We start from the raw sequence: 57,671 nt of genomic DNA, 5'->3' as shown, positions 1-57,671 counted from the left end.
GTTCAAGTTTGGCAAGGTAAAAGCCATCAAAGCCGCTATCGGCTGGGCTGATACTTTCATCCTCAATCAGGCGAAAGTTGGGGTTCTCGGCTAAAAACGCATCCACTTGACCGCGGTTCTCGCAAGGGAAGATAGAACAAGTCGCATAGACGACTATGCCACCGACTTTGACCATGCGGCTATAACTGCTCAAAATGTGTTTTTGCAGTTCCATTAACACGGGTAAACGCTCTACGGTATCACGCCATTTTGCATCGGGATTACGCTTTAATACACCCAAACCAGAGCAAGGCACATCAAGCAATACCCTATCGGCACTGAGCTTTAAGCGTTTAATGGTTTTACTGCTGGCGATAACACGGGTTTCGACATTGTGTGCCCCATTACGACGGGCGCGTTCCTTAAGTTTGTCGAGTTTCCATTGCTCCACATCCATGGCCAACAAGCGTCCTTTACCCTGCATTTGCGCAGCTATGTGTAAGGTTTTACCGCCCGCGCCTGCGCAAGCGTCAATAACTTTCATGCCTGGCTTGGCATCAAGCGCCGCAGCTACGCGCTGAGAGCCCGCATCCTGCTGCTCGAATAAGCCATCTTTAAAGCTTTGTGTACGGAACAAGGCTGAATCGGAGGTCACTTCAAGGGCGGAATCGACCCCATCAACACAGAGCGTGCTCACAAACTCAGCGGCAAGTTTAGCGGCCAGTTCATCACGAGTCACCTTAAGGCTATTAGCGCGTAAAAAACGTTTCGGCGCTGTACTTAACGCGGCGCGCTCTTTTTCCCAAGACTCACCTAGTTGCTCACGGCCCATAACATCGAGCCACTCAGGGCAACCGTCCCACAACACGGGCTTAGTTTTCGCTTGCTCAATACGCTCAGCTAAACGCGCCTCATCAACTTGCAACGAATATTGCATTTTAGGCAATTCAAGCCAATGGAATAAATGCCAAGCATTAAGCAATTTAGAGCCAAAACGCTCCATCTCATCTGGGCTGATTTCCGCCAGATAACAATATAGATTTAAACGACGTAGGATATCACCCGTCGTTAATGCGATACGCGCCTGTTCGGCGGGTACCAATTGCAACCCAGAAAAATGCTGAGAATAGGCCCGATCTAAGGGTTTTCCTTGGCTCAGCACCATAGTTAAGATACTGATCACTAATTCGTTCGAGCTGGCAGAAAGCGGAGAATTCAACATTTAAAAGGTCACCATGAATGATAAAACCGGAGGATCATAGGAGGTCAGGCCCTAATACGCAAGCGCGCTGGCGCCGAGTTAAGGTTAAAGCCATAAAAAAAGCGATCCTAAGATCGCTTTTTTGCCACAGTCAGTTTAATCCATTACATTTTTGAGCCTTTAGCCCCGTAGAACAGGATAAAACCATAACAAATCACGGGCAGAATAAAGGCAAGCTGAACGCCAAGATTATCCGCTAACATGCCTTGGAATAAAGGCAAAATCGCGCCGCCCACAATCGCCAAACACAGAATGCCACTGCCCTGTGAAGTGTGTGGACCTAAATCACGAAGCGCTAAGCTGAAGATCGTTGGGAACATAATCGAGTTAAATAACCCCACCCCAAGGATTGCCCACATGGCAATGCTGCCACTGGTTGTCATCGCTGCAACCACAAGTAGCGCCGCCATAAAAGCATTAAATGCAAGTACTGAGCCTGCTGGTACTTTTTGCATCACCACAGAGCCAATGAAACGTCCCACCATAGCGCCGCCCCAATAATAGGCGATGTAATGGGCGGCTTCGGCTTCTGGCATACCGGCAATATGGCTTTCACCTAAGAAGCTGACTAAGAAGCTACCGATAGACACTTCTGCGCCGACATACACGAAAATACCCACAGCGCCGAGCACTAAGTGCTTGCTTTGTAAGGCACTGGTTTTACCTAGATGGGTCTGAACTTCACCTTGAACACTTTCATCATGCTCACGGATCACAGGTAAATCTAACTTCGCAAAAATCAGCGCTAGAATTGCCAAGGCGCCAGAAAGTAACAGGTATGGCAGTTTAACTACTTCCGCTTCAGCACTCGCTTGGGCTAAATCACCTGATACTGAACTGGCAACAGAAAGAATTAACATAGCACCAAAAAACGGCGCAACCGTTGTGCCTAAGGCGTTGAACGCTTGCGTTAAATTCAAACGACTCGACGCAGTTTCGCGACTGCCTAATGCATTGACATAAGGATTGGCTGCCACTTGCAGGATTGTGATGCCTGATGCCAAAACAAATAATGCACCGAGGAACAAGTTGTAAGTAGCGAGGGCCGCCGCAGGATAAAACAGCGCACAACCAATACTTGCAATCACAAGACCTGTAACAATTCCCTTTTGATAACCCAGCTTTTTCACTAAGTTACCCGCAGGGATTGAGACTAGAAAATAAGCACCGAAGAAACAAAACTGGATCAACATGGCTTGAGTATAATTCAGCGAAAACACCGCTTTAAGATGCGGGATCAGAATATCGTTCAAGCAGGTGATAAAACCCCACATAAAAAACAGTGAAGTCAATGAGATCAAGGCAAAACGATAACTGCCCGACCCATTTTCGCCAGTGCTGCTCGTGTAGCTACCGGTATTAATTGATGACGCCATAGTTATTCTCTCTGTATGTTTTTATTATCAGGAACTAATTAAGGTTACATTCCCCATGGTGCCCGTGGGCGGGTTTATATCGAACTGTGGGCTTGGGATCCCGTATCTATAACACTTCAACCGAATAAAAATGAATCATTTTCACTTTAACACTGCATAAAAGCTGGTAAATGCCGAAAACTTCAGCTGATTGTGTTCTATTTGTGCGGTTTTAAGGCCGTGTCCCGTCAGCGGTTCACTGAGTTCAAATGCAGAGAAATCAAACTCGACCTCGGTATCACCTAAATTGAATCCCACGAACACTTTTATATCGCCTAAGGTGCGAACAAAGGCCAAAATGGGCTCCTTTGCATCAACAAATTTAATATCACCTTCAACTAACACTGGGTGTAACTTACGCCAAGCCAGAAAACGTCGATAACCATTGAGCATAGAATCAGCATCAGATTCTTGTACATCCACAGCTAACGCTTGGTGCGCAGGTGGAATTGGCAGCCAAGGAGAAACATCACTAAAGCCACTAAAGTCAGCGCCTTGCTGCCACGGCATTGGCGTACGGCAACCATCACGCCCCTTAAACATAGGCCAAAATGTTTTGCCAAAGGGATCTTGCAGCTCATGGTATTCAATTGGCGCCTCAGTTAGACCGAGTTCTTCACCTTGATAACTACATATACTGCCGCGCAGCGAACTTAGCATGGCATTAAGCATTTTGACCATGTCTGAATTCTGCTTACCTTGCCCCCAACGACTCGCTACGCGCTGCACATCATGATTGCCGATAGCCCAACATGGCCAGCCATCACCTATGCTCGCTTCCAAAGCCTCTACGGTTTGGCGAATATAACTTGCGCTGTAATCATCAGTCAGCAGCTCAAAACTGTAGGCCATATGCAGGCGATCTTCGCCCTTAGTGTAGGCAGCCATTACAGCCAAAGAATCTTCGGCAGAGACTTCGCCTAAGGTCACCGCTCCTGGATAGCGATTGATGAGCTTTCGTAAATCTTCAATAAAAGCGATGGTTTGCGGACGGTCATTATTGTAGTAATGATATTGATATGCGTAAGGGTTATCTTCACTGAAACCACGGCCCTGACGTTTATCCTTAGGTTTTGCCGGATTATCCCTGAGCAGTTCATCGTGATAACAAAAGGTAATGGCATCTAAGCGGAAGCCATCTACCCCCTTTTTAAGCCAAAATTCAACGTTATCCAGCACAGCTTGGCGCACTTCGGGATGATGGAAATTAATATCGGGCTGACTACGCAGGAAGTTATGTAAATAGTATTGCTGTCTGCGCGGTTCCCACTCCCAAGCACAACCGCCAAAAATCGCGAGCCAGTTGTTAGGCGCTGTACCGTCTTCCTTAGGATCGGCCCACACATACCAATCCGCCTTGGGATTCGAACGGTTCTCGCGGCTCTCAATAAACCACGCATGTTGGTCCGAGGTATGACTTAATACTTGATCAATAATGACCTTAATACCTAAACCGTGGGCTTTTTCAATCAATTCATCGAAATCATGCATAGTGCCAAAAAGAGGGTCAACTTCGCGGTAATCACTGATGTCGTAGCCAAAATCTGCCATAGGAGATTTAAAGAAAGGTGAAATCCAGATGGCATCGACATTGAGACTCGCAATGTAATCCAGCTTTATGATAATGCCGCGTAAATCCCCGACGCCGTCACCATTAGTATCTAAAAGGCTACGCGGATAAATTTGGTAAATCACTGCACCACGCCACCACGTTAACTCACTCATTGTTGCCCCTTTATCATTATTCTACAGCGAACTTTCCCTAACACACTCAAGCAAACAGTTATCGTTTTGTTACTGCAGAGTAAAGTCATCGCGGCTTCTTTTGTGTTACCGAGCATACGTGAAGAGGGAAATAAGGTTCAATACACCTGCATACGTATGCAGAAGATGCAGCCAATAGTCACATGGCATCACAATGAAATTTACTTTTTAGTAACAGTCACTTGATTACAAAATAAAATCATTTTATTCCCTGAGTTCACCCTCTATCACAGTCTATTCTTAACTCTGCTAGGTATTGAATACGTATGCACTCTGTTGTTCAGCTAAGAAACTCGGGAGTAGTATCTTCACCGTTGCATAACAATTTGGTCATAAACGCAGCACTTATGCAGTCAATTAAGCGCCCATATACCAAAAAAAGGCCGCAAAAATAACGCGGTGATAACGATAAAACGCTCTACAAAGCGATAAAGCGACTCCAAGGGGAAGAGAGATATGATGCGATTTAAACCCAGTTTGCTAACCTTAGCGCTCATCGCCGCAGGTGCCAGTATGCACTCCTATGCGGCAGATGGAGTGACCACCGATAAGGAAGCAAAAGCAAAAGAAGCTGCTATTGAGGTTATTGAAGTTAAAGGCTTTAGAACCAGTGTCATCAAATCACTAAATGATAAACGCTTTGGAGATACCGTCTCTGAATCGATTTCAGCAGATGATCTTGGCGCCCTTCCAGATCAGTCAATCGCTGATGCACTGACTCGCTTACCAGGCGTGACCGCAGTGCGCACTGGTGGACAAGCAAGCGGTCTCAATATTCGAGGTCTTGATGGTGATTTCGTCTTTGCAACGCTTAATGGACACGAACAAGTGACAACGGGCGGTAAACGCGCGATTGAGTTTGACCAATATCCATCCGAATTAATTAGTCAAGCCGCCGTCTATAAAACACCAAAAGCCTCGCTGATTGAAGGTGGCGTCGCCGGTACGGTAGAATTAAAAACCGCAGATCCCTTAAAAAGCGACAAAGACCAATCATTTAATATCAATGCTCGCGGCAGTTTTAATGACAGAGCGGATGAGATTTCCGATGCCGATCAATATGGCAACCGTCTTAGCTTTGCCTATCAAGGCAAATTCCTTGAAGATACACTCGGTGTGGCGCTAGGCTATGCCCATTTGTATCAACCTTATGTTGCCAGTCAATTCATTGGTTTACGTTTCAACGACGATAAAAAAGATGTCAATGGCGACGGTGCTGCCGAATCAATCAGTGAAGGTTTTGAGTTACAGCAAAAAGGCGGTGATGATACACGTGATGGTTATATGGCGGCTATCCATTGGCAACCAACAGACAATCTCAGTGTAAAAAGTGATTTATTCCATTCAAAATTCACTTCCGAAAACTTTGCCCGAGGCTTTCGCGTTAAGTCATTAAAAAACGGTACTATTAGTGATGCGGTTGTCGAAAATGGTTCTATGACAGGCGGAACGGTATCAACTGATGGTACTGATAACTTTGCCGTTTTTGTTATCAATGATAACGACTCAAAATATTCAGAACTGACATCAGGCTCAGTCAATATTGAGTGGAACAATGGCGGCGCATTAACTGTCGCAGGTGATGTGAGCTATTCAAAAGCCGATGGTGAGTTCGTCAACGGCGGTACTCGTGCCGTTTTATATGATGATATAGGTAATGAAGTACGCTCAGCCGAATCAATTAATTATCAACTACATGGTTTAAGCCCAGCCGATGTCAGCTTTTCAAACGACTATACCAATACCGCTACCTTGGGTTTAAAAGAAGTGGGTATGTGGCCATACGATCAACAAAATGATCTTGTCGCTTACAAGTTAGACTTTAACTATGCATTAGATTCTGGTTTCTTAACTTCAATTGATTTTGGTCTGCGCTACTCAGAACGTGAGTTTAATGCGCAACGTTCACAAGCCGGTTATGGTTTTGAATTTGGTAAAAACCCAACTAACCAGCCGGTGCTTCAAATGAACACTGACATGACAAATGTCGTCAACTTTGGCGGTGAATTATCTGGTTACCCTAGCTTCCTTTCCGTTGATTTTAACAAAGCCATTGAGCTGGTTAACGCGCAGTTAGCGGCAACAGGACAATCCCCTTTCACCCCGACAGCAAATTGGTCTAATAACTGGACCATGATCCAAAGCGGTTCGGTCAATGAAGATGTATTAGCTGGCTATGTCCAAGGTAATCTCGAGTTTGACTTAGGCGATATGAAAGTCACGGGTAACGTGGGCGTGCGTGTTGTTCAAACAGATCAAAGCAGTAAAGGTCTACAACAAGTTGGCTATGGTCTAGGTGAAGCGATTACTGATGAACTTGGCGTGGTCAGTACCGATTATATCCGTAACGAGATAGGTAAAACCTATACCGATTATTTACCGTCACTCAACTTAACTTTCCACCTCACTGAAAATGATCAACTGCGCTTTGCTGCAGCCTCTGTGATGTCACGTCCTCCAATCGACAAGCTAAAGTCAGGCATGGGATCTTGGTATGACGATTCTGCTACACCGGGATACAAAAAGTACAATGCTTGGGGTAACACCAGTCCTCTACTCGATCCGTTCTATGCAGATCAATACGACTTATCTTACGAGCACTATTTTGAAGATTCTGAAGGTGCGGTTGTCGTAGCCTTGTTCTACAAAGATATTAAATCCTTTATCAATAACTTTACAATCCAACCATTTGATTTTGAAGGTAATGGATTTATCGTCCCCGATACTATTATCGATAATGGTGTTGAATTCCCAGTAGTAAAAGATGAAGGTCAATATCAAACTGCAATCAACAACGACAATGGCGGCTACATTCGTGGTGTTGAGTTAGGTTATACCCAAGTCTTTGATTTCCTACCATCGCCACTCAGCGGTCTTGGCTTCACTGGCAGCTACTCGTATTCAGACAGTGAAGTGGAATTTACCACAGATTTAAGTGGTTCAAACTTAACCATTCCATTACCAGGTTTATCAGAAAGCGTGCTCAACACCACCTTGTTCTATACTCTGGATGGTTTCGATACTCGCGTCAGCATGAGATATCGTAGCAGCTACGTTTCAGAACAAGTGGCAGTTGAATCACAACTTGCTTTCTTCGATGCCGAAACAATTGTGGATTATCAAGCTTCATACGCATTGGAAAATGGACTTAAGTTCTTATTCCAAATTAATAACTTAACCGATGAGCCGAACAAAACCTATTTTGGTGAAGAACATCAAACAGGAACAATTCAATACTTCGGTAGACAGTACTTCCTAGGGTTAAGTTACTCTTTATAAGCTACCCAGAATAAAGCCTGCTTCAATTAAGAAGCAGGCTTTTGCTTATGCAGATTTCAGTATTTCTAACATTCATCATGCCAGCACGTTTTACTTATTTCTCTTTAAAAGGCTTACATTATGATCCGTCAAAACCTAATGATAGCGCTTTATTTATGTTTGGTTTGCTCTTCATTTAATACGGCCTATGCAAACATCTTTGAGCCAGATATATCGACGGACGTTAAGCTTGAACCCGCTTTTTGGTGGGCGGGAATGCAGAATCCTGAGTTACAGTTGATGCTGTATAGCCGCGAACTTCCAAGCTTACCGCAGCAAATTAAGGTTGATATTCAAGGACAAGGCATCAGGCTTAAAAGCCTTGAGCACACTGATAACCCACACTATTTGTTTATCAATTTAGATCTGAGTCAAGCTGCGCCGCAAACCTTTGAACTAGTGATTTCAAGCACTGACTCTGCTTCAAAAGCCAATAAACCTCTTTATCGCCTGCCCTATACGTTGCAAGGGCGCGCTAAAGGTAGCCGTGAGCGCCAAGGATTTAGCAATAAGGATGTGATTTACCTTATCACGCCGGACCGATTCGCCAATGGCGACACGAGTAATGACAATCAAGCCGATATGTTAGAGCAAGTCGCGGCTAACTCTCCTAGCAATTCCAGCAACCCCTATTATCCCGATGCTCGCCATGGCGGCGATATCGCAGGGATCAGCCAGCACTTAGATTATCTGGCAAAACTTGGCGTGACTCAGTTATGGATCAATCCACTGCTTGAGAATAATCAAGCCCAGTACTCATACCACGGATACTCAATTACCAATTTATACCGTGTCGATCCCCGCTTTGGCAGCAACGAGGATTATAAAGCCTTAGTCGCTAAGGCTAACAAGCTTGGCCTTGGGGTAATTAAAGATGTTGTCGTGAATCATATCGGCTCTAATCATTGGTGGCTCAACGATTTACCTAGCCAAGACTGGCTCAATGACGCCACAAAAACGCAGCTACATAATCGCAAATCTAAGCCTGACTTGATGCAGTCTGCCGATACTAAATCCAGTGCTATTAAATCCAGCGTTACCAGCCCCGGTTTCACCAGCCATAGGCGCACGACAGTGCAAGATCCCTACGCGGCAGCGCAAGATCATATTGATTTTGTCGACGGCTGGTTTACCGACACTATGCCAGATCTAAATCAAAGCAATCCAAAACTGGCAACCTATCTTATCCAAAACAGTATTTGGTGGGTAGAGTACACAGGACTTTCGGGGATACGTGAAGATACTTACTCCTACGCCGACAAAGCATTTCTCGCTAAATGGTCTAAGGCCGTGATGGCTGAATACCCCCATTTTAATATTGTGGGTGAAGAATGGACCGCAAACCCCATCACAGTGTCCTATTGGCAAAAGGGCAAAATCAATGACGATGGTTATACCTCAGATTTACCCAGTTTGATGGACTTCCCGCTATACGAAAAATTGATTGCCAGCCTTAATGAGCCAGAAAGCTGGGATACGGGTTTTATTAAGCTTTACGAGATGTTAGCCAACGATGTTGTGTATGCCGATCCCAGTAAACTAGTGCTATTTGAAGGCAATCACGACACCAATCGTATCTTCAGTTTAGTGAAAGAAAATATAGACTTATACAAGATGGCCCTCACCTATGTGCTGACCGCCAAACGCATTCCACAGCTGTTCTACGGTACAGAAGTGTTGATGACAAGCCCAACCGAGGGCCGTCACGATGGCGTTGTACGCAGTGATTTTCCCGGCGGGTTTGCCAACAATGCCACGAATGCCTTTACCGGCCAAGGACTGAGTGAACCCCAGCGACAAGCACAGCACTTTGTCCGTACCCTACTGAATTACCGTAAACAATCTCCTGCGCTACAATCGGGCGACTTGCTGCACTTTGTGCCGCAGGATGGCGTCTATGTGCAATTTCGTTGCGTATTAAATGTGCCATTATCAGCTGAACAAAAAGCCGAGGCGCTTAAGTCTCGAATACAAAAGAATTCTCTAACCCAACACAATGCCTGCACTCAGCCCTCGGCCGATAAAGTCATGGTGATTTACAATAAAAATGACAAGGCAGTCACGCTAGATGTAAACCGCTTTGCCAGTGTACTTGGCGATAACCGCGCCGCTACAGATATCATCAGTGGCAACACAGTTTCACTCAATCAAGCGCTAGCATTGCCCCACGCAGGGGTCACTATACTTGAGTTTAAAGCAAGACCGCAGCTAAATACTGGCTTATCTAGCCGTCAAACCTCTAATCATATGAGTTACTCAGCTAGCGATTTAACTCAGGCTCAAACAACTCACCCAATCAAAAACTCAACCCTAAAAGGAATTCAGTCTTGAGCTTTTTATCGCCTATCTATTCCCGAGTGATTCAGTGCTCCGAAGAGGCTAAATTTCCCATAGTGGCTTTACTTATAACCAAAGCAGCAAAAAACCAGCAGCGCCGACAGTCATCACTCAGCTTATGTTTAAACGCTCTATTCAGCGCCTCTTTATTAACTGCCTCTTTATTAACTGCCTCGCTTTTTAGCTTCTCGCCCAATGCAAATACATCGACGCAGGCGCTTGATAATGAGTTACTACCAAAGTCTGAGAGTGAGGTTATGACGCTTAAACCTGTGGTGTATCAAATCTTTACTCGCCTTTATGGCAATAAAAATCCAACCAACAAACCTTGGGGCACGATTACCGACAATGGCATCGGCAAATTTAAGGATATCGACGATGTTGCACTCAATAGCATCAAGGACCTAGGCGTTACCCATGTGTGGTACACTGGCGTTCCCCACCATGCCTTGATTGGCGATTACAGCACGATTGGCGTAAGTACTGATGATCCCGATGTGGTAAAAGGCCGCGCAGGCTCGCCCTATGCAGTCAAAGATTACTACAACGTCAACCCCGATCTGGCGGTCAATCCCGCCAACCGTTTAGCCGAGTTCGAAGCGCTCATTGCCCGTACCCATCACCACGGCTTAAAGGTGATTATCGATATCGTGCCAAACCATGTGGCGCGCCATTATCAATCCGTTAATAAACCCCAAGGCGTGCGCGATTTTGGCGAAGATGATGATACCAGTCTGGAGTATGCCAAAAATAATAACTTCTATTACGTCGTTGATAAAGTTGATGTTAATAATGGCTTCGAGAGGGCAAAGGGAAAAGCGCATACCTTTGAAGTGCCAAGCCTACCCGCAAATCTTAAACCGCTGGGCGGAGAAGCTCACCCATTAAGTGACGGAAAATTCAGCGAATTTCCCGCAAAATGGACTGGCAATGGCTCACGCTTAGCCAAGCCCGATGCCAATGATTGGTACGAGACCGTTAAAATCAATTACGGCGTACGCCCCGATGGCACCTATGACTTCCCTCGCCTGCCAGCCAATTTCGCCACTTTAACGCAGGCGCAGCATTACGCTTTTTGGCAACAACACTTAGCCGAGCTCCCAAGCTCTTGGATTAAATTCAATCAGATTGCGCAGTACTGGCTAGCGAAAGGGGTCGATGGCTTTCGCTATGATATGGCAGAAATGGTACCAGTGGAGTTTTGGAGCTATCTCAACAGCCAGATAAAACACACAAATCCCGATGCCTTTATCTTGGCCGAGGTCTATAACCCTAACTTGTACCGAGATTATATCCAACTTGGCAAAATGGATTATCTGTACGATAAGGTTGACCTTTACGACACGCTCAAAGCCGTGATGGCGGGTAAAACCAGCACAGCTAATATCGCGGCAGATCAGGAAAAAGTGCAGGATATTGAATCTCACATGCTGCACTTTTTAGAAAACCACGACGAGCAACGTATTGGTAATGCGGCATTTTTAGCATCGCTACACACAAATAAGCCCACTGCAACCCAAGCCGTGAATCCACACTATGCCCTACCCGCTATGGTAGTGTCGGCGACGATAGGCACTTCACCGACGTTAGTGTATTTTGGCCAAGAAGTGGGAGAAGCCGCCACCGACAACCCAGGATTTGGTCATGCATCACGCACCAGTATTTTTGACTATGTTGGCGTCCCTGCCCATCAGCGCTGGATGAACAATGGCAAGTTTGATGGTGGACAATCAACCGTAAAGGAAGCCACTTTGCGGGCTTATTATCAAAAATTACTGAACCTAAGCACAGGTAAAAATGTACCTGCGCTTTTAGGAGAATATTACTCACTCGATGCCGCCAACCGCAGCGCACAAACCGCCACAATGGATACTCATGGCAGTGCAACGGGTTATGATGACAGCACTTTTGCCTTTGTGCGCTTTGAGGAAAATACGACCAATAAAAAGGGCCAAAAACTGATTATTGTGAATAACTTTAATCAAACCCAAGCAAAGCCATTATCCCTTAAGCTACCAAAGCCACTTATCGACCAATGGCAGTTAACGGATGGGACCTATCCACTTAAGGATTTGCTGGAAGACAATAAAGCACAGTTGGTTGTCAAACAAGGTGAAGGACAAGTTCAGATGCAACTTGCACCGCTGTCTTCAGACATATTCGAGCTAGAAGATTAAACGAGCAAAAAGCCTAGGTGAGCTAAAAAGTGAAATCGACCGTTAGCGTCACGCTAAACTGTGACGCTATCTTTTTTTAACCGTTATACTCTCAAACCTTTCTATCTTATTTGATCAACCATTAAAAATCACAAAGGAAAGCAATGTTACTCGGCATTCACCATGCAGCGATTATTTGCAGCGACTATCAAAAGTCCAAACACTTTTATGTAACCATTCTTGGCCTTACCGTGCTTGCAGAGCATTTCCGTGAGGCACGTAAGTCCTATAAACTTGATTTACAACTGGCCGATAAGAGTCAAATTGAGTTATTTTCATTCGATAATCCACCCAAACGACCAAGCTATCCCGAAGCCTGTGGACTTAGGCATCTCGCCTTTCGCGTAACATCGATTGAAACCGTCATCGAACATCTTCATAGCCATCACATTACCGTTGAACCCGTCCGCATTGACGAATACACAGGCAGAAAATTCACCTTCTTTAGCGATCCCGACGGCTTACCCTTAGAGTTATATGAGCTATAGCACGAGTGAAATAAGGCAACATCGCAGCAATAAGATGAATAAAGCTTAATTACGCTACGGGATGGTCAGCATTAGACTCAATAAAACGACGCAGCCGTTTAACCAATAGTTTAAGTAATCGATTGACCAGTTTGACGCAGTGATAAGGTCAAAGCCTATCTAGGCTAACCATTGAGGAACTTAAGATGTTTGATAATCCTGCATTATTACTATGGAGTTTAGTCTTTAGCCTCTTTGGTCTTGGCTTTTTCACCTATGGCAAACGCCAAGTGGCCCCCATCCCTTTAGCCGTTGGCCTCACCCTGATGATTTATCCCTATTTTGTCACCAATCTCGCGTTACTTATCGCCATCGACATCGCCCTGATCGCACTGCCCTATTTTGTAAGGATATGATTTGGGGTTTATAGAAATGTTTACGAACAGATAGCTACAAAATAAATGGTGAGGCTAATACAACTTCGTATACCTCTACACTCATGCCACAATAGGTTGATACAGAATCTCAGGCACTCCACGCTTCTTAAGAAAATATTGCACCGTCTTTGTTATTTTTTCAGTATGAGAGACTGTTTTCACCTGATAATAACCGCTTAAAATTCGCTTAGTCAGCATGACCGCGAAATCATAATATTCCTGTTGATGAGGTTCTATTACTTCATTTGTTGGAATTAATTCATTTAGCTCATTCATTTCTAACCAATCCATCGCTTCAGCAAGCCAAAATAGCTTTATGGCAATGGCTAACTCGCATAATGGATGATCCGCAATTGCAATAGGAATCTCATTACCATCATCCCAATTATAATGGTCCAATAAGGCATACAATTCATGTGCTGACGAGATAGTTTTTACAAGGTTTACCGCCTCTTCAACATCCTCGATTTCATAAACAATTCTATCAACAATGTCTGTCATTATATTTAAGTCCTTAATGTTTCAATCAGCCCATTTAACATAGGGTAAAGGAGTGATAAGAACTTAATACAAAGCCCGAAATAGGAATGGCCAAAAGATTGAAACTCCTTTTCGTTCACCTCACCCCTGATAAATGAGTTCAACTATTCTCGGCAGATGGTAAAACGGCGCACCGCAAAAATGCCCAGTAGTGAAAGTATCAATAGCGATAAGCTGCCACCGCCGCTGTAACCTTGTTTATGTTCAATGGTGGCGACGTGCTCTTCCTTAACCCGAGTTTTAAAACGGGCAAGCTCGTCATCTAAATTGACTATCATGTCGTTTACCGCAAGATCAAAGCCCTCGTAGGATTTTTCTCTTAAGGTTGTCGTCACGCCAACAGCGGTTGAACTTTCAGTTAACTGATTAATACCTGGCGCCCTAAATAACATCTTCTGGCTACGCATATCGAAAACGGCTGTATCAACAAAGGTTTGAATCGCATTTTCATTACCGGGGATTAAATACATGCCCACGATAGTCCAATAAAGAATGGCGGATTTGTTCTCATGGCTTTGCATCAATTGATCGTAAGAAACCAATGCCATAACATCAACATCATGCAGGCGAGCAACCTGCTGCAAGGTTTCAAAACCTTTACCATTTTTAAGATAGGTACTTGGGATCACTTCGATACGATCGATATAGTCATATTTAACAAAGGATTTTTTAACCTTATCAAGTAATGCCATCTGAGTTCGGCTATCAATTGCATCGGCTTGCCAATGGGACGAAGGCAAGAAAGCGATGCCGACGGTAATAGGCAAACGCAGCACAGGTAAGGATGGCTGCTGGGCTTGGCGACTCTTCTCATCAGGATATAAATATTCGACTAAGCTACTTGATACCGCATTTTTCTCCGTAGTATTACCGTTAAAAAATGCACTACAACCACCCAGTGAAAGCATTGCGAATGAGGCTATACCACAGGCTAATACCTTAAGTTTCATTTGTTTCCCTACCGTATCCATACACTTGCTGTTAATGATGAAAACTGAACCTACAATAATACCAATCACATTAAATATCTAATCAGTTCAGAGCCTCACAGACATCTCAATCCAAGGCGCATTGACGCAGAAATGGTCATTCCCTTTTAAGTCAATGCAACACCAGAGTGGGATGCCTGTGTGGCTCCAGAAGGGCGGGTTTCAACGCCCTTTATACTGCGTTTAAGGCTTTCGACAGAGCACCACTATGCCTTCATGCCTTCGCCTTGTCTAAAGCGCGTTGAACTCCCGCTGAATGAACAGATATTTAATACGATTGGTATAATGCAGATTTTTGGTTACCTTATCCACTCATCAGAGTAAAAACAAGCTGTTATGTTCACATATCACAGCATTAATTTTCTTTGATTAGATTTTAAATACAAAAAAGCCGCACTATAAATGCGGCTAGTGAATAGGTACAACCACCTTCAAAAATACAACTTAAGTCAAAAGTTAAGCGTATTTACGCACTTTTTTAAGGGCGATTTGTTGTTTTAGCATGGATAAATGTTCGATAAATACTTTGCCATGCAAATGGTCGATTTCGTGCTGCAACACTATGGCTAAAAACTCATCGGTCTCGATTTCGATAGCCTTGCCAGTTCTGTCTAAGGCTGTCACTTTAACCTTTTCAAAACGTGACACTTTAGCGCGATAACCTGGGATAGACAGACAACCTTCTTCACCGACGAACTCACCTGACTTTTCAACAATCTCAGGATTAATCAGCACTAAAGGCTGGTCGCGACCGTCAGATAAATCGATCACGATAATGGCATCTGTACTGCCGACTTGAGTTGCCGCTAAACCGATACCATCGTCCGTGTGATACATGGTTTCGATTAAATCATCGATAAATCCCTGAACAGCTTCAATATCTTTTACAGGTTGCGCTTTACGTTTAAGGCGCTCATCGGGAATAGTTAGAATATCGAGTACAGCCATGCCAGTTATCTTCTCTCATCGAGTCAAAAAAATTGGCGCTATTATGGACTATTTGACCATTTACACAATATTTAAGCTAAAAACAGTTTAAATATTTTGTTAGTAATCGAGCTAGCCGATAAAAATATCGAGAAGTGCTTAATCCTTTAAATGCCAAATACTCTCACATCTTCCGCTAAGCCAAGCTTTACCGTTACACTAGCGTGAACTCATCAAGCAAAAGTTTTTGAGCGTGATTCTTTGTGAGTGAATACCATTAAGCTGAGGGTTAACAATTCAATGGCATCGTTCCCTAAAGAAAAATCACCAATTTATCAATACCTTGAACAAGATAAACAGAGTGTAGCGAGAAAACAGCCCCAAACTGTGGACTTGTCTCCTATGGCGAAAATCTGGCATATCGTCGCCATGATCCCGCAGGGTAAAGTCAGCAGCTATGGCAAAATTGCCGATTATGCAGGATTACCGGGACGAGCGCGTTATGTGTCAAAAGCACTGAAAGCAGCTCCCGAACATTTGTCACTCCCTTGGCATAGGGTACTCAATAGTCAAGGCAAAATATCCTTCGAGAAAAATTCAACCTTCTTTCAAGAACAGATGGAATTATTAAGAATTGAAGGGATAACAGTGAACTGCGGCAAAATTAATTTGTCTGAATACGAGTGGCGCCCGGATCTGGTGACTTTAGTCATGGCAATGCCATTTTAATTTAATATATTGATCCATAAACTATTTACATCTCTATTTACAGAAACGTCGTCCTCGGCTATAACCTGCTTACAGTCGATCCGATAATTGATTTATGCTCAACTGATTGACCCAGAACTGTGTAAGTAAGCATGCTACTCGACACTTTTTTATCAACCACTACCGACCATTCTGTAGTGATACAAGGTGAAAACCTGCGACCCAAGGAGCATTCTTTGCGTACCATTCCCACATTATTAGTGAGTTTTACCGTCCTCACTCAAAGTATGTTTGCCATGGCAGCGCCAACGCCGCTAACACCGCAGACGGCCGAATACCAAGTCAACTATGGAGACATTGAATTAGGAAAAGCCAAATACACGCTACCCAATCCCGAAGATGGCGTGTTTAAGTATCGTTTTGATAGCGATCTCAGCCTGTTATTGTTAACCGATGTGCGTCACATCTTGAGTGAATTTACTCAAAATGATACGCAGCTCAGTCCTTTGCGTTACTTACAACAACGCCAAGGTGTCGGGCCTAATTACACGGAGCAAACCGCATTCGCCAAAGCTCAAGGCTTTATTCATACCCGTTACAAAGATGAAAAAGGCAAGTTTCCCTATGATGATAAAATCTTTGATCCTCTTATGGTGCAGTTGCAATTTAGGCTAGATATGATGGCGGGCAAAGAAGTGCTCGACTATAAGATGGTCAAGGACAACGAAGTCGATGAATACAAGTTTCATGTGATCGGTAAAGAACGAATGAACATCGACAGCGGCAGTTACGACACAGTCAAAATCGAAGTCGTGCGTGACAATAAAAAACGTCAAACCTTCTTCTGGATGGCGCCTGACTTAGCGTATTTGCCCGTGCGGTTAACTCACTTTGAAAAAGGCAGTAAGCAGCTCGATATTAAGTTACTTAAATATCACTTCGATGAAGTGCCGCACCAAGAAACCATACCTGCAGACATTGCAGAGAAACCGCTAGTGCCTAAACTGCTCGGCACGACTGAAGGTTAATCGGTAAGATGTATAAACTTAACCCAATGATACAAAGCCTTAGCTTCACAATACTGAACTAAAGCCAAACTCATATCGAATAAAGCCCAACCGAACTAATATCTAACCGAACTATATTTAACTGAACTATATCTAACTGAACTTAGGGCCTACCTCTAAGTTCAGTTAATGTTCATGGCTAATGGTTCATCACTGATTGCTAGAAGGTATGTTAGATACTGACTCGAACTTTTTAATAAAGTGACCTGAACAAAACAAAATCAACCGTAAATCCGCTCGCCCTCATTATTTAGCTCAACGGCATAACATCAGAGATCGATTAACAGCTCACCCAATCTGAACAGCTTCCAGTTACCCGGCTGCATAACGCGCCACTGTTCATTCTCGGTCAATGGGCGAGTCGCAATCACAGTCACCACATCATGGGCGGTAGTTTCCTTATCAAAATCAATCACCACATCGGTATCAATAAGTTTCGCTTTACCAAACGGCGCGCGGCGAGTGATGTAACATAAGTTATTACTGCAATAGCTCATTAAATGCTCGCCATCGCTCAATATCATGTTGAACACACCTAAGGCACGGATTTGCTCGGCCAACGTCGCGACAAAATGGAACACAGCCAACATATCTTCAGGTTTAGTACCGCCAAACTTCTGGGCGACTTGTTCCAAAATCCAGCAGAAAGCAAGTTCGCTATCGGTATCGCCTACGGGTTGATAGCGCGAGACATGAAACTTGGGCAGATAGTCCGTCAATTGCCCATTATGGGCATAGGTCCAATAACGTCCCCATAATTCGCGGGTAAAAGGATGAGTATTCTCTAAAGACACACAGCCGCGATTAGCCTGCCGAATATGGCTTATCACCACTTCACTTTTAATCGGGTAGGATTTGATCAATTTTGCAATATGCGATTCGCTACTCGGGCAAGCATCTTTAAAAGTACGGCTACCTTTCCCCTCGTAAAAAGTAATACCCCAGCCGTCCACGCGGGGACCGGTTACACCACCACGTTGTGCTAATCCCGTAAAACTAAACACAATATCGGTCGGCACATTGGCGCTCATCGCAAGTAACTCGCACATATTTCTCGCCTATCATCAATCAAAAAAACTACTTATTGGCATTGTAACTAGTTGATGACATTTGTGGAATGATCAAAGCTGACAAATAATTTAAACAATTGTTTGAAAATACTTGTATTAAAATTCTCTTAGGTTTAACTTTTATGCGACACAGGTCTGACCACAAACTATAATTGTGATCGCAATCAATAAAACACTCTATGACCTGTGGTTGGCACTCGGTCATATTTAAGGAGAATTACAGTGACTACCCTACTTTGGATCATCGCCATGATCTTAGTGCTAGGAGCCCTAGCTTACCTTCGGGTATCTTTGCTCACTGCCACTATTACAGCCGCTGTTGTGATGACAGCAGGATGGACACTCGATGTTGTCGGCCCTATCTCTTGGATCGTTTTCCTCGTGATCGCGCTGCCGTTAAATATCAGTGCATTTAGACAAAATGTGATCAGTCGTCCACTGATGAAGGTATATCGCGGCATAATGCCGGAAATGTCTTCAACAGAGAAAGAAGCGATTGAAGCCGGCACCACTTGGTGGGAAGCCGATCTGTTTGCGGGTAACCCGAACTGGAAAAAACTCCATAACTACCCAGTTGCGCGTTTAAGTGCAGACGAACAGGCCTTCCTCGATGGCCCTGTTGAAGAAGTGTGCCGCATGGTGAATCAACACCAAGTGTCACATCAACTTGCCGATCTGCCTGCCGACGTATGGCAATATCTGAAAGATCACGGTTTCTTCGCCATGATCATTAAGAAAAAATACGGCGGTTTAGAATATTCAGCTTATGCCCAATCTCGCGTGTTACAAAAACTGGCGGGGTTAAGCAGTGAGTTGGCTTCAACTGTTGGCGTACCTAACTCTTTAGGCCCTGGAGAGCTGCTGCAACATTACGGCACGCCAGAGCAACAAAACCATTATTTACCGCGTTTAGCCAAAGGCTTAGAAGTCCCCTGTTTTGCACTGACCAGCCCAGAAGCCGGTAGCGATGCAGGCTCGATTCCTGACTTTGGTATTGTGTGTAAAGGCCAATGGGAAGGCGAAGAAGTTCTGGGGATGAAGCTGACTTGGAACAAGCGTTACATCACTTTAGCCCCTGTCGCGACAGTATTAGGCTTAGCCTTTAAACTGCGCGATCCAGAGCATCTCCTTGGCGATAAAGAAGAACTCGGCATCACCTGTGCTTTGATCCCTACCGATGTGGAAGGAGTAGAAACGGGTCGTCGTCACTTCCCGCTCAACTGCATGTTCCAAAACGGTCCGACTCGCGGCAACGAAGTATTCGTACCATTAAGCTTCATCATTGGCGGCCCGAAAATGGCTGGTCAAGGCTGGCGCATGCTGGTGGAATGTTTGTCAGTGGGCCGTGGTATCACGCTGCCATCAAACTCAGCGGGTGGCGTGAAAACCGCAGCGCTGGCAACAGGGGCTTATGCTCGCATTCGTCGTCAGTTCAAATTGCCTATCGGCAAGCTTGAAGGTATCGAAGAGCCAATGGCACGCATCGGCGGTAACGCCTATCTGATGGATGCTGTAACGACTTTGACCACCACAGGTATCGACTTAGGTGAAAAACCGTCGGTTATCTCTGCGATTGTGAAATATCACCTGACAGACAGAATGCAGAAATGCGTTATCGATGCCATGGATATTCACGGCGGTAAAGGCGTGTGTCTTGGCCCCAATAACTATTTAGGCCGTGGCTACCAAGCTGCGCCTATCGCAATTACTGTTGAAGGTGCAAACATCCTCACCCGTTCTATGATCATCTATGGCCAAGGCGCAATTCGTTGCCATCCGTATGTACTCGCAGAAATGGAGTCAGCGTTTGATACTGAATCGGGTCAAGGTTTAGCTAACTTTGATGCGGCTATCTTTGGTCACATTGGTTTTGCGACCAGTAACTTCATCCGTAGCTTCTGGTTAGGTCTGACATCAAGCCGTTTCTCTAACGCGCCTTATTCAGATAAAACCAAACGTTATTATCAACAGATGAACCGTTTCAGTGCCAACCTTGCCCTGCTTTCTGACTTAGCCATGGCAACCTTGGGCGGCAACCTTAAACGTAAAGAACGTATCTCTGCCCGTTTAGGTGACTTACTGAGCCAACTGTATCTGGCATCCGCCACACTGAAACGCTATGAAGATGAAGGCCGTCAAACCGACGACTTACCATTAGTACAATGGGCAGTTGAAGATGCGCTGTACAAGCTGCAAGCTTCTTTAGACGATTTACTGGATAACTTCCCTATGGGCCTTGGCGGCGCATTACGTGTGGTGATGTTCCCATTCGGTCGTCCACTGAAACGCCCAAGCGATGTGTTAGATCATAAAGTTGCTAAGATCATGCAAACACCGTGTGAAAGCCGTAACCGTTTAGGTAAAGGCCAGTTCTGGACTAACTCTGAGCACAATGCTGTGGGTATCCAAGAACAAACACTACTCGACATCATCGCGTCTGAACCGCTGCACGATAAAGTCTGTAAAGCGAGCGGTAAACGTCTACCATTTATGTGGTTAGATAAAGTTGCCGCAGAAGGTAAAGCCTTAGGTGTGTTAAGCGATGCCGAAGTGCAATTACTGGAAAGAGCAGAAATTGGTCGTATGAAATCAATCAACGTTGATGACTTTGACCCAGCAGAACTGCGCCCAGAAGTGGTTTCAACCACTTCACAGGAACGTGCGGCGTAATCCACTCAGTAAGATTTAAACCACAAAAAGGAGGCTAATTAGCCTCCTTTTTTATTCCGATGGCAGGGCGTGCTAAGTGAATTTGGTTGAGTTACGACCTCGACTTTGACCAATGCTTTCATTGCTCAGTATGACTGAACAGTACTATGCAAATGACATTACTATCAATCCATTGATAAAAGAATACCATGTCAGTAAGTCGCTGACATGCCACTTTAAAAACTGTTCAGTTTTTAAACCTGTAAGGCTTTAGATCTAATTCAGCCTTAACACTCTTCATCACTCAGGTCTTCAAAGTACCAGTAACCGAGGTTCACCCACTCAGTAAGCTGCGTAAGCAAATCGGCATCGGCTAACCAGGGGGCTAAGGCGGTTTTATCTAACTGATTGCTATCACACAGGAGTGGGATCACCGCGACCAATTCGGCAGAGAGCTGATACTTATCACCATTAATATAGACAACGCCTTGTCCCACATTGATATCAAAATACAAACAACGCAGTCCGCCGAGGCGAATAAGCGGCTGCTCATCGAGCCAAGCGAGCACTTCGTCTTGTGTGATGTCCAACGGCTCATCGGGTAAATCGAGGGCGCATTTAGATTGAGTTAAATAGCGGCCCGAAAACTCGCTCACCAGTTCATCGGTTAACATATTAGTCAGTTGCGTGCGTAACCGCGCTAAATCACGATTATCAACACAACCACTGCGCGTTGTCTGCTCGCGGTCTGGATCTTCAATCTGCTGTGTGCCTAAATCCTGCTCAGACAGATGATCAGCCAAAGCACTTACCATATCTTTGGCGGAAGCTGTACGATAACCTACTGAAAAACTTAAAGACTGTTCTAAGGTTATGCCGTCATGGGGGAATCCAGGGGGAATATAAAGGATGTCGCCGGGCAACAACTCAGTATCGATAATCGGTTCAAAGGCTTCTGTGTGCAGCAAAGCGGGATGGACGGTAAACTCTTTGTGCGGCCCCAGATCGCCCACGCGCCAACGGCGACGTCCCGAACCTTGGCAAATAAACACATCATACAGATCGATATGCGGCCCCACGCCACCGCCAGGAGTGGCAAAACTCACCATCACATCATCTAAACGCCAGCGCGGAATAAAATCAAAACATTGGATCAGGGCTTCTGCATCGGGCACCCAGTTGTTCAAGGCTTGCACGATCAAAGTCCAATCCCGTTCACCGAGATGATCGTAGGAATCAAAAGGGCCAAATTCAGCCTGCCATTGCCCTGCCTGTTGGTACACTCGCCGAGATTCCACCAACTCATCCATGGCTAACCCAGCTAACTCTTCGGGCGAGATTAAATCTTGAAAATGTTTGAATCCTTGGCGGATAACCAAAGGTTTTTTCTGCCAATATTCTGCTAAAAATTGCGCGGGCGTTAAGCCATTAATATCGAGTTGCATGGGTTGCTCACAAACCAAACTGTTATTCATAGAGGTAAATGCTAACAGGAAGCGAAACCAAGAAAGCTCGACCGGATCAACAAAGCATTAAGTCTTTTATCAGCGTTAATGTCATAGTGAATTTACTAACGTATTGAATTACAATCGGCTTATCTAAAAGCGTTGCGCTGTCAAAGACGGCAATGCTGACACATCATTTATAGAGTCCATGTAAGATCTATGCCTACATCTGCAGCTAACACTTTGGTCGTGCTCGACTTTGAAACCACGGGGCTATCGCCCAATCAAGGGGACCGCGCGATTGAAATCGGAGCTGTGCTGATTGAAAACGGCGTGATCACCCAAAGATTTTCAGAGTTGATGAACCCAGAATTTAGAATAAGTCGTTTTATTGAGGACTACACAGGGATCAGCAATCAAATGCTCAGGGATGCAGCGCCCTGCAATGAAGTGATGGCGCGTTTTGCCGACTTTATCGCCGATCATAACTTAGTCGCCCACAATGCGGCATTTGATCAGCGCTTTTTAGACGCGGAATTTGCCCAAATTCGCCATCGCTATCGAGGGCAATTTGGTTGCTCCTTGCTGGTGGCGAGACGTTTATATCAAGCGGCACCCAATCATCAGTTAGGTACTTTAGTGCGCTATAAACAGTTACCAACCGATGGCACCTTTCACCGCGCCTTAGCCGATGCCGAAATGACTGGCCATTTGTGGCTGGCAATGCTGGCAGACCTTCAGCAAGAGTTTGGTCTCAATGCTCCCACCTTCGAGTTACTGCAAAAAATCGCCAAGAAAACCAAAGCAGATGTGCCGAAGTTTTTACGTCAATATGCGGTTAAGTGATCCCAAAAAGCAAAAAGCCGATAAATCCAAGGATTATCGGCGATGTTTCAATAAGCAAATTAAGTGCTCAACAACTTGCCAGCAAAAAACAGCAAGCTCCTAGCAATAACGGCCCATCTATAACGGCTTAAGCAGCGCGCTATCAATGCCACAGGAACTGCGAACCACTAAGGTCGTCGGAATAAGCTGCGCACTCACCTCTTGTCCGCGGATAAGTTTGAGTACACTGTCGACTAAGATTTCACCGGCTAATTGGGTATTCTGCTTAATGGTCGTTAATGGCGGATTGGCAAAACTCGCCACAGGAATATCATCATATCCCACCACAGCAACTTGTTCTGGGACTGAAATGCCCTTCTCTTTCAACGCACGAATAGCACCAATGGCAATCAGATCGCTAGCCGCAAAAATAGCATCAAACTGTGCGCCTTTGGCCATCAATGCCATAGCCGCATCGTAGCCAGCACTTTCAGTGCTAATTGCCGACACTTGCTTAGTGCGATCGACAGCAATATTCGCCATTTGCAGCGCTTTCACATGACCTAAATATCTGTCCCTAAACTCAGGGCTGTGGCTTGAGGCATCGCCTAAAAAGGCAAAAGCTTTACGACCAAGGGAAATCAAGTGCTCTGTTGCAATCAAGCCACCTTGATGATTATCACAACCAATCGATAGCACTGACTTATTGTTATGCTCAGCACCCCAGATCACAAAATGAGTATTCTGCGCGAGCAATCGCTCCAACTTTTGCTCGTAGTCCATGTAGTCGCCGTAACCGAGCAGAATAATGCCGTCAGCTTTATTACTGTCTTCATAATCGGCGTGCCAATCGCTGGACAATTGCTGAAAAGAAACCAATAAATCATAACCTTGCTGCGCCGTTGCTCGGGTAATGGAGCCAAGCATAGACAGGAAAAAAGGATTGATTAACGAGTCATCGTTGGTGGGGTCTTCACACAATAACAGCGCTAAAGTATGGCTATTTTGGGTGCGAAGATTGCTGGCATTTTTATCGACCTTATAATTCAGCTCTTTGGCAATAGTTTGAATACGTTGGCGAGTTTCTAAATTGACTAACGGACTGTTTCTAAGGGCACGGGAAACCGTTGACTGGGATACGCCAGCACGATAAGCAATATCAATCGAGGTCGCTTTCGATGCCATAAAGAGGATTTAACCTTAGTTATTATTTTGCGTCGATACTAAAACAGTTCCACCCACTTGTATAGACGAATGCGTTAACATCCGTCTTACATTAGAGACTCTGCTTAAATGCCGAGCTGATCGAGCAAATCATCGGCTTCATTATCAATGGCACGAGTCGCAATGGCGGGTTTATCGGCCATCTTAACCCAAGGCGAAACATTCGAATTTGAGTCGTTATTTCCCCCAATCGAACTGTGCTGCTCTAACAGACTATCGGGATCGAATTCTTCATCGTAGACAAATTCATCTAAGCGAATGAATTCGGTTTTGTCCATGGCAAACTCGAGGTAAAAAATATGGTTATTTTCAGTCCTAAACGACACTCTACGGGCAACCGCATCGTCTAAGTTAGCATCGATTGATATAGTTAACTCTTTATTAATCGTCAACATTTTTGGCTGGCTTTGGCTGATTGACGTTTGCAATTCTTTAGAAATTTTATTAATAAAATCCCCTAGAATTTGGTTCATCAGTTCGCCCATCACGTTACTCACTTCATCTGACGTATGCGAAAACGCGAGCTCAGATTCAGGCATCCCCATGTTCAGCATGTAGCGACGGTAGATTTCAATCGCTGCAGAGGCTGAAAAGTTGATCACAACCAGTCCTGAAAAACCACCGTCGAAAATCGAGAAACAACCGAGATCAGGTTTAAGACGAGTACGCGCAATACTTTGTACCATACCCGCATGGGTAACATTGCTGGCACTGGTGCTAGAAAGGACGTGGGCGACTGAGTGGCATAACTTCAGTAAAATATCATCCGACGTTACGATAGTATTTGTGGTCATAATCGATTCTCAAACTGAATAATGAATTAATCTTGCGCGTAAAAGCGTAAAAAATCAAAATTAAAACAATTGATTAGCCTAATATAGCAAGATGGCAAAATTAACATAACGCTAACTTATTGATATTTAATAGATCAGATAAAACCTTCAACATGAAACGACTTATAAAACGGCCTAACTTAATAAGAACATGCCCCATAATGCAACAGATTAAAGTTCCCTATCACTATTCCCTGCTTTAGATCAAAGAAACTCATATTTTATAACGGCTTTTGCTTAATTTATGTCACAGACGATTCAATTGAGATTGATTCGCAGGTATATTAATGCACAATAATAAGCCCTTAAGGAATCCAAATGATCACATTTTTGCGCCGATTTACCATTTTGCAACGCTTAATGATGATGCTCCTTATGGCCGCGATAGGAACAGTGTGTTTTGCCAGTTTTTCAATTAAAGAACAGTACAGTAATTTAATTGAGCAGAAATGGTTGCAGATAGACGGTCAGCTCGCCAGCATTTTAAGCGTGATAGATGTGCACCGTCAGGATGCGCTCAAAGGTAAATTTAGCGAAGCAGAAGCTAAACAAATCGCCGCGGATTTAATCAATCAAACTCGCTATTCCGGTTCCGGCTACTTCATTGTTATTGATGATAATAATCAAATCCTCGCTCACGGGGATAGCGCAAATCTTATTGGCACCTCAGCATTAACCTTCAAGTTACCTAATGGCACAAATCCCTTAGCCACTATGCTGCCATTAGCGCGTGCTAAATCGAAAACGACCCTCGAATACCCTATCGCCGATCCTATGACACGTGCCATCGAAGATAAGCTCGCAGAAGCCCGTTACTACCCACAATGGGGTTGGACAGTCATAACAGGCGCTTATCTTAGCGATGTCAAAGCGAGCTTAAAGTCAGTCATTATCGACTATCTAATTATCATGTTTTTGATTTCAGTGCCGATTTTTGCCTTCTTCCTTGTGCTTAACCATTCCATCACCTCACCATTAAATGATGCTATTGATGCCCTTGAAGATATTGCCCAAGGCGAAGGCGACTTAAGTCAGCGCATTAATGCTCAAGGTAAAGATGAGATTGCCCATCTCGCCCGCGCCTTCAACATGTTCGCCCAAAAAATTGGCGACATGGTCGGCCATTTACAACCTTTAGGCCAAGCATTAGATAAAGATGCAAAACAGCTTTTGATTGCAGTTGAAGAGTCCAATCAGAGTGCTGAACATATCCACAGAGAAACTGGCAGCGTCGCCACAGCCGTCAATCAAATGCTGTCGACCACCCATGAAATGGCGAGCAATACTCAGCAAGCGGCCGATGCGGCGAACAGCGTAAAAGAACAAGCGCAGCAAAGCCAAGTCGTGATCGACAACACAGTCAGCAACACAGAAAAACTGGTGGCAGAATTAAAAGCCTCTGAAGTCATCACCCAAAAGCTGGGCGTCGCCTCACAGCAAATCGGTAGCATTCTCGATGTGATCCGCAGCATTGCCGAGCAGACCAACTTGCTCGCCCTCAATGCCGCCATTGAAGCTGCTCGAGCTGGGACCCACGGCCGTGGTTTTGCCGTAGTTGCCGATGAAGTCCGCGCCCTTGCTACTCGCACCCAAGACTCGACCAATGAGATCCAAAAAATCATTAGCGAGATCCAATCCGGTGTTGGCTCAGTGATGAAGAGCAACAATCAAACTCAACTGCAATCCGATGAGCTACAGGCCCAAGCCCACGAAGCGGGTAAAGCCATGGCGGCGATTCTGCAATTGATTGCCCATATCAGTGACATGAACACACAATTAGCCAGCGCCACTGAAGAGCAATCACTGGTGACCGAAGAAATTAATCGAAATATTTGTAATATTTCGGAATTAACCGAAGTCTCAGTAAAAGCTAACGAAAGTAATAGCCATGCAGCTCAGTCACTGCAAGACATTAGCCAAGACATGTCCCGCACCTTAGGCCAGTTTAAAATCTAACTAAAGTGTATGAGAACGGCATGACTTGTCGATTGGGGCGCCATAGGGCGCCCTTTTCTTTGGGTAAACCTTCTGGTAACGCTTGTTAACCACTAGCTCACCAACAATGAATTTCAACGAAAAAATCCCATTAACCACAAATTCTCTGTCACGCTAACGTTTGATATGCGGTATGCTTTAGCCTTGAAAATCCAACCGAGACACTGCCATGCGAATGACCTTAGCCGTTCACCCTGAACAGTACACAATTCATAGCTTTAGCCCGAATGCCGTATTGCCCAGTGAGGTTTTTGCACAGGACATGTATTTCATTGGTAAGACCCAAGAAGGTTTATCTTTAGTCGTTTCCAGTGAAATGGAACTCGACAGCCTAGAGCAAGAACCGGGTTGGTGTTGCTTTGAAGTACTCGGGCCACTGGGATTTTCGATGACAGGCATTTTATCTAAAGTGTCTGGCACCTTAGCGGACGAACAAATCAGTATTTTTGCGATTTCGACCTTTGATACCGATTACATTTTAGTAAAAAATAATCGCCTCAAAAGTGCCATCGCCGCCTTGAAAAAACAGGGCTATCACATCATAGAATCGAAAGACGAAATGTAATACCCCTTTAAATATGAGTTCATCTACTATGTACGAAAAAACAGTCACCATTACCGCCAAACATGGCATTCACACCCGTCCAGCAGCCTTACTGGTTAAAGAAGCCAAAACCTTTGACTGTGATGTCATGGTCGAGTGTAATGGTAAGCAAGCCAGTGCTAAGAGTCTGTTTAAGCTACAAACCTTAGGCTTATATTCTGGCGTCACGGTAAGAGTGTTTGCCGAAGGTGAACAGGCACAGGCCGCGGTTGAGAAAGTCTCTGAGCTGCTCATAACCCTAAGCTAGGCCTTTTCTTACGCTAAAGTGCGTTTATCTGCAGGTTTAACCGACACGCAAAAAACTCGTCTCGACCGTCTTGACATGCTAATGCTTTACATACAAACGCTTTACAAGCTTAGCGTCACTCAACTAGACTCGCTATCGCTAACGGACACTCAGTTCAGTGGTTAATTTAGGAAGGGATATGTCAATAACGGGGATTATAGTGTCATCGGGAATTGCCTTTGGACAGGCACTTCACCTGCTCCACACCGAACATCACCTCGATTATCGCCCTATTCCCCTGTCTAAAATCCCTCAACAACAGGGTAAATTTGCCAAAGCCTTGCAAGAACTACAGGCACAACTGACCCACAGCCAAGCTGCACTCGATAGTGACTCCGAAAATTATCAGTTGATCGAAGCCGACTTATTGTTATTAGAAGACGATGAATTAATCGAGCAAGTGAACGATGCCATTCGCACCTTACAATTGTCGGCAAGTGTGGCGGTGGAACGTATTTTTGCCCATCAGGCCAATGAGTTACAATCCTTAGATGATCCCTATTTAGCCAATAGAGCCCAAGATGTGCGCTGTTTAGGCCAAAGAGTCGTTGCAGCGATAAACGGCCATTTAGCTCAAGGGCTCGAAAAACTCGATAGGCCCACTATCTTATTAGCGCAGGATTTGACCCCCGCCGAATTTGCCTTACTGCCGCGGGAAAACCTCTGCGGTATTGTACTGAAAACGGGCGGTTTAACGAGCCATACGGCCATTTTAGCCAGAGCAGCCGGCATTCCAGCCATCTTAAGTTGTCAGTTCGATGCAGACTCTATTCCCAACGGCACGCCCTTAGTGCTCGATGCACTCGCGGGTGAACTTTGTGTCAATCCCAATCCAGACCAACAGGCAAGACTCACAGTCACCTTTCACCATGAACAAGCAAGGCGCGCAGCACTTCAAACTTACAAGGATGTCCCAGCGCAAACCCAAGACGGTCATACTGTGGGACTCATGGCAAACGTGGGTAATCTCAACGACATCACTCATGTCAGCGATGTCGGCGCCGATGGAATAGGTTTGTTTCGCACCGAATTTATGTTGATGAACGTCGCCACCCTGCCCGATGAAAAAGCCCAATACAGCTTATATTGCGATGCATTGCACGCCCTAGGCGGTAAAACCTTTACCATCCGCACCTTAGATATAGGTGCAGACAAAGAACTACCCTGTTTATGCCAAGAAATTGAAGATAATCCCGCCTTGGGTCTTCGCGGCATTCGCTACACCTTGGCGCACCCAGAATTATTTAAAACCCAATTGAGGGCCATTCTGCGTGCCGCTAACCATGGCCCGATCCGTTTGATGTTCCCTATGGTCAATCAAGTCGAAGAATTGGACGAGGTGTTTGCACTCATTGCCCAGTGCCAAGATGCCTTGGAAGAAGAAGAGAAAGGCTATGGCGAACTTAGCTACGGTATCGTTGTCGAAACCCCTGCTGCGGTATTCAACCTCAACGCTATGCTGCCAAGACTCGATTTTGTCAGCATTGGTACCAACGATTTGACCCAATATGCAATGGCAGCCGATAGGACCAACCCGCAGCTTACCCGTGACTATCCGTCCCTTTCGCCTGCCATTTTAGCCTTAATTAACATGACAATAACCCAAGCTAAGGCCGCTAATGTTAAAGTTTCTCTGTGCGGTGAACTCGCCAGTTCACCGCAAATTGCGCCACTGTTAATCGGCATGGGGTTGGACGAACTCAGTGTTAACTTAAGCTCACTCTTAGAAGTGAAAGCGGCCATTTGCCAAGGCAGCATCACACAATTTTCGGCATTAGCGCACACAGCATTACAACAAGATAGAATTGCAAGCTTACAGCAGTGTATAACAAGCTATAAATAGAGACATTTATTCGTTATGCTGCATTACAGAACAAAAACAATGACAAAAACAAGCAAAAGAGGCTCTAGATTATGGGATTTTTAAGCCGAATAAGGCGCTTGGTATCGGGCCAGACTCAATTAGCTGGCGGTATCATGGTATATGCCCCCGTTTCCGGGGATATTGTCGCCATTGAAAAAGTCCCCGACGTGGTTTTTGCTGAAAAGATTGTCGGTGATGGCATCGCTATCGCCCCCAAAGGCGAATTAATTCTGGCGCCTATCGACGGCACCATAGGTAAAATTTTTGAGACAAATCATGCATTCAGCATTGAGTCTCCCCAAGGTTTAGAGCTATTTGTTCACTTTGGTGTAGGTACAGTCGAGCTGAGAGGCAAAGGGTTTAAACGTTTAGCCCAGGAAGGTCAAGAAGTGAAAGTCGGCGATCCGATCCTGTCATTCGATATTGATTATCTAAAAGACCAAGTCGACAGCCTACTCACCCCTGTCGTGCTGGCAAACATGGAAGATGTCAAATACCTCGACAAAGCCCAAGGCAGTGTCACCGCAGGTAAAGACGTGATCTTTACGGTACAGCTCTAATTTAACATGCATCGTTTATCGGTTGTGTTTTGAATAATAAAAGGCTGGCTCACAATCATGAGCCAGCCTTTTACGTTTTTGGAAACCGAGCCTAAAACGGTATTTGCATTCGCCAAGCTGTAGCAGTCTCGATACACAGCACTTAGAATAATCCATTTCGGTCGTTTTCACGCTCAGCCATCACGTTAGCTGCAACGAGCTGATACATAGCTCTAGTACACTAATCCGCTTTAAACATGGCAAAATCGGGGCGCGGCAATTTATCTAAAATACTGTACAGATAAATCACCAATACCGAGAGTAAAGCGCCTGTCAAAAACAGCCACTGACCGCCAAAATGATCCAATATGATGCCACCTCCAAGGGGCGCGAGCGCAAATCCTAAGTCATAGAATGAAGCAGCCCCAAAGTAGGCGCCGCGAAGATGATCAGGGGCTAAGCGGTCGATATGCACATTCATAGTGGGGAACAAAATAGTCTCGGCGACGCTCATCACCACAATCGCACCAATCCAGCCCCAAAATAGATCCAGCGGATTAAATGCCAGCCAGATTTGTGAGCCGATCAGTAATAGCAATCCGATTTGAATCCGTTTGACGAGCGGAAAACGGGCCATGAGTTTCAATAGCAAAAATTGGGTGGAGATAATCACCATAGCATTGGTGAAAATCATGCCAGAAATTAACGTCAGCAAATCAGGCGCACCTGCGCGAGTAAGATATTGGATCAACGAACTGTCCATTTGGGCATAAATGAACATACACAAAATATTGGCAAAAATTAAACATTGCAGCAGTTTATCTTGCAATAGAATGGCGATAATTTGCTTACGGCTCACGACTGCCGCTTTTTTCGTGCTCGCCTCTGCATCAGTCGATAAGCCATTCACACCACGATTAACACCATCACTTGTCATGTCATTTACAAAGTCACTTTCACTGCCACTCGTATCGCCACTTAAATTGTCACTCGATGAGGCGCCAGTCGCCATAGCAGGTTCCTGACGGGTTTGGTGGTTAAATCCCCAATATAACAAGGCCAACAATACGGCAAAGGTCACTGCAGTAAGGTAGAAACTGGATTGCTTGCCCGTAAGACCAAGCCATACCCCCAGCATAGGGCCAACGGCGCAGCCAACGTTGACGATAAAATACAGCGACTGCATCGCCAATTCGCGTGTCTTAGGATCGGCAATAATGTCGCCAATAGCGGCGGATGTCAGCGGTCGCCACAGTGAAGTGGCCATAGAGCACAGGGTCATCACGACCACATACCCCTCGACAGAATTGGCTTCAGCCAATAACGAAAACGAGATGATATAGAGAATGCCCGTCAGGTACATCAGCTTATGACGACCGATTCTGTCGGACAATGAGCTACCAACAAAGCTCGTAAATACCGAAATAATCGCGGCGCTGGACAAGACCATGCCGACCTCAGTGGCACTTAGCGCAAATTTCTCATATAAAATAACGGCTAAGAATGGCCACACCATGTAATAACTGCCACGGGTGATAAAAGACCCAAACAAAAATATCCACATCAAGCGCGGAAATTGCTTAAATCGCTGCAATGAAACATCGCTGTGCATCTTAATCCTTTAAAAGCGCATTGACCTCAATGCTTAAATCAAACTGATTTTAATGAAAAAACAATATATACAAGGCACTTAAGTTAAACAAGTGTTAAAAAGTTAAACCAAAGCAAGTCACCAGCGATTATTATCTCTAGAAAATTAACGTTTTATTAATCACCAGATATCAGCAACACATCCCACTTGTGACATGCGACGCACAATGCCACAATGCCAGTAAAATCAATGCTTGCAAGCCAAGCGTCCATCCACACTGGAGCATCATTTTGACCCTCTACGGAATTAAGAATTGCGATACAGTGCGTAAAGCACGCAAATGGATTGAGAATCATCAACTTCCAGTTCATTTTCATGATTTTAGAGATGACGGCCTACGTCAAGAAGACCTCGAATTATGGTGTCACACCGCTGGCTGGGAAACCGTATTCAATAAGCGCAGCACGAGCTTTCGTGCGCTCAGTGATGCAGATAAAACCGATATTGATCAAGCCAAAGCCATTCAACTTATGCTGGCGCAACCGACACTGATCAAACGCCCCGTCTTAGTCGTCGGTGAACAAGTGCTAATTGGCTTTGATGAAGCCGCCTATAAAAGAGTATTCTCAGTATGATGCCAGCCGACAATTATCCCGTTACAGAACTAACAAAAGCGCTGATCGCCCGCCCTTCGGTGACACCGCTTGATGAAGGCTGCCAAACCTTAATGGCTGAAAGACTCAGCGCCATCGGTTTTAATATCGAACCTATGGTATTTGAAGACACCACCAATATGTGGGCTCGCCGTGGTAATGAAGGCCCCGTTTTTTGTTTTGCGGGTCACACAGACGTTGTACCAACGGGCGATGTGAGCCGCTGGCACACGCCACCTTTTGTGCCCACCATCATTGATGGCTACTTATATGGCCGCGGCGCAGCGGACATGAAAGGCTCACTCGCTGCTATGGTGATTGCCACCGAACGCTTTGTGGCTAAACACCCCAATCATCGTGGCTCTATCGCCTTTTTGATCACCAGCGATGAAGAAGGTCCATTCATCAACGGCACGACGCGAGTCATTGATACCTTAGAAGCGCGCAACGAGAAGATCACTTGGGCATTAGTCGGCGAACCCTCATCAACCCTAAAGCTGGGCGATGTGGTCAAAAATGGTCGCCGCGGCAGCTTAACTGGCAACTTAACCGTGAAAGGCATTCAAGGCCACGTGGCCTATCCACACCTTGCCGATAATCCAATCCACAAAGCCGCACCTTTCTTAGCCGAGCTAAGTCAGATGCACTGGGATAATGGCAATGAGTTTTTCCCCCCCACCAGCTTCCAAATCGCCAATATTAATGGCGGCACGGGCGCATCGAATGTGATCCCTGGTGCACTGGAAGTGATGTTTAACTTCCGTTACTCCACCGAAGTGACCGCCGAAATCTTGATTGAGCGAGTTGAAACTCTATTGAAAGCCTATGAGCTAGATTACGATATCAGCTGGATTTTCAATGGCCTACCATTTTTAACCGGTGATGGCCCGTTATTAGATGCAACCCGTATCGCGATCCGCCAAGTCACAGGTTATGAAACCGATCCGCAAACCACTGGCGGCACATCAGACGGTCGCTTTATCGCGCCAACGGGCGCCAAAGTGTTAGAGCTTGGCCCTATCAACGCCACCATTCATAAAGTGAATGAATGCGTTAAAGTGGACGACCTTGAGCAGTTAGCCCTGTGTTATGAAGTCATTTTGGAACAATTACTGTGTTAGCACATCTGAAGATCCGTCCCGAAACCGCAAAGCTTTACGGCTTAAGCTCCCCTGAATTGGTGGATTATTTAAGCCCGTATCACCTTGGTTATCATAGCTTTGGGTTAGAGGAGAACACAGCTATCGCCTTTAAGTCTATGGCGGAAAAAGCTGAAGATGCGGGCATAAAACTCGCGATTTGCTCGGCTCATCGTCCCTTTGAACGGCAACTGGCAATTTGGAATGCCAAGGCTAGCGGTAAACGCGCGGTATTGGATGCCAATGAGTTACCAGTCAATATTCAGGGCTTAAGTGACGATGCCATAGTTGACTTGATTTTGCTCTGGTCGGCGTTGCCTGGCGCTTCACGCCACCATTGGGGTACCGATCTCGATGTGTTCGATGCGGCTCAAATTGATGTTAAAGCCCTGCGCCTTGTTGAAGCTGAATATGTTCAGGGTGGTCCCTGCGCTAAATTACATGCTTGGCTGGTAGAAAATGCCCATGATTTTGGCTTTTACTTCCCGTTTCAGCTGGGACAAAGTGCGGTAAGTCCTGAGCCTTGGCACATCAGCTATTTCCCTGTAGCACAGTTATTGTTGCCACAATTCGATCGTGCCGAACTGGCAATCCTGTTAGAAAACAGTGATATGTTGCTAAAAGATGCAGTACTCGCCCGATTAGACAATCTAATAGATGAATACGTGCTGCGTATCGCTCAGCCCTAATCACGAAATACTCGCAAAGATCAGTCAACACAGGTTAAGCATAGCGCTATATCGTCAAATGGGCGCCAAAATGCGGTTTAACACAATGATATATTTGATAAAGTAGGTTTTATGGATTTTTCTTCACACCGTCAGCAGCTTGTTATTGCCGATCGAAAATTAAGTTACCTTGATGTCGGCTCAGGCCCTGTATTGTTGTTTGGGCACAGTTATTTATGGGATAGCGCTATGTGGGCGCCTCAAATTGCCACCTTAAGCGCCCAGTATCGCTGCATAGTGCCTGAACTTTGGGGCCATGGTCAGTCAGATTTACTGCCCAATAACTGCAAAACGCTACTCGATATTGCCGATCAAATGCTTGAGCTAATGGATGCTCTTGAGATAACTCACTTTAGTGTTGTCGGACAATCTGTCGGTGCTATGTGGGGCGCAGAATTGGTACTGAAAGCACCAACAAGAGTTAAAACCCTCGTTATGCTCAACAGTTTTATCGGCTTCGAACCCGAAGTCACCCGTGCGAAATATGATGGCATGCTGGATATGATTACCGCCGCTAAGGCGATCCCTGCGCCGCTGATCAGTGCAATTTTACCTTTATTCTTCGCCAATGATGCCGCGAATAACACTCCCGAACTGGTTACGGGCTTTGAACAGTCCCTTGCCAGTATCACAGCGGAGCAAATCCCCACGATAGTTAAACTTGGACAAATGATTTTTGGTCGTCGCGATACCATGGAATACGCCGAGCAATTGACGCTGCCCTGCCTCATCATGGCTGGCGTGGAAGATAAGGCCCGCAGCGTATTGGAAAGTTACCTGATGAGTGATGCCATTGACGGCAGCCAACTTGTGCATATTCCTGCAGCAGGACACATATCAACTCTCGAACAAGCGGAATTTATTAACCAACATTTAGCCGATTTTCTGGCTAAACATTATTAATCAATTACTAAATCTACGCTTCAAGGTGCGAAAACTCGCATCTTGAAGATAAGTATTTCTACTTAGCACATGTTACTAAGATGTGCTTATATCAATATTGCTCACCCATACTTAATTCCTATTTTATGGATAAAAACATTAGGCTTTACTTTATTAAAGTCTGTTATTGAGCACGCCTCGTTTCATTAAACTCACCTGTGAAACCTCTATTAACAAGTAAAGACCTTGTTTTTGTTCCAAGCGGCTTAAAAATGTTGCACAAAGGTGAAATCTACTAATTATCAACTACCTTTATACTGTATTCCCTCAACAAGGTATTCTGCCATGAGAAAAAGTACAGTTGCCCTCTGCGTATTCAGCACACTTTATATGCCGTCTCTTTATGCCGATGTTCAAATAAATGGATTTGCCTCTATTGTCGCGGGCTCGAGTCTAAGTGACGATAAAAGCTATTATGGTTACGATAAAGAACTCGATTTTAATAATGATTCCAAAGTTGCCTTACAATTTACCGCCGATCTTGGTAGTGGCTTAAGAGCGACTGCACAAGTGCTATCCAGAGGCAGTAACGATTATAGCGCTGAATTCGAATGGGCTTATATCTCCTATGACATCAGCGACAAACTTATGCTTATGGCAGGTCGCCAACGTTTTAATCTCTATAAATACTCCGATTATATTGATGTAGGCTATGCCTATCATTGGATCACTCCGCCCCGCGGAGTTTATTCACTGCCATTTAATTCAGGTGAAGGTGTAGGCTTAGTTTATGCCGATTTATGGGGAGATACCGAAGTAGGTTTGACCTATAAATACATTACCACTTCAGTTTCTGACTACTCGCCTACGGGTTCATCAACGCCTCCTGCGCCCTTCTCCGCCGAGGGCCACATAATGAACTTTAACTTTGTAACCTATGGGTTTGAGTACGGTTTAAATATTGGCATAGTCACCGATTTCTCCTACGAATTACCCGCACTGCTTGGCTTAGGCAATGCAATTTCTCAAACCGGACTCTTTACTCAGCAAGTGGTTGATGATCTTTTACCAATTAATGACAGCGCGTTACTCATTGGCGCTAACGTTAAATATGATGCTGAAAAATGGTTTATTTTGGCCGAATACACACGAATTGATGTCGATCCCAGTAGCTTTAATATTCAAGATTCAGCCTTTGTTTCCGGCGGGATCCGCTATCACGATTTCACCTTCCACTTAACCTACGGTATTGATAAAGGTGAGCCCCAATACGATGCCTATGACGCTATGTTACCTGTTTACAATGGTCTGCCACCGGCAAACCAAGCTGCACTCGAACCGCTTGTTTTTGGAACACAAGCGGCGCTTGAAGCACAGCAGGAAGACAGCGCCTACTACATCATAGGCACCCGCTGGGATTTCCATCCTTCTGCCGCACTGAAACTAGAGTACACCAACTACAGTAACGACAAACCGTCCTCCGATGAACAGTTGCTGAGTATGGCAATAGACTTAGTTTTTTAAGGAGTTAAGCATGAAACTATTAATAAGTTCTCGGTTGATGATAAAAACCTTAGTCGCCAGTGTGCTTCTACTTGGCAGTGCCTGTGTTCAAGCCGAAATTGCCGTCGTGGTGCACCCTTCTAATACGTCAGAAATTAGCGCTGCGGATATTTCACGGATCTATTTAGGCAAACTCAAGTCTTTCCCCAGTGGTGGCACTGTCGTCGCACTCGATCAACCTGAAGGCACGCCCGCACGTGATGCATTTGTTAAACAGATCCTTAATAAAACCGAGAGTCAGTTAAAAGCCTATTGGTCAAAACTGGTCTTTTCAGGCCAAGGTCAACCGCCCAAAGTCGTCGACTCCAGCGCTGAAATGCTCGCATTGATTGCCGCCAATCCCAATATGATCGGATTTGTTGACGTCAGCGAAGTAAACAACAGCGTGAAAGTGATCAGTAAGTTCTAACCCATACGGCATCATCCTTGTCCGCCTTAATCTGTGGCGGACAAGGTTTCCACTCAGCATTAGCGCGATATAAACAACAAACACACTATCAAAATCAAATGGTGCTTGAACCCTCAGAGAGGGCTTATCCATTTGCAGTACTATTAAGAAAAAATAATCTCGATTTTTCAATATCCTGATTCAAACCTTAATTGGATAGACCAGCAGAGCCAAATTTGCTGGTATACTCTTGCTAAAAATGTGCTGCTTGCATGAATTAGAGCATGAGAAGACATTTTATATGTCAATAAAACAATAGGTTAAAATGAAACTACTCAAACCTTTATTCGACAATAACCGCCGCTGGGCCGGACGTATACGCCAAGAAAATCCTGATTTTTTTGAACAATTAGCGAAACAGCAACATCCTGAATACCTGTGGATTGGCTGCTCAGATAGTCGCGTACCCTCAAACCAAATCATTGATCTTATGCCCGGTGAAGTCTTTGTTCACCGTAATATCGCCAACATGGTGATCCATACCGATCTTAACTGCTTATCTGTACTGCAATACGCCGTCGATGTGCTCAAGGTGAAGCATATTATGGTGGTGGGTCACTACGGCTGTGGTGGTGTGCGCGCGGCCATGGGTCAGCAACGCTTAGGACTCATCGATAACTGGCTCGGGCATTTACGTGATATCTATCGTATTTATCAGGAAGAATTACAACAGATGGACGAAGCCAAACGTTTTGATCGCCTGTGCGAGCTAAACGTGATTGAGCAGGTTGCTAATGTGACCAGTTCAACCATAGTGCAAGAAGCTTGGGATCGCGGCCAAGAAGTGGCGGTACACGGCTGGATTTACGGCATTGATAACGGTTTACTGACAGATTTAGATGTCACGGTTGACCGTGAACATGGTTTAGCCAATCCACGCTAACGGCCTGAATGTAGGCTTTCAACACCCCGCTGAGTGTCATCAATGCTCAGATAAAACCTGCCACTGTGCAGGTTTTTCTTTTTCCATGACAATTTTCAGCAATAAAACATCGCAAGGGTCTATTACGCCAGTTATAATCCGCCAGTTAATTGCAGGCGACCTATGCGCCACAAATTCTAAGGAGATACCTTCCATGCCCGGTTTTGAATTATTTGGTCCTGAAGAGAAGCAGGAAGTCGCTGACGTTATGGAAAACGGTTTTACCTTCCGTTACAACTTCGACCATATGCGTAATGATCGCTGGAAGACGCGCGATATGGAGCAACTGCTTTGCGAGAAGATGAACGTGAAGCATGCTCACCTTTTATCAAGCGGTACTGCTGCGCTGCAAACGGCCATGATGGCTGCAGGCATTGGTGCTGGCGATGAAGTTATCGTGCCACCTTTTACCTTTGTAGCCTCAGTTGAAGCGATTTTTATGGCAGGCGCGATTCCGATTTTTGCCGAAATCGATGAGACATTGTGTTTATCTCCAGAAGGTATCGAAGCCGCGATTACCCCACGCACTAAAGCGATTAACTTAGTGCACATGTGCGGTTCTATGGCGAAGATGGACGAGATCAAAGCCGTCTGTAAAAAACATAACTTACTGATTTTAGAAGATGCTTGCCAAGCCATTGGTGGCAGCTACAAGGGCCAAGCGTTAGGTACTATCGGTGATGTGGGTTGTTACTCATTCGATTCAGTCAAAACCATCACCTGTGGTGAAGGTGGCGCTGTGATCACTAACAACACAGAAATCTACAACAATGCGCACATGTTCTCAGATCACGGCCATGACCATATTGGTAAAGACCGCGGCGCAGAGTCACACCCTATCATTGGCTTGAACTTCCGTATTTCGGAAATGAATGCCGCCTTAGGGTTAGCGCAGTTACGTAAACTCGATACCATTATCGATATTCAACGTAAAAACAAAAAGACCATTAAAGATGCAATGGCCGCTATCCCAGAAGTCACCTTCCGCCAGATCCCAGATCCAGAAGGCGACTCGGCTGGCTTCTTAACCTTTATGTTGCCAACCGAAGCGCGCACGCAAGAAATCAGCAAAAAACTGGCTGAAAACGGCGTTGATGGCTGCTTCTACTGGTATGTAAACAACTGGCATTATTTGAAAAACTGGAAACACATTCAGGAGCTTAAGGCATCTGCTGCGTTGCCAATCACATTAATCGCCGACAGACCTGACTATACTCAAGTTTCTGTGCCTAAATCCGATGCCATTATGAGCCGCACGATTTCTATGCTCATCAAGTTGTCTTGGACCGATGCTCAGATCGCCGAGCGTATCGAAAACATCAAGAAAGCATTTGCCCAATAATTCTACGGGAGTTTGTTGCAATGAGTTTTAAGAATTTTAAAGTAGTTGAAAAAATGATCTTCGGCCGTGGCTCATTCGTCCAATTGGATGAAGTGTTAGCTGCTGAACGTAAAACCGCCGACGACTTCGTGGTGTTTTTAGTCGATGACGTGCATCAAGGCAAAGCCCTTGAGGGCCGCATTCCAGCTAAAGCACAAGACATGATAATTTGGGTTAACGTTGATGAAGAGCCAAGCACAATTCAAATCGATGCCCTGACTGAACAAGTTCAAGCTTTCAATAGCAAACTGCCAGTGAGCGTCGTAGGTTTAGGTGGCGGTTCAACCATGGACGTAGCTAAAGCGGTATCGCTGATGCTGACCAACCCAGGTGGCTCTGCTATGTATCAAGGTTGGGACTTAATCAAGAACCCAGCGGTACACCACATTGGTATCCCAACGATTTCTGGTACTGGTGCAGAAGCGTCACGCACCGCCGTATTATGTGGTCCAGTACGTAAGCTAGGCCTGAACTCAGATTACACAGTATTCGATCAAATCATCATGGATTCTGAGTTAATCGAAGGCGTAGAAACGGACCAGTGGTTCTATACAGGTATGGATTGCTATATCCACTGTGTTGAATCTTTACAAGGTACCTTCTTAAACGAGTTCTCTAAATCCTACGCTGAAAAAGCGATGGATTTATGTCGCCAAGTGTACTTAGACGACCACGTAGAAAAAGACGACAAGCTAATGATGGCGTCTTTCATGGGCGGCATGAGCATAGCTTATAGCCAAGTGGGTGCCTGTCATGCGGTTTCTTACGGTCTGTCCTATATCCTGGGTTACCACCATGGTATCGGCAACTGTATCGCCTTTGACGTGTTAGAAGAATTCTATCCAGAAGGTGTTGAAGAGTTCCGTCTGATGATGAAGAAACATAACATCACGCTGCCGAAGAACATCTGTAAAGATCTGCCAGACGAAACCATAGCAAAAATGGTTGCCGTGACTAAGAGCATGGGTCCACTATGGGCTAACGTTTACGGCGCGGGTTGGGAAGAGAAAGTCACAGATGAAATGTTGACTGCCCTGTTCCGTCGTATCTAAGCTCTAACACATGTTAAAAGGGCTCAATTGTGAGCCCTTTTGTCTATATGCATTGTATATCTACACTGTATATCTTTGATAAAATTAGGATAATTTGATGAATGTGACTCTGTTAATCCCGGCTCGTTACGGTTCAAGCCGCTTCCCGGGCAAACCCTTAGCCCCGATTAACGGCAAGCCAATGATCCAACACGTGTATGAACGCGCGTCGTTAGCCAAAGGCCTCACCAATATTTACGTTGCTACCGATGATGATCGCATTAAAGCGGCTGTTGAAGGTTTTGGCGGCAAAGTGGTCATGACCAGCCCAGATGCAGCCTCGGGTACAGATCGTATCAATGATGCAATAAACCAACTGGGACTAAAAGATGACGACTTAGTGATCAACCTACAGGGCGATCAACCTCTTATTGACCCAACCTCTATCGAGCAAGTCATCAGCCTCTTCGAGCGTCACCCTGGTGAGTTTGAAATGGCCACCTTAGGCTTTGAAATCGTCAATAAAGCCGAGCTTGACGATCCTATGCATGTGAAGATGGTGTTCGATAACAACAACTACGCCTTGTATTTCTCTCGTTCGCGTATTCCTTTTGGCCGCGATACTCAAGATTACCCCGTTTATAAGCACTTAGGTGTGTATGCTTATACACGCAAATTCGTACAGGCCTTCGCCGCCCTACCATTAGGTCGTCTAGAAGATCTGGAAAAACTCGAGCAATTACGTGCATTAGAATACGGCCATAAAATCAAAATCGCCATTAGCGCCTTTGATTCTATTGAAGTGGATACGCCAGAAGACATTCGTAAATGTGAGCAACGTTTAGCGGTTGATTAATCGCTCGTGAGTCTTGCGCGCGAGTCTATTCGAAACAGGAGCTGAGTATGTCGACCTTAGAAGTCTGGATCATTATTATTTTGATCGTCGGTGTCATCGCCAGCAATCTTGCTGCGTTGAAGTACAGTGCTAAGTTCAACCTGCCGCAGTTCGGTCAACATGGTAAAGATAAGCAGATAAAGTCAGATACTGCCAAGCCTTCGGCAGTAGACAATGATGCCGATGCGGCTTCAAACAAGCCAAGTTCAGCGGACTCAGAACCCAATAAAGCAGATAAGTAAAACTGAGCCACCTAGGGGCTAAACTCAATGGCGGCTTTTAAAAGTGAGTTTAAAGATGGCTCTTGAACACGCCTTTTAAAGACTACGCTATAAACACTGAGCAATGACGCTCGCAAACATAGAAAAGGCGCCACAGGCGCCTTTTTTGTCTCTCAAATAACAAGCTAGTCAATGCCACTCATCAGCCTTAGGCTTTTTTTGCTGATGTGCGACTCAATGGCTGCTCCTCAAGGTGCGCCACTAAAAAGACTAAAAAGCGAAACAGGGATTTAATCTTAAGATCATGATTTTTATTGGGCTCAGCCGCGACTAACTTCTGCAGCGATTTGATTCTAGCGTAAGCATTCTCGACTAAAGCATCGTTCTCTTTACCGACATATTTATTAAACTCGGCAAATTCACCAATAAATTTCAGTGTCACTTTACGGTGATTTAACGCAGTGAGTGTTGCGCCCTCTTTCAGTTTTGCCTCAAAAATACTGCATTCTAAACCGCTGGCGATCGCACTTTGCGACAAACCGCTGCTTAAGGCATCGGCCAGAAAACCCAAATTGGCTTTTAACTCGAAGGCAATCGCCTGCTTACTGGCGCTCGATTGCTGCCAGCGACTGCGTTCCTTATCGAAAATATCGTATAGTTCTTTCCAAATGCTCATGCGCTTTGCCTACCTTGCACTTAATCGCTCCCTTTCGTGTTATAGCACTCGACTTTTTTTAAATGCTAGCGTTGTTAATACTAACGTTTTTAATACTAGCGACTGAAAGTTATCATAAATATAAGGTTTTCGGCATAGCGCTATGATAAATAATAAGTTAAATAATGGCCTAAAAGCACATTCACGCTAAAACTAAAATCTATATAAAAAAATGGCCCGAACGAGTCGGGCCAGAGTGCAAGCCATATTCACTGTGAGAGCCATGTGAAAGCTGCCTGAGTAAGAAACGAGCTCAGTACGAACTCATGACTAACTCACTCACTACTCATCTAATGACATATATAAAGTTAAAGCACTTGCGATTTTTTCGCGTTATTTTTCTCGGCGGCGAGTCGACGCTGCGCTTCTTTTTTCTCGCGGCGCGCTTCAATCACTTGATTCACATCGCTGCCGATATGCGCTTCGTTACGGGCTTTTGCCAGATTCACTTGACGCTCACGCTCAACGAAACGTTTACGCTGCTCGTCAGAAATTTTATCGATACAATGTGGGCAACTGACACCTTGCACATAGGCAGGGCTCTGTTTTTCAGCTTCAGTGATTGGCATACGGCAAGCATTACATTGATCGTATTGGCCTTTCTTCAAGTCATGATTTACCGCAACGCGGTTATCGAACACGAAGCACTCGCCTTCCCACAGGCTTTCTTCCGCTTTGACTTCTTCAAGGTATTTAAGAATACCGCCTTCGAGATGATAGACCTCGTCAAAGCCTTGCTCTTTTAAATAAGCAGTTGATTTCTCACAGCGAATACCGCCAGTACAGAACATGGCGACCTTCTTATGTTTAGCAGGATCAAGATTTTGCTTCACATACTCAGGGAATTCTCTGAAGGTTTCAGTCACAGGATTAATAGCATTTTTGAAAGTGCCGATTTGCACTTCATAGTCGTTACGGGTGTCGACTAAAATCACGTCCGGATCAGAAATCAGCGCATTCCAATCTTGAGGCTTCACATAGGTGCCAACCACTTTAAGTGGGTCAATACCTTCGACGCCCATAGTCACGATTTCGTTTTTCAGCTTGACTTTAGTGCGGTAGAACGGCATTTCATCGTCAAATGACAGCTTGTGAACGATATTGTCTAGGCCATTTTGGCTATTAAGCCACACTAATAACGCTTCAATTGCTTCTTGAGTGCCAGCAACTGTGCCATTGATCCCTTCACTTGCGAGGAGCAGAGTGCCTTTGATCTCGGCCTGTTCCATCATAGCGAGTAATGGCGCTCGGATAGATTCAAAATGCGGTAACGACACGAATTTATATAACGCACATACGACAACTTTAGCCATAACACCCTCTTTGCTGGCTGGAACTTAATTTCCAGTGCATAAACAAATCAATCATCTGCAGCCTTGCTGCAGATCCCAAAAATAGCGCGGAATTCTACCTGAGTCACAGCAAGATAAACACAGATAAAATACAGGGTCTTTAATTCTTTACGCACAGTGGTGAGAAAAATCATTCTATGATGGCAAATTAAGCAGAAATCCCAGTATGAAAGCGTTACCATCTGCGCCCTTTGAATATTGCATGATTGGCACGCAACATTCGCATTGGCATACTCGCGTCGTCAATAAGCATACATAAACATGCTGACGTCAGCTTTAGTCGCATCAACTTCCACGCATGGCGCCGCACAGTAGAGGAAATCCGAATGACTCTAGCCGTCTTATACACTTTTCGCCGTTGCCCCTATGCAATGCGAGCACGTTTGGGACTCTTGTTAGCCCAATGCAATGTTGAAGTCCGTGAAATCACCCTTAAAGCCAAACCACCACAAATGCTAGCTGCCTCACCTAAGGGTACTGTGCCGGTATTAGTGCTAGCAAACGGCGAGGTGATTGCCGAAAGTCTTGAGATCATGCGCTGGGCACTCACGCAAGCAGACCCCTTAGATCTATTGTGTCAGCAAAATCCTGCTATTGAAGATAAAATGGCACAGCTTATCACGCAAAATGATCAACAATTTAAACCATGGCTTGACCGCTATAAATATGCCGACCGTTACCCTGAGCAAACGCAAGCTTATTATTATCAGCAGGCGAGTCATTTCCTCCTGCAACTTGAAACATGCTTAGGGCAACACCCCTTTTTAGTCGCCGATACACCTCGCCTTGCCGACTACGCAATCGTACCTTTTGTACGCCAGTTTGCCGCAGTGGATCTTAAACGTGCACTGAGTGATGATTTTCCGCGAGTCGCCGCTTGGCTAAATCGACTTATTTCGAGTGAAATATTTATTCGTGCGATGGAAAAATATGTGATCTGGGACGCTAGCCATTCTCCAATTTGCTTGTTAGGAGACGTGTAAGCCAATAAGATTTAAAGATTATTTTTATTTTATGTTATAGCCATCGGTAAAATATTCGAGTAAGGTATTTGCCACTAGGTACCTAATTTAGCTAATCGTAGCTAGACAATATTCTCAAGAAAAGTAACCACGCCTAAAGACTCAAGGACGTGAATGATAGAACACAAGGATAAGACAGTTGGAAAATATGGATATTAATATCGTTATTATGCTTGGGGGCCTGGTGCTATTGCATTGTCTATTTGCCCTTCGGGCCTTCAAAAGTAAAGTGGATCTCAGCACCAACAAAAAGTGCTTATGGTGCCTACTGAGTCTGATACTCGGCCCTATGGGTTATTATGGTTTTCACGGTTTTATTCCCCTAGATAGAATTCTCAAAGACTAAACGGTAAAACTGAATACCTTCAAAAAGCTAGTCATACCATTGATTTACTTATCAAATTAAGACAAAAAATAGCGCAACCTTAAGCTGCGCTATTTTATGACCCAGTTTAATCAAACAAGGCATTACAGTTAACTACAAATGACTGTGCAACAATACCGAGTCATCAGGAACTTTTTGGATCACAGGCGCTTGCCCTTCAGCCAAGGCTTGTTTATAGCTTTGATTCATTTTAAGGGCGAGATACAAATCTGGCCGGATCAAAATACCACCTTCCCCTGTCTGCATGCCCGCTTGCTCAAACCAACTCAGCATCTGCCGTTTACGTCCCGCAAGCACTAAACGAACGCCACGTTTTTTAAGCAGTTGATGTAAATCAGCCAACATGGCCATCACACTTAAATCCAAATGGGTAAAACAAGGCACTGCATCAATAATGATGCAATCGACCGGCTCAGATTCCCGAATAAACTTTTCCAGTAAACGGCGCTTAAAATACGTCGCATTAAAGTAAGTTAACGGTGAATTAAAGCGATATATAAATACTCCTGGAACCGATTTAGCTTTACCCGATTCATCGACACTGCGGATAACGCCCTTATGATCTAAACCAAGCACTTGATCCGTAGGCCGCATCACAGTAGCAAGGAACTGGAATAAACCCAGTAATACAGCCAAGGTTATCCCAGGGATAACCCCAATAAACAACACGGAGAACAAGGTGATACAGGCAAGTAAAAAAGCAGACCTATCCCGCACTCGTAGATTCCACAGTGACTTTAAATCGATAAGCGAGATTGAGGCAATCACCAGCACCACACCTAAGGCGGCACTGGGGATGAACTTCAAAGGCGCAGTGAAAAATAGCGCCACAACACCAATCAATACCGCTGCAATGATAGACACTAACTGGCTCTTACCACCATTGGCATCATTAACCGCAGTACGGGAATCCGCGCCGCTCACCGCAAAACCTTGAGATATAGCTGACGCTATATTGGCTATACCTAACGCCCTGAACTCTTTATCGGCATCTATATCGTAACCGTTTTTTGCCGCAAAACTTCGAGCCGTCAACATCATGCTCACAAAGCTCACCATGGCTAAGTTAAGCGCTGGTACCACAAGCTCACGGGCGATACCTAAATCAAATACAGGCGCTTGAAATGAAGGTAATCCTGAGGTCACTTCTCCGACGACGCTAATATCAAAGCTCGTCAGGTTAAACACCCAAACAAGGAAAGCCGCCATCGCCATGGCGCACATAGAAGCTGGCCATTGGGGACGAAACCGTTTCACTAAGGCATAAGTCGCTAGCGTCACAATCCCCATAGTCAATGTCGGCCAATGGGTTTTGGATAAGTAGGAAGGCGCACCGCTGAGGCGTTCGATTAGATAACGCTCATCGAAGGTAAAACCGAAGATTTTTGAAAACTGTCCCACGATAATGGTAATTGCAACGCCATTAAGCAACCCCATCAAAATCGGCTTTGATAGAAAATCGGCGAGCACCCCCAGCCTAAAACGACTCGCAATCAAGCACCAAAAGCCTGTCATGGCCGTCATGGTCATCACTAACTGCCAGTGCTTCATGCTATCCCCTGCAGCTAGGGGCGTGACAACCGCGGCGATAACAGCACAAGTCGCCGCATCTGGACCCACGATTAATTGTTTTGAGGTGCCAAATAGTGCGTATACCAACATTGGCAATACGCAGGAATACAAACCCACGGCAGCATTCACTCCTGTGAGTTGGGCATAAGCAATCGCTACGGGTAATGCCACAGCGGCAACGGATAAGCCTGCGCGCACATCATCCCTAAGCCATTGCTTTTCATATTGTAATAATTGCGCCAATCCCGGCATAAACGAAATCAAACTAGGGAACTTCACTCGGCAACCTCCATATACACACTATCAAGATAAGCAACAAGTATAACTGAGACTGAAAATGTTCAGCTAAAAGGCCATTACCTAAAAAGCCATCAATAGTATGTTGGTTATGGCATAAAGCCAATCATTACGCGAGTGTCTTCCTCAGAATATTTATAGGGTTAGCACTTAATTCAAGCCAAGCTAGCGTAATATCATAGGTAATGACACTAAGAGCAAGCTGCCCATAAACCAATTAAAATGGCGCTTACGTCTATCGGTATTGAGTTTCCTACTGATCGCGGCACCGACAAATACCCAAGTAAATGATGCAGGAAATCCCACTATGTTGAACATTAATACGCCAAGAAACGCACTCAACCAAAAGCCATCGCCACTTAATGTAAAAGCGCTACACAGGGTAATCGTCGACATCCAAGATTTAGGGTTAATCCATTGAAATAATGCAGCTTCAATGAGCGTCATAGGTTTTCGTCCATCATCCAAATGCGTGCTCTGCACTGGCGACGTCACTAATTTGTACGCGAGATACAGCAAATATACTAAAGCGAAATATTTCAATACTTGGTGCAATACCGGTAATGCTTCAAACAAGGTACCGAGGCCGAATAATACCGCAAGATGTAAAGAGGTCGAACCCAAGCGGATCCCTGCAATATGTGGCACGGTACGCAGCACACCAAAATGCGCTCCAGAGCTAGCTAAGAGAATATTGTTCGGTCCGGGAGTCATTGTCATCGTCGCGCAAAACAGCGCGGTCGAGGCCATTAAAGTCCATAATTGTGGATCATAAAGCAGTGCAGTATTCATATTCGCCTTAAATTGTATGCATACATTTATTGACATAAAAAGATGCAACAAATAATATACGGAGAATATTAGAGATCAATGGATTTATTGTCATGGGTACAATCTGGACGCCAGACCTAACGACTTTTTCAGGCCCGAAATATCAGCGCTTAGTCAGTGCCATAGAACAAGGCATTTTGCAGAAGGTGTTAACCCAAGGCAGTAAACTGCCACCGCAGCGCCGTTTAGCTGATGCCTTAGGCATCACAATTGGCACTGTGACCCGCGCCTATACATTGGCGGAACAAAGGGGTTACGTCGAAGCACGAGTGGGAGATGGCACCTATGTCAACGCCTCCCCTGTACCTGAAATGGGTAACGTACAATTGAATATGGCGACCTGTCAGCAGCCACTCACAGATCAAATCAGCACCCTAAGCGATTGCCTCAGCCAATTAGCGAAAGACCCCACTAAGTTGAGTCAGTTACTCGGTTATCGCGCCAGTCCATTAGATCAACACCAACAAGTGTTCCACCAGTGGTTAAAACAACGCGGCATACAGCAAACGCCCGAGCAACTGGTCTTTACCCATGGCGGCCAGCAAGCCATTTTTGCCTGTTTGAGCGCATTTTTATCAACTGGCGATGTACTGTTACACGAGCAATACAGTTATCCCGGCGTGAGAATTTGTGCTAAACAGCTTGGTGTCACTAGCGTTGGAGTGCCCCTTATCCACGAAGGATTAGATCTGCCGCGCTTTGAAGCCCTATTACAGATCCACAACCCTAAATTAGTCTATCTCACACTGAATAATCAAAACCCCACTTGCATTCAGTACAATGAATCACAGCGGCAGAAAATCCTTGAATTATCAGAGCAATATCAATTCTATATCATTGAAGATGACGTGAATTATTGTTTACCTGAAGAATGGCATTCGCCCCTGTGGCAATTAGCAAAACAGCTGGCGATCCCAAGGGTGATTTATATTTCCAGCCTGTCAAAATTGTTTTCTGGCGGCTTAAGGCAAGGTTTTATTCTGGTTCCTGACCCCCTTATCGCCCAAGTGCGACTCGCTATTCATAGCCAATGCTGGATGGTGTCGCCGCTGAACATTGAAATTGCCTGTCAGTTGATAAAGAAAGGTCATATCACTGCAGAACGAGATACGCTCGTACGTCAACGTCAAAGTCACTGTATCGCCATGGGCGAACGACTGGGATTAACCCAAACTTGGCGAGGGTTAAACGGTTGGATACAACTGCCAGAAGATATCAAAGCCCATCATCTCGTTACCGCACTGGCCGCAAAAGGCATATTAGTCCGTAATGGTGATGACTTTAATTGCCATGACAATTTTATCCGCTTGAGCCTTGGTGGCGCCGAAAACGACACTCAATTCAATCTCGCGGTTGAATGCATAGAATCGACCATACGTTCCTTAGTGCAAAATGCTTATTCAGTAGTGTAATGACTGCTTGTATAAGAGCTAACTTTCTGCATAAACATGGCTTTCTAGCCAAGTCATTTTAATACTCTTTTTTGGGATGTAATCTATAGCTGCAGTAAGATTGGCCATAAAACTCACGCAGCTATGATGCCTTGAATGTGCTATTTGAGAAATATTTTTCAGCTAGTCAAAAAATATTTCGATAATAAATTTCTTGGTAACAATAACTTACCCAATAGCGTCATCACCTTCACTTTCATGCTCTTCCGTTTTTACCTTTGCTAAAGCAGATTCTGCTGCTTTTTCTTGGGCTTCCCGCTCTGCAATTGCTTGCTGCACTTTGGCTTCTTCTAAAGCTTCAATTGGCAATAGACTGATAAGCTCAATGCCATTCGGAAATACGGTATCATTACCCGAAACAACGACGACCTTACTTTCTTTCGTCAGGTAAACCAGTGGTATTGCCGTCTCACCGTAACGTTTACGAAAATGTTCAAAGCTGAAGTTTTCGGTTAAATTCGTTACTTTAAGTTGAGCGCCTTTCGCCATTAGGCTGGCTATCTTGGCATACGACACTGCATCACCAAACAAACATAAACGTTGCTTATAACTTTCAGAGAGCTGGTGGCGTGCACTGCCTACTTCGGTATTATTAAGACCAAAAACTTTTTTAGCACCAAAAAAGTCTTGGAAATGAAAGCTCACTAACGGGTTTAACTGTCGGTAAGGTGAAATAATCAACACGCGGCCAATTCCAGTTAAATCCATATAGGTTTCAGCATGTTCCGAAACAGGATTACCAAAATACACTGGAATATTATCCATACGCGCAAGGCGAATGTTATCCCAGTTATTATCAGCCAATAGCACTTTGACATCTTTGGCTTTTAAAATTTTAGCTAACTCTCTGGAAAATTTAGAGGCACCAAAGATCAATAAACCTTGGGCAGAATCGGCTTTAACCCCAAGAAATCGTGCCCAACGTCCCGCCGTTAAACTTTGGACCACTACAGTGCCGATAATAATTAAGAACACTAAGGGCACAATTGCATCTGCGCCCTGCACATTGTTGGCTTCTAACTTGATTGCAAATAAAGAAGATACCGCCGCGGCCACAATACCTCGAGGGGCAATCCAGCATAAAAACCACTTATCCGCTTTCGACAGAGATGTGCCTATACCAGAAGCCCAAATACTCAGCGGTCGTGCCAATAACATGGTCACAGCTAAAACACCCAGTCCACCCCAGCCTAAGCCGAGCATGGCGTTAGAATCTAATCGCGCCGCCAGTAAAATAAACAGTGCAGAAATCAACAGTACGGTTAATGTTTCTTTAAATTCAAGGATTTCAGCAATATCCACACCACGCATATTCGCAAGCCAAATGCCCATAACCGTCACAGTCAATAAACCCGATTCTTCTTGTAATAGGTTCGAGCCGACAAAGATACCCAGCATTAAGGTCAAAACGGCGGTATTACGCAGATAGTGTGGCAATAGGTTGTGTCTTAAGATTTGTCCCGTTAGATAACCCGCTACTGCGCCAAGTCCTAATCCGAGGGACAACATAGAGCCTAAGGCATAGAGCACATGCGTCGTTTGATCGCTAGCAACGGTTATGTATTCAAAGACTAACACTGCGAGCAGCGCACCTATTGGGTCAATCACTATACCTTCCCAACGCAAAATACTCGCCAGCTGGGATTTAGGACGCACACTTCTGAGCATTGGCACGATAACCGTAGGTCCAGTCACTACCACTAGCGCCCCAAAGAGCAATGCAATTTCCCAACTAAAATCCAGTAAATAAAAGGTGGCCGTACTGATACAGGCCCAAGTGATCACGGTACCGATAGTCACAAGATGTGTCACCATACGACCATGATCTTTGATTTCTTTGAAGTTAAGAGTCAAAGCCCCTTCAAATAAAATCACGGCGACCCCGAGGGAAATTATCGGAAAAAGCAAATCACCAAAAATCGCATCAGGATTGAGGAATCCAAGCCCAGGGCCTAAAGTGAGCCCACATAGCAACAAGGGTAAAATCGCTGGTAACCGCAGTTTCCAGCCAAGCCATTGACAAAATAACGATAGCACTCCAATTAGCGCTAGCATGCCAGTAATGTGTTCAACCATATAAATCCTTTAGATAACTGAGCTAAATACTAATGAGCTTAGCTTTAATGACGCAGATGACAACAGCATGAACAGTAAGCTGAAATTATCTATTCGATATATCCACTGTTAAATATGACTCTTCCCTCATCACCTATGGAGAAAAATCAAGAAAACGGAGCAATCTAGCGACATCAAGTAAAATAAGCTGTAGTACAAATCCGAAAACATCAGATTTACCTTAAATAGGGATTTAAACTTAAAATAGAAAAACAAAAAAGCCTTATCTTTCGACAAGGCTTTAATCATTTGATGAAGCGAAGACATTGATCAGCGATACACGCTAGTGACTTTCGATAATACGCTAGCTCAAACTTTTATCGTTATTAGGTGTCAACCATGGCGATAAGCAAATTCCTAACAACTAAAATGCGTGTGGGCCCTACTCACTTGATAGACACAACCACACTTATACATATTTACTGAATCCAAATAATAACGCAGGGGATAAATCCCCTGCTTAACACCATTAATCCCTACGGCTACCGTAGTAATCGTGCAGTTCGTTTTCCCATTCAACATCTTTCATATTGGGCCAATGGCCTTTGTCAAAGCCCGGCGCCGTTTTGAGTCGCTCTAATGATATGTCCATGACAAAACATTTTTGCTCATGATTAAGTGTCAGCATCTTCCAAGGCACTGCAAACAGCTTTTCTCCAAAACCAAAATAAGTACTGAACGACAGTACCGCATACCCGACGTGGCCCGTTTCCACTTCAAGCATAATTTCTTTGATATCCCCTAAGGTTTCACCAGAATTATTAACAACATTATTGCCGATCAGTGTTTCAGCGCCCATCAGATATGGGCCGGGTCCTTGTGCCAATGATGGAGAAGCGAACTGTGGATTGTTGTAAATGCCGTAAACATCGCGATCATGATAATTCATGTTGTTGACCTCTTTATTAGCGCAGCCCATGAAACTGGACAACGGAATAAGTGAAATACCAAACGTTGGTTTCGAATTGAACATGTCCGTCATTGGACATAAGTTAGAGTATGCATCTCTACAATCACTCGCTCTGTTCGGCATACCGCTTATCAGGTAATGCAAATGTAAACACATCGACTCGTCAGATCCCTGTAAGTGCGCCACCGTACCGACATCCCATTTACTACGGCACAGACTCATGTTACCCAGTGCAAAATTGCCCCGGTATCAGGAAGATTAGCCATGTCAATTGCGACTATTTTATTGATTATTTTAATTTTGTTATTTCTCGGCATGCTCCCCACTTGGCCCCATAGCCGAAACTGGGGTTATCGTCCTGGTGGACTTATAGGCATAGTGCTACTGGTGCTGATTATATTGCTGTTAACGGGACGCGTTAGCTAATGCCCCCATTTTTACTCTTTATCAAAAAGGATAATCTGATGAGAACAATTAAAATGTTAAGTATCTTCCTGCTAGCTCTAGGCTTAGTCGCCGTGGCCAGTTGCAGTTCTGCATACAACAAAGAAGGTACTGGCGAGTATTTAGACGACAGTGTGGTCACCACCAAAGTGAAAGCTGCCATTTTAGGTGATAAAAACTTAAGTGTGGCCGAGATTAATGTTGAAACCTTTAAAGGCGTGGTCCAGCTCAGCGGGTTTGTTAAATCGCGTGAAGATATCAATACTGCGGTAAAACTAACAAGCAAAGTCCCCGGCGTAATTTCAGTCAAAAACGATATGCAACTAAAATCTGGCGCACCTTCACCGCAACTAAACAACTAGTCATTTAATCTCCATCATTCCGCAGCCCCATTCTGATGCTGCGGCCCTTCTTTTTGCAGCAGATTTTCTGGTGCCAAGTCAATGCCACCACAGGTTGAACCGCTATGCCCACTCAACACCAAGACACATTAGCCCCACAAATTCAGAACCGATTAATCCGTCATCTGCCAGTGGTGGAACAAGCGGATTTATTATCGCAAGCTGAGTTAGTCCAACTTAACTTTGCCGACTTACTGTGCAAGCCTGGCGAGTCATATCAATATGTCTATTTTCCCTTAACGGCTTTTATTTCTTTGATTGCTAAACTCCCCAAACATCCGGCATTGGAAATGGGTTTGATTGGTTACGAAGGTATGCTTGGGGCGACGACTTTGCTGGGCACTCGGCAAGTGCCTTCAGAGGCGATCATCCAAGGTTCTGGTCAAGCTTGGCGGCTCCCCATTGAAACCTTTGAAGGCTTACTCGCTCAAAATACCAATCTGAAGCAAATAGTAGAGACTTATCTATACACCTTGTTATGCCAATTATCACAAAATGCAGTCTGTGCCCATTTTCACTCCATTGAGTCTCGGCTAGCACGTTGGTTGCTAATGAGTCACGACCGAATTCAGACTGATGAGTTATATCTAACTCATCAATTTTTAGCCGACATGCTGGGTGTTAGGCGAAGCAGTATTACCGAGGCCGCAGGCAATTTACAGACCCGAGGCAGCATTTCATATAATCGTGGGCGATTACATATTCTTGATCGGCAAGCTCTACTTGCCCGTTGCTGTAGCTGCTATCACTCAATGCGCACTTAAGTGCATATTGTCCACTCAACGATTCAAAAAACCTGCCATTATGTTCGCTACCGTACATAGCATAGGTGTTTCTCGCTGTAACCTGAGTTAGCGACATCACCAAACAAGGACACGCTATCATAATGGACACACTAAAACTGAAATCTGTATCAGAGCGCCCGCCACCGGAAACTCACTTCCCGCCAGAATCCAATCGGTTGTTATGTGAATTGCCAGAAGAAGTCAAACAACGTATTTTCCCGCATCTGGAACTGGTTCCATTAGAACTCGGACAAGTGGTCTGTGAAGCAGGCTCAAAGCAGCGTTATGTGTATTTCCCGCTGGACTCGATTATTTCGCTACTATATGTGATGGAAAATGGGGCATCCGCTGAAATTGCCGTCGTTGGCAATGATGGTATGGTCGGCGTTGCCCTGTTTATGGGAGGAGAAAGCACCACGAGTCGCGCTGTAGTGCAAAGTGCTGGCGTTGCCTATCGCTTGTTTGGTCAGCGGCTTAAAGACGAATTTAACCGTCATGGCGCCCTGCTCCATCTGTTACTACGTTACAGTCAGCTACTGCTGACCCAAATGGCCCAGACCGCGGTTTGCAATCGCCACCATAGTATTGAACAGCAACTGTGTCGTTGGTTATTGCTTTCGATAGATAGATTGCCCGATGATCGCGTGTTAATGACACAAGAATTGATTACCAATATGCTCGGCGTACGCCGTGAAGGTGTCACCGATGCGGCAGGAAAACTGCAACGCATGGGGGTAATCAATTACAGTCGTGGGAATATTGTAGTGGTAGACGCGCGTTACTAGAACAAACCTGTTGTGAATGTTACGCAGTCGTTAAGCAGGAATCTGAACGGCTGATGCCACCTCAACAAGCGCAGCAAACATAAACGTACTGTGGATACAAAAATACACATAACGGATGGCTAGACCACTCGTACAACAGCCATTCTATCGTTATCCCATATTCCACTTCAGTACTACAACCACACTGGTATTGCAAACCATAAACAAGAACAGGCAGTCATCAACGCCCGACACGCCAACATGGCGCAAACTGATGCTGCCTAATATCCGAAACATTACCTTTATAATCAATGTATTATTATTGATTATATCGGCCCACTCAGCAAACAAAAAACGTGCCGAGCGGCCAATATTGCCATCACTAATCCCATGCGCGCTAACGCACAGACGTTCAATATTTAGCAGGTCATGCTGAATGTACGGTTCATGCACTCTTGCACTACACCGGGTTACTTGAGGTTTATATGAAAAAATTCACAGAACAACATAAATCCATCGATAACGATGCACAGAATTCCGACACCAACAAAGCCAATCCTCCCGTCGTAGCCCGCAACCGTCAGATGATCAAAGCCACAGTTGCGGATAAAGCTAAACAAGACGTGGATACCAGTAAAAGCACACAAAATAAGCGAGGTTGAAGAACTTAAATCAAACAACAAGGAAGGTAACTGGACTGAAAAAGAGCCAAATCATCACTCGTTAGACTAGGACGTGACGAACAAACAGGGAAAAGTTTCATTGATTAAGTGCAAAAACTAAACCTTGCAGTAACACACTGCGTTTAGCTCAAGCCGATGCAATCCTTACTGTGTCGGCCCTCTTTAACTCAGAGGAGTAGATCATGAATTTCCGTGGCGTCAAATTACTCACTCATACCAACTGGCTCAAAAATGAGGCTATTCACCAGCATATTTAACTGTGCATGGTGGAATAACAAACCTAAAGACCACACTCTGGACACTGTTTCCGAGAAAGGAATTTCAAATGAACATCAATAAAAATCAACAACCACAGCAATATTCAATCGGTCTGCAGCGAGCCAAACACTTCTTATTAGCAGGTTGTATTGCAACAGCGCTCGTGGGCTGCAGTTCAACGCCATTGACTAAGACCGCAGAAATGGAACGAGCTGAACACACCATTGCCCGCGCTGAGCAAGCAAGAGTCGGCCAATATGCCTCAAATGAACTGGCACAGGCCAGACTTAAACTTCAATCTGCAAGCAGCGCATTACTCAATATGGACACTGTTAGCGCCGATCGTTACGCCATAGAGGCGAGCCTTGAGGCCGAATTGGCCCAAGCTCGCGCTGAGCTGGCACAAGCCAATAGTGTCAATAATGAAATGAAAAACAATATCAGCATTCTGCAGCAAGAAATGTTACGCCGTTCAGGAGGAATTCAGTAATGAAAAAACCTATCGTTTCATCGGGTCTGCCTTTACGTTTTAGCCGCCATTTACTGGCATATAGCCTAATCCTAACCACAGTAGCAGCTTGTAGCAGTACGCCCAAAATAGCTGAAGGCATCGGTGATATCCGTACAGAACTTAATAAACTGCAAGCGAATAATGAACTGGCAATTTTAGCCCCTGCTGCAATCAAACGAGCAGAAGAAGCCGTTCGCGCTGCTGAACAACCAGTAAAAGATGAGCAACAATCACAGCACCTAGTGTTTGTTGCCGATAAGAAAGTCAATATTGCCTTAGCTCAAGCGCAGAGCCGCTTTGCCGAGGATCAACATAAAGTCCTCGCCAAAAAACGCGATGACGCCAGATTAGATGCTCGAACCACTGAGGCCAATCAAGCCCATCAAGATGCGCGCCTAGCCCGTGCTGATGCTGCAGATGCGCGTCAGGAAACGACCGAACTGCAAGCCCAGCTCACATTGCTGAATGCCCGTCAGTCAGAACGTGGTTGGGTCGTAACCTTAGGTGATGTCTTATTTGACACTGCCAAAGCGGATCTTAAGTCATCGACCAGTCAACATCTAACCAACCTAGCGAACTTTCTGAACAAGTATCCCGCGCGTGGTGCCATGATTGAAGGGTATACAGATAGCGTAGGCAGTGAACAATACAATCTGGGTTTATCGCAGCAACGAGCTGATAGTGTTAGCCATTTTCTACAGGGAAAAGGGATCCAATCCAATCGGCTCAGCAGCCTAGGTAAAGGTGAAAGCTCACCTGTTGCCAACAATGAGTCCGCCAGTGGCCGCCAGCAAAACCGTCGGGTTGAAGTCATCCTCACCGACACCGCACAGGCTCCACAGTAGCTATCTTAATCCTATTAAGATTTCAGCGTGATCCTTGAATCGAGTCTCATCGCTAATAAGATGAACGGTGCAGAAATTAAGGAGATCAGTAAAAAGCAAAAAGCCCCATCTTTCGAT

General features: G+C 45.0%; 53 protein-coding genes and 1 pseudogene (1 of these 54 running past the window's edge). 36 read left to right on the top strand and 18 right to left on the bottom strand.

The genetic code is table 11. The features are described from left to right. The 3 genes from AAA952_RS09365 to AAA952_RS09355 form a co-directional block, all read right to left on the bottom strand. On the bottom strand, positions 1–1,201 hold the 5' portion of the coding sequence (locus tag AAA952_RS09365; protein ID WP_338256390.1) for an RsmB/NOP family class I SAM-dependent RNA methyltransferase. Its footprint begins 14 nt before the window's first position; the window shows 1,201 of its 1,215 coding nt (coding positions 1–1,201); the start codon lies at positions 1,199–1,201; its stop codon lies beyond the left edge, outside the window. Positions 1,202–1,344: 143 nt separating this feature from the next. Next, positions 1,345–2,616, bottom strand: a complete 1,272-nt coding sequence (locus tag AAA952_RS09360) for a sugar MFS transporter (protein ID WP_173496672.1) — start codon at positions 2,614–2,616, stop codon at positions 1,345–1,347. Between the two features lie 141 nt (positions 2,617–2,757). Continuing rightward, entirely contained in the window at positions 2,758–4,380 is a 1,623-nt protein-coding gene (locus tag AAA952_RS09355; protein ID WP_338256386.1) for an alpha-glucosidase, read from the bottom strand. 495 nt (positions 4,381–4,875) lie between these two features. On the opposite strand from AAA952_RS09355, the gene AAA952_RS09350 reads away from it, so the two are divergent. The 5 genes from AAA952_RS09350 to AAA952_RS09330 all read left to right on the top strand — a co-directional run bounded on the left by AAA952_RS09350 (position 4,876) and on the right by AAA952_RS09330 (position 13,173). Continuing rightward, positions 4,876–7,698 (top strand): TonB-dependent receptor, encoded by a 2,823-nt coding sequence (locus AAA952_RS09350; protein WP_338256383.1) that lies wholly within the window; start codon positions 4,876–4,878, stop codon positions 7,696–7,698. Positions 7,699–7,818: 120 nt separating this feature from the next. Then, positions 7,819–10,068 (top strand): glycoside hydrolase family 13 protein, encoded by a 2,250-nt coding sequence (locus tag AAA952_RS09345; protein WP_338256381.1) that lies wholly within the window; start codon positions 7,819–7,821, stop codon positions 10,066–10,068. Further along, a complete protein-coding gene (locus tag AAA952_RS09340) occupies positions 10,065–12,251 on the top strand; it encodes an alpha-amylase family protein (protein WP_338256379.1) in 2,187 nt (728 codons plus the stop codon). Before AAA952_RS09345 ends, AAA952_RS09340 begins: the two co-directional genes overlap by 4 nt. A gap of 143 nt (positions 12,252–12,394) precedes the next feature. Further along, a complete protein-coding gene (gene gloA2, locus AAA952_RS09335; RefSeq protein ID WP_338256377.1) occupies positions 12,395–12,778 on the top strand; it encodes an SMU1112c/YaeR family gloxylase I-like metalloprotein in 384 nt (127 codons plus the stop codon). Between the two features lie 185 nt (positions 12,779–12,963). After that, complete coding sequence (locus AAA952_RS09330; protein ID WP_338256375.1) at positions 12,964–13,173, top strand: hypothetical protein; 210 nt, start codon at positions 12,964–12,966, stop codon at positions 13,171–13,173. A gap of 81 nt (positions 13,174–13,254) precedes the next feature. Here the strand turns inward: AAA952_RS09330 and AAA952_RS09325 are convergent, their stop codons facing one another. Together AAA952_RS09325 and rhlP are read right to left on the bottom strand one after the other, a co-directional pair. Then, positions 13,255–13,695, bottom strand: a complete 441-nt coding sequence (locus AAA952_RS09325) for a DUF4274 domain-containing protein (RefSeq protein WP_338256373.1) — start codon at positions 13,693–13,695, stop codon at positions 13,255–13,257. A gap of 143 nt (positions 13,696–13,838) precedes the next feature. Then, positions 13,839–14,684: a rhombotarget lipoprotein gene (gene rhlP / locus AAA952_RS09320; protein WP_173245091.1), complete on the bottom strand. Its 846-nt coding sequence runs from the start codon at positions 14,682–14,684 to the stop codon at positions 13,839–13,841. A gap of 180 nt (positions 14,685–14,864) precedes the next feature. Here rhlP and AAA952_RS09315 point away from each other — a divergent pair, with 180 nt between their 5' ends. Further along, positions 14,865–15,047 (top strand): hypothetical protein, encoded by a 183-nt coding sequence (locus AAA952_RS09315; protein ID WP_338256367.1) that lies wholly within the window; start codon positions 14,865–14,867, stop codon positions 15,045–15,047. A gap of 132 nt (positions 15,048–15,179) precedes the next feature. Here the strand turns inward: AAA952_RS09315 and def are convergent, their stop codons facing one another. After that, positions 15,180–15,671, bottom strand: coding sequence for a peptide deformylase (def, locus tag AAA952_RS09310; protein WP_011789520.1), 492 nt, complete (start codon positions 15,669–15,671; stop codon positions 15,180–15,182). Positions 15,672–15,950: 279 nt separating this feature from the next. Here def and AAA952_RS09305 point away from each other — a divergent pair, with 279 nt between their 5' ends. Together AAA952_RS09305 and AAA952_RS09300 are read left to right on the top strand one after the other, a co-directional pair. Beyond that, positions 15,951–16,379 carry an MGMT family protein gene (locus AAA952_RS09305; RefSeq protein WP_338256363.1) on the top strand — a complete coding sequence of 143 codons (429 nt, stop codon included), beginning with the start codon at positions 15,951–15,953 and terminating at the stop codon, positions 16,377–16,379. A 215-nt stretch (positions 16,380–16,594) separates the two neighbouring features. Continuing rightward, complete coding sequence (locus AAA952_RS09300) at positions 16,595–17,386, top strand: DUF3108 domain-containing protein (protein WP_105252420.1); 792 nt, start codon at positions 16,595–16,597, stop codon at positions 17,384–17,386. 308 nt (positions 17,387–17,694) lie between these two features. Here the strand turns inward: AAA952_RS09300 and AAA952_RS09295 are convergent, their stop codons facing one another. After that, a complete protein-coding gene (locus tag AAA952_RS09295) occupies positions 17,695–18,474 on the bottom strand; it encodes a class II glutamine amidotransferase (protein ID WP_338256359.1) in 780 nt (259 codons plus the stop codon). Between the two features lie 243 nt (positions 18,475–18,717). Here AAA952_RS09295 and fadE point away from each other — a divergent pair, with 243 nt between their 5' ends. Beyond that, entirely contained in the window at positions 18,718–21,165 is a 2,448-nt protein-coding gene (gene fadE, locus AAA952_RS09290; RefSeq protein ID WP_028760048.1) for an acyl-CoA dehydrogenase FadE, read from the top strand. Between the two features lie 266 nt (positions 21,166–21,431). On the opposite strand, the gene AAA952_RS09285 is transcribed toward fadE, so the two are convergent. Next, positions 21,432–22,589 (bottom strand): ribosomal protein uL16 3-hydroxylase, encoded by a 1,158-nt coding sequence (locus AAA952_RS09285; RefSeq protein ID WP_338256588.1) that lies wholly within the window; start codon positions 22,587–22,589, stop codon positions 21,432–21,434. Between the two features lie 219 nt (positions 22,590–22,808). On the opposite strand from AAA952_RS09285, the gene AAA952_RS09280 reads away from it, so the two are divergent. Then, positions 22,809–23,435 carry a 3'-5' exonuclease gene (locus AAA952_RS09280; RefSeq protein ID WP_338256354.1) on the top strand — a complete coding sequence of 209 codons (627 nt, stop codon included), beginning with the start codon at positions 22,809–22,811 and terminating at the stop codon, positions 23,433–23,435. Positions 23,436–23,552: 117 nt separating this feature from the next. On the opposite strand, the gene AAA952_RS09275 is transcribed toward AAA952_RS09280, so the two are convergent. Continuing rightward, complete coding sequence (locus tag AAA952_RS09275) at positions 23,553–24,599, bottom strand: LacI family DNA-binding transcriptional regulator (RefSeq protein WP_338256352.1); 1,047 nt, start codon at positions 24,597–24,599, stop codon at positions 23,553–23,555. Positions 24,600–24,703: 104 nt separating this feature from the next. Beyond that, positions 24,704–25,432: a DUF3334 family protein gene (locus tag AAA952_RS09270; RefSeq protein WP_028760052.1), complete on the bottom strand. Its 729-nt coding sequence runs from the start codon at positions 25,430–25,432 to the stop codon at positions 24,704–24,706. 357 nt (positions 25,433–25,789) lie between these two features. Here AAA952_RS09270 and AAA952_RS09265 point away from each other — a divergent pair, with 357 nt between their 5' ends. The 5 genes from AAA952_RS09265 (at position 25,790) to crr (ending at position 30,780) form a co-directional block, all read left to right on the top strand. Continuing rightward, a complete protein-coding gene (locus tag AAA952_RS09265) occupies positions 25,790–27,427 on the top strand; it encodes a methyl-accepting chemotaxis protein (RefSeq protein WP_263201088.1) in 1,638 nt (545 codons plus the stop codon). A gap of 208 nt (positions 27,428–27,635) precedes the next feature. Continuing rightward, positions 27,636–28,031 carry an ACT domain-containing protein gene (locus tag AAA952_RS09260; protein ID WP_198573284.1) on the top strand — a complete coding sequence of 132 codons (396 nt, stop codon included), beginning with the start codon at positions 27,636–27,638 and terminating at the stop codon, positions 28,029–28,031. Between the two features lie 28 nt (positions 28,032–28,059). Then, positions 28,060–28,317: an HPr family phosphocarrier protein gene (locus AAA952_RS09255; RefSeq protein ID WP_028760055.1), complete on the top strand. Its 258-nt coding sequence runs from the start codon at positions 28,060–28,062 to the stop codon at positions 28,315–28,317. A gap of 178 nt (positions 28,318–28,495) precedes the next feature. Continuing rightward, a complete protein-coding gene (ptsP, locus tag AAA952_RS09250; protein WP_113939609.1) occupies positions 28,496–30,199 on the top strand; it encodes a phosphoenolpyruvate--protein phosphotransferase in 1,704 nt (567 codons plus the stop codon). Between the two features lie 71 nt (positions 30,200–30,270). Further along, positions 30,271–30,780 carry a PTS glucose transporter subunit IIA gene (crr, locus tag AAA952_RS09245; protein WP_006081821.1) on the top strand — a complete coding sequence of 170 codons (510 nt, stop codon included), beginning with the start codon at positions 30,271–30,273 and terminating at the stop codon, positions 30,778–30,780. Positions 30,781–31,000: 220 nt separating this feature from the next. On the opposite strand, the gene AAA952_RS09240 is transcribed toward crr, so the two are convergent. Beyond that, positions 31,001–32,371, bottom strand: coding sequence for an MFS transporter (locus AAA952_RS09240; RefSeq protein ID WP_338256340.1), 1,371 nt, complete (start codon positions 32,369–32,371; stop codon positions 31,001–31,003). Positions 32,372–32,640: 269 nt separating this feature from the next. Here AAA952_RS09240 and AAA952_RS09235 point away from each other — a divergent pair, with 269 nt between their 5' ends. The 11 genes from AAA952_RS09235 (at position 32,641) to AAA952_RS09185 (ending at position 42,234) form a co-directional block, all read left to right on the top strand. After that, on the top strand, positions 32,641–32,985 hold the full coding sequence (locus AAA952_RS09235; RefSeq protein ID WP_219251551.1) for an ArsC family reductase: 345 nt from the start codon (positions 32,641–32,643) through the stop codon (positions 32,983–32,985). After that, the gene (gene dapE / locus AAA952_RS09230) at positions 32,985–34,124 is read left to right on the top strand and encodes a succinyl-diaminopimelate desuccinylase (protein ID WP_338256585.1); all 1,140 of its coding nucleotides are present in this window, start codon (positions 32,985–32,987) and stop codon (positions 34,122–34,124) included. The genes AAA952_RS09235 and dapE overlap by 1 nt, the downstream gene beginning before the upstream one ends. Beyond that, positions 34,118–34,831, top strand: coding sequence for a M15 family metallopeptidase (locus tag AAA952_RS09225; RefSeq protein ID WP_263167278.1), 714 nt, complete (start codon positions 34,118–34,120; stop codon positions 34,829–34,831). The genes dapE and AAA952_RS09225 overlap by 7 nt, the downstream gene beginning before the upstream one ends. A gap of 111 nt (positions 34,832–34,942) precedes the next feature. Continuing rightward, positions 34,943–35,773 (top strand): alpha/beta fold hydrolase, encoded by an 831-nt coding sequence (locus tag AAA952_RS09220; RefSeq protein WP_338256333.1) that lies wholly within the window; start codon positions 34,943–34,945, stop codon positions 35,771–35,773. Positions 35,774–36,097: 324 nt separating this feature from the next. After that, a complete protein-coding gene (locus AAA952_RS09215; RefSeq protein WP_338256330.1) occupies positions 36,098–37,276 on the top strand; it encodes a porin in 1,179 nt (392 codons plus the stop codon). Between the two features lie 10 nt (positions 37,277–37,286). Next, a complete protein-coding gene (locus tag AAA952_RS09210; protein WP_338256329.1) occupies positions 37,287–37,724 on the top strand; it encodes a phosphate ABC transporter substrate-binding protein in 438 nt (145 codons plus the stop codon). A gap of 304 nt (positions 37,725–38,028) precedes the next feature. Further along, positions 38,029–38,646, top strand: a complete 618-nt coding sequence (gene can, locus AAA952_RS09205; RefSeq protein WP_028760064.1) for a carbonate dehydratase — start codon at positions 38,029–38,031, stop codon at positions 38,644–38,646. A 193-nt stretch (positions 38,647–38,839) separates the two neighbouring features. Next, positions 38,840–40,027: an 8-amino-3,8-dideoxy-alpha-D-manno-octulosonate transaminase KdnA gene (gene kdnA / locus AAA952_RS09200; protein ID WP_028760065.1), complete on the top strand. Its 1,188-nt coding sequence runs from the start codon at positions 38,840–38,842 to the stop codon at positions 40,025–40,027. Positions 40,028–40,047: 20 nt separating this feature from the next. After that, positions 40,048–41,118 carry a 3-deoxy-alpha-D-manno-octulosonate 8-oxidase KdnB gene (gene kdnB / locus AAA952_RS09195; RefSeq protein WP_028760066.1) on the top strand — a complete coding sequence of 357 codons (1,071 nt, stop codon included), beginning with the start codon at positions 40,048–40,050 and terminating at the stop codon, positions 41,116–41,118. A 97-nt stretch (positions 41,119–41,215) separates the two neighbouring features. Further along, positions 41,216–41,953: an 8-amino-3,8-dideoxy-manno-octulosonate cytidylyltransferase KdsB gene (gene kdsB, locus AAA952_RS09190; RefSeq protein ID WP_012197229.1), complete on the top strand. Its 738-nt coding sequence runs from the start codon at positions 41,216–41,218 to the stop codon at positions 41,951–41,953. Positions 41,954–42,000: 47 nt separating this feature from the next. Then, positions 42,001–42,234, top strand: a complete 234-nt coding sequence (locus tag AAA952_RS09185; RefSeq protein ID WP_338256323.1) for a DUF2897 family protein — start codon at positions 42,001–42,003, stop codon at positions 42,232–42,234. A 187-nt stretch (positions 42,235–42,421) separates the two neighbouring features. Here the strand turns inward: AAA952_RS09185 and AAA952_RS09180 are convergent, their stop codons facing one another. The 3 genes from AAA952_RS09180 to AAA952_RS09170 form a co-directional block, all read right to left on the bottom strand. Continuing rightward, complete coding sequence (locus AAA952_RS09180) at positions 42,422–42,889, bottom strand: hypothetical protein (RefSeq protein ID WP_113939600.1); 468 nt, start codon at positions 42,887–42,889, stop codon at positions 42,422–42,424. Between the two features lie 347 nt (positions 42,890–43,236). After that, entirely contained in the window at positions 43,237–44,241 is a 1,005-nt protein-coding gene (gene trhO / locus AAA952_RS09175; protein ID WP_311998444.1) for an oxygen-dependent tRNA uridine(34) hydroxylase TrhO, read from the bottom strand. Positions 44,242–44,288: 47 nt separating this feature from the next. After that, on the bottom strand, positions 44,289–44,462 hold the full coding sequence (locus AAA952_RS09170) for a hypothetical protein (protein WP_198573292.1): 174 nt from the start codon (positions 44,460–44,462) through the stop codon (positions 44,289–44,291). Positions 44,463–44,606: 144 nt separating this feature from the next. Here AAA952_RS09170 and AAA952_RS09165 point away from each other — a divergent pair, with 144 nt between their 5' ends. Together AAA952_RS09165 and AAA952_RS09160 are read left to right on the top strand one after the other, a co-directional pair. Then, on the top strand, positions 44,607–45,263 hold the full coding sequence (locus AAA952_RS09165) for a glutathione S-transferase (RefSeq protein WP_263178398.1): 657 nt from the start codon (positions 44,607–44,609) through the stop codon (positions 45,261–45,263). A gap of 187 nt (positions 45,264–45,450) precedes the next feature. Further along, a complete protein-coding gene (locus AAA952_RS09160) occupies positions 45,451–45,648 on the top strand; it encodes a hypothetical protein (RefSeq protein ID WP_028760072.1) in 198 nt (65 codons plus the stop codon). 132 nt (positions 45,649–45,780) lie between these two features. On the opposite strand, the gene AAA952_RS09155 is transcribed toward AAA952_RS09160, so the two are convergent. Both AAA952_RS09155 and AAA952_RS09150 read right to left on the bottom strand, forming a co-directional pair. Beyond that, positions 45,781–47,538 (bottom strand): SulP family inorganic anion transporter, encoded by a 1,758-nt coding sequence (locus AAA952_RS09155; RefSeq protein WP_105252613.1) that lies wholly within the window; start codon positions 47,536–47,538, stop codon positions 45,781–45,783. 183 nt (positions 47,539–47,721) lie between these two features. Then, positions 47,722–48,348 (bottom strand): LysE family translocator, encoded by a 627-nt coding sequence (locus tag AAA952_RS09150; protein WP_338256311.1) that lies wholly within the window; start codon positions 48,346–48,348, stop codon positions 47,722–47,724. 92 nt (positions 48,349–48,440) lie between these two features. On the opposite strand from AAA952_RS09150, the gene AAA952_RS09145 reads away from it, so the two are divergent. Next, positions 48,441–49,799, top strand: a complete 1,359-nt coding sequence (locus AAA952_RS09145; RefSeq protein ID WP_338256309.1) for an aminotransferase-like domain-containing protein — start codon at positions 48,441–48,443, stop codon at positions 49,797–49,799. Positions 49,800–50,006: 207 nt separating this feature from the next. Here AAA952_RS09145 and AAA952_RS09140 read toward each other — a convergent pair whose 3' ends face one another. Further along, positions 50,007–51,914: a cation:proton antiporter gene (locus AAA952_RS09140; protein WP_338256307.1), complete on the bottom strand. Its 1,908-nt coding sequence runs from the start codon at positions 51,912–51,914 to the stop codon at positions 50,007–50,009. 508 nt (positions 51,915–52,422) lie between these two features. Beyond that, positions 52,423–52,842: a PRC-barrel domain-containing protein gene (locus AAA952_RS09135; protein WP_028760076.1), complete on the bottom strand. Its 420-nt coding sequence runs from the start codon at positions 52,840–52,842 to the stop codon at positions 52,423–52,425. Positions 52,843–53,127: 285 nt separating this feature from the next. Here AAA952_RS09135 and AAA952_RS09130 point away from each other — a divergent pair, with 285 nt between their 5' ends. The 7 genes and pseudogenes from AAA952_RS09130 (at position 53,128) to AAA952_RS09100 (ending at position 57,554) form a co-directional block, all read left to right on the top strand. After that, entirely contained in the window at positions 53,128–53,289 is a 162-nt protein-coding gene (locus AAA952_RS09130) for a DUF3309 family protein (RefSeq protein WP_081729035.1), read from the top strand. A 38-nt stretch (positions 53,290–53,327) separates the two neighbouring features. Then, entirely contained in the window at positions 53,328–53,669 is a 342-nt protein-coding gene (locus AAA952_RS09125) for a BON domain-containing protein (RefSeq protein ID WP_131525779.1), read from the top strand. A gap of 104 nt (positions 53,670–53,773) precedes the next feature. Then, positions 53,774–54,472 carry a Crp/Fnr family transcriptional regulator gene (locus AAA952_RS09120; RefSeq protein WP_105252418.1) on the top strand — a complete coding sequence of 233 codons (699 nt, stop codon included), beginning with the start codon at positions 53,774–53,776 and terminating at the stop codon, positions 54,470–54,472. A gap of 122 nt (positions 54,473–54,594) precedes the next feature. Continuing rightward, positions 54,595–55,361 (top strand): annotated as a pseudogene (locus tag AAA952_RS09115) (Crp/Fnr family transcriptional regulator). A 381-nt stretch (positions 55,362–55,742) separates the two neighbouring features. Further along, positions 55,743–55,919, top strand: a complete 177-nt coding sequence (locus AAA952_RS09110) for a hypothetical protein (RefSeq protein ID WP_249195714.1) — start codon at positions 55,743–55,745, stop codon at positions 55,917–55,919. Between the two features lie 346 nt (positions 55,920–56,265). Beyond that, positions 56,266–56,688, top strand: a complete 423-nt coding sequence (locus AAA952_RS09105) for a DUF4398 domain-containing protein (RefSeq protein WP_028760080.1) — start codon at positions 56,266–56,268, stop codon at positions 56,686–56,688. Further along, positions 56,688–57,554, top strand: a complete 867-nt coding sequence (locus AAA952_RS09100) for an OmpA family protein (protein WP_338256296.1) — start codon at positions 56,688–56,690, stop codon at positions 57,552–57,554. The genes AAA952_RS09105 and AAA952_RS09100 overlap by 1 nt, the downstream gene beginning before the upstream one ends. Positions 57,555–57,671: the final 117 nt, after the last annotated feature.

This window comes from Shewanella sp. M-Br (genome assembly GCF_036245925.1).
GTDB lineage: Bacteria > Pseudomonadota > Gammaproteobacteria > Enterobacterales > Shewanellaceae > Shewanella > Shewanella oncorhynchi.
This window is presented reverse-complemented; position numbering and strand designations above follow the sequence as displayed.

What these genes read in the sequence shown, in the direction of transcription:
- AAA952_RS09330 (WP_338256375.1), top strand. Translation starts at nt 12,964, where the DNA reads ATGTTTGATAATCCTGCATTATTACTATGGAGTTTAGTCTTTAGCCTC.
- AAA952_RS09105 (WP_028760080.1), top strand. Translation starts at nt 56,266, where the DNA reads ATGAACATCAATAAAAATCAACAACCACAGCAATATTCAATCGGTCTG.
- AAA952_RS09285 (WP_338256588.1), bottom strand. Translation starts at nt 22,589, where the DNA reads ATGCAACTCGATATTAATGGCTTAACGCCCGCGCAATTTTTAGCAGAA.
- AAA952_RS09180 (WP_113939600.1), bottom strand. Translation starts at nt 42,889, where the DNA reads ATGAGCATTTGGAAAGAACTATACGATATTTTCGATAAGGAACGCAGT.
- AAA952_RS09280 (WP_338256354.1), top strand. Translation starts at nt 22,809, where the DNA reads ATGCCTACATCTGCAGCTAACACTTTGGTCGTGCTCGACTTTGAAACC.
- kdsB (WP_012197229.1), top strand. Translation starts at nt 41,216, where the DNA reads ATGAATGTGACTCTGTTAATCCCGGCTCGTTACGGTTCAAGCCGCTTC.
- AAA952_RS09120 (WP_105252418.1), top strand. Translation starts at nt 53,774, where the DNA reads ATGCCCACTCAACACCAAGACACATTAGCCCCACAAATTCAGAACCGA.
- AAA952_RS09145 (WP_338256309.1), top strand. Translation starts at nt 48,441, where the DNA reads ATGGGTACAATCTGGACGCCAGACCTAACGACTTTTTCAGGCCCGAAA.
- trhO (WP_311998444.1), bottom strand. Translation starts at nt 44,241, where the DNA reads ATGGCTAAAGTTGTCGTATGTGCGTTATATAAATTCGTGTCGTTACCG.
- AAA952_RS09170 (WP_198573292.1), bottom strand. Translation starts at nt 44,462, where the DNA reads ATGGTAACGCTTTCATACTGGGATTTCTGCTTAATTTGCCATCATAGA.
- AAA952_RS09220 (WP_338256333.1), top strand. Translation starts at nt 34,943, where the DNA reads ATGGATTTTTCTTCACACCGTCAGCAGCTTGTTATTGCCGATCGAAAA.
- AAA952_RS09355 (WP_338256386.1), bottom strand. Translation starts at nt 4,380, where the DNA reads ATGAGTGAGTTAACGTGGTGGCGTGGTGCAGTGATTTACCAAATTTAT.
- AAA952_RS09150 (WP_338256311.1), bottom strand. Translation starts at nt 48,348, where the DNA reads ATGAATACTGCACTGCTTTATGATCCACAATTATGGACTTTAATGGCC.
- AAA952_RS09210 (WP_338256329.1), top strand. Translation starts at nt 37,287, where the DNA reads ATGAAACTATTAATAAGTTCTCGGTTGATGATAAAAACCTTAGTCGCC.
- AAA952_RS09135 (WP_028760076.1), bottom strand. Translation starts at nt 52,842, where the DNA reads ATGAATTATCATGATCGCGATGTTTACGGCATTTACAACAATCCACAG.
- AAA952_RS09360 (WP_173496672.1), bottom strand. Translation starts at nt 2,616, where the DNA reads ATGGCGTCATCAATTAATACCGGTAGCTACACGAGCAGCACTGGCGAA.
- gloA2 (WP_338256377.1), top strand. Translation starts at nt 12,395, where the DNA reads ATGTTACTCGGCATTCACCATGCAGCGATTATTTGCAGCGACTATCAA.
- kdnA (WP_028760065.1), top strand. Translation starts at nt 38,840, where the DNA reads ATGCCCGGTTTTGAATTATTTGGTCCTGAAGAGAAGCAGGAAGTCGCT.
- def (WP_011789520.1), bottom strand. Translation starts at nt 15,671, where the DNA reads ATGGCTGTACTCGATATTCTAACTATTCCCGATGAGCGCCTTAAACGT.
- dapE (WP_338256585.1), top strand. Translation starts at nt 32,985, where the DNA reads ATGCCAGCCGACAATTATCCCGTTACAGAACTAACAAAAGCGCTGATC.
- AAA952_RS09110 (WP_249195714.1), top strand. Translation starts at nt 55,743, where the DNA reads ATGAAAAAATTCACAGAACAACATAAATCCATCGATAACGATGCACAG.
- AAA952_RS09240 (WP_338256340.1), bottom strand. Translation starts at nt 32,371, where the DNA reads ATGCACAGCGATGTTTCATTGCAGCGATTTAAGCAATTTCCGCGCTTG.
- AAA952_RS09255 (WP_028760055.1), top strand. Translation starts at nt 28,060, where the DNA reads ATGTACGAAAAAACAGTCACCATTACCGCCAAACATGGCATTCACACC.
- AAA952_RS09130 (WP_081729035.1), top strand. Translation starts at nt 53,128, where the DNA reads ATGTCAATTGCGACTATTTTATTGATTATTTTAATTTTGTTATTTCTC.
- AAA952_RS09270 (WP_028760052.1), bottom strand. Translation starts at nt 25,432, where the DNA reads ATGACCACAAATACTATCGTAACGTCGGATGATATTTTACTGAAGTTA.
- AAA952_RS09160 (WP_028760072.1), top strand. Translation starts at nt 45,451, where the DNA reads ATGGATATTAATATCGTTATTATGCTTGGGGGCCTGGTGCTATTGCAT.
- AAA952_RS09295 (WP_338256359.1), bottom strand. Translation starts at nt 18,474, where the DNA reads ATGTGCGAGTTACTTGCGATGAGCGCCAATGTGCCGACCGATATTGTG.
- ptsP (WP_113939609.1), top strand. Translation starts at nt 28,496, where the DNA reads ATGTCAATAACGGGGATTATAGTGTCATCGGGAATTGCCTTTGGACAG.
- AAA952_RS09260 (WP_198573284.1), top strand. Translation starts at nt 27,636, where the DNA reads ATGCGAATGACCTTAGCCGTTCACCCTGAACAGTACACAATTCATAGC.
- AAA952_RS09125 (WP_131525779.1), top strand. Translation starts at nt 53,328, where the DNA reads ATGAGAACAATTAAAATGTTAAGTATCTTCCTGCTAGCTCTAGGCTTA.
- crr (WP_006081821.1), top strand. Translation starts at nt 30,271, where the DNA reads ATGGGATTTTTAAGCCGAATAAGGCGCTTGGTATCGGGCCAGACTCAA.
- AAA952_RS09275 (WP_338256352.1), bottom strand. Translation starts at nt 24,599, where the DNA reads ATGGCATCGAAAGCGACCTCGATTGATATTGCTTATCGTGCTGGCGTA.
- AAA952_RS09350 (WP_338256383.1), top strand. Translation starts at nt 4,876, where the DNA reads ATGATGCGATTTAAACCCAGTTTGCTAACCTTAGCGCTCATCGCCGCA.
- AAA952_RS09185 (WP_338256323.1), top strand. Translation starts at nt 42,001, where the DNA reads ATGTCGACCTTAGAAGTCTGGATCATTATTATTTTGATCGTCGGTGTC.
- AAA952_RS09345 (WP_338256381.1), top strand. Translation starts at nt 7,819, where the DNA reads ATGATCCGTCAAAACCTAATGATAGCGCTTTATTTATGTTTGGTTTGC.
- can (WP_028760064.1), top strand. Translation starts at nt 38,029, where the DNA reads ATGAAACTACTCAAACCTTTATTCGACAATAACCGCCGCTGGGCCGGA.
- rhlP (WP_173245091.1), bottom strand. Translation starts at nt 14,684, where the DNA reads ATGAAACTTAAGGTATTAGCCTGTGGTATAGCCTCATTCGCAATGCTT.
- kdnB (WP_028760066.1), top strand. Translation starts at nt 40,048, where the DNA reads ATGAGTTTTAAGAATTTTAAAGTAGTTGAAAAAATGATCTTCGGCCGT.
- AAA952_RS09140 (WP_338256307.1), bottom strand. Translation starts at nt 51,914, where the DNA reads ATGGTTGAACACATTACTGGCATGCTAGCGCTAATTGGAGTGCTATCG.
- AAA952_RS09165 (WP_263178398.1), top strand. Translation starts at nt 44,607, where the DNA reads ATGACTCTAGCCGTCTTATACACTTTTCGCCGTTGCCCCTATGCAATG.
- AAA952_RS09100 (WP_338256296.1), top strand. Translation starts at nt 56,688, where the DNA reads ATGAAAAAACCTATCGTTTCATCGGGTCTGCCTTTACGTTTTAGCCGC.
- AAA952_RS09215 (WP_338256330.1), top strand. Translation starts at nt 36,098, where the DNA reads ATGAGAAAAAGTACAGTTGCCCTCTGCGTATTCAGCACACTTTATATG.
- AAA952_RS09325 (WP_338256373.1), bottom strand. Translation starts at nt 13,695, where the DNA reads ATGACAGACATTGTTGATAGAATTGTTTATGAAATCGAGGATGTTGAA.
- AAA952_RS09265 (WP_263201088.1), top strand. Translation starts at nt 25,790, where the DNA reads ATGATCACATTTTTGCGCCGATTTACCATTTTGCAACGCTTAATGATG.
- AAA952_RS09305 (WP_338256363.1), top strand. Translation starts at nt 15,951, where the DNA reads ATGGCATCGTTCCCTAAAGAAAAATCACCAATTTATCAATACCTTGAA.